Genomic DNA, 57,426 nt, shown 5'->3' with positions numbered 1-57,426 from the left:
AAAGATTGTAGCGGCCGGGGGCTTTGCCCACCAGCGCTATTTCGCCCAGGTAGGGCCGGGCGCAGCGGTTGGGGCAGCCCGTCATCCGAACCAGAATGCCCGCCTCGGCCAGCCCGTGGGCGCGGATGATGGCATCGAGCTTGTCGAGCAATTGGGGCAGGTATCGCTCGGCCTCGGCGAAAGCCTGCGAGCAGGTGGGCAGGGCCACGCAGGCCAGAGCATTGCGGCGCAGAGCAGTGAGCTGCTCCGCTTTCGGGCCCGCGCCGTGGGCTTCGAGGATGGCCTGGATACGGATGCGATGGGCGGGCTCGATGTTGGCCAGAATCAGGTTCTGGTTGCCGGTGAGGCGGAATTCGCCGGTGTGGAAGGCGCTAATTTCGTGCAGTGCCGACTTGAGGCCGTAGCCGGGGCAGTCTAAGACCCGGCCGCCTTCCACAGACAAAACCAGGTGCGAAAGGCCGTCGGCGTTGCCGGTCCAGCCGAAGGCGTCGCTGGAGCTGTGGAACTGGTAGGGGCGGGTTCCGGCCAGCGCATAGCCCAGGCGCTGATGCAGCTCGGCTACGAAGGCGGGCAGGCCGGCGCGGTCGATGGTGTACTTGAGGAGCGAGAGCTTGCGGTTGGCGCGGTTGCCCCAGTCGCGCTGAATGGTCACGATTTTCTCGCACACATCCACCACTTTCTCCGTGGGCACGAAGCCGATGAGGTCGGCCAGGCGGGGGTAGGTTTCGGGCTGATTGAAGGTCATGCCCAGCCCGCCGCCCACGGCCACGTTGAAGCCCAGCAGCTGGCCATTTTCCTCGATGGCGATGAGGCCGATGTCGTTCGAGAAAATATCGGAATCGTTGTAGGGCGGCAGGTTCAGGGCGATTTTGAACTTGCGCGGCAGGTAGGTTTTGCCGTACACAGGTTCCGCGTCGTCGGTGGCTTCGGTGGTGTTTTGTAGCTCGCCATCGAGCCAGATTTCGTGGTAGGCCGTGGTGCGCGGCGTGAGGTGGGCGCTGATGGCGGCCGCCAGGGCCTGCACCTCGCCGTGCCCCCGGGACTCGTGCGGGTTCACGTTGCACATCACGTTGCGGTTCACGTTGCCGCAGCCGGCAATGCTGTCCAGCAGCGAATCGTTAAAGCCCTGGATGGTGGGGCGCAGGTCGCGCTTCAGCACGCCGTGCAGCTGGAAGGTCTGGCGGGTGGTGAGCTTGAGGGTGCCGTTGCCGTAGGCGTCGGCCAGGGCATCCATGCGCTGCCACTGGGGCGCGGTGGCCACGCCGCCCGGCACCCGCACCCGAATCATGAAGGAAAACAGCGGCTCCAGCTTCTGCCGCTTGCGCTCGGAATCGCGGTCGCGGTCGGTTTGCTGGTAGGAGCCGTGAAACTTGATGATGTGGGTGTCGTCGGGGTTCAGCGCGCCGGTGAGGCGGTTGTTGAGACTCTCGGCGATGGTGCCGCGCAGGTAGCGGTTGGCAGTTTTGACGTGCTCGACTTCGGAGAGTTGTGGTGGGGTTGTGGACATGATGTTGTGGCGCTCGCCTCACCCCCGGCCCCTCTCCGAAAAGGAGAGGGGAGCCACGGCGGCGCGGATATGTAGCACATGCTTTAGCTTGTGTGGCGTTGGGTTAAGTCAGGGTGATAAAGGCACAAGCTGAAGCATGTGCTACAAGGCATCAGGCTGCCCGCTCCGCCGGAGAGGGTACGCGGCACCGACGTTAGTACACGTCCTCCAGGTAGCGGCGCTGCTTGCGCAGGTTCTTCACGTAGGCCGCCGCGTCCTCGGCCGAGAGGCTGGCTTCCTTTTGCACTACCTGCGTGAGGGCCGTCAGTACGGCTCCGCCGAGGCGGTTTTTGTCGCCGCACACGTAGAATTGCGCGCCGTTTTCGAGCCAGCCAAACACGTCGCTGCTGTTCTCCAGCAGGTGGTCCTGCAGGTAGGTTTTCTCGGCCTGGTCGCGGGAGAAAGCCACGTCGAGCTTCGTCAGACTACCTTTTTTAAGGTGCTGCTGCCACTCGGCCTGGTACAGGAAACCGGTGGTGAAGTGCGGGTTGCCGAACAGTAGCCAGTTATGGCCGGTGGCCTCCCGCTCCACCCGCTCCACCACGAAGGCTCGGAACGGCGCGATGCCCGCGCCCGCGCCTACCATGATGATATCGGTTTCAAAATTCGCCGGCAGCTTGAAGTACTCGTTGTGCTCCACGAACACCCGCACCTCGTCGGGGTGGGCCCGCGCCTACTACGGTCAGGCGGGGGATAAAAAGGGGGAAATCAGGCATGGTTATTTGCGTCTGATTAATGGAAGGTTGAAGGGGAGGGGCCGTCCGCCGGTCTGACCGCCCTGGGCGGTCTGACCGGTCGTCGGGGAGGGCGTCGCGTCAGAGTGGCGCGCGGGCAATCGGTGGTGCTTCAACCTGTCAGACTGCCCAGGGCGGTCAGACCGGCGGACGGCATCAGATGGAAAACGCCGCCTCCGCCGGTACTTCTTCGGTGAAATATTTCGGGTCGGTGGCGGCCACGAGGCCGGCGGCCAGGGTGGCCCCGGTCTGCTCATCCACCAAGATAAAAGCGCCCGTCGCGCGGTTCTGGCGGTATTCGTCCACCACCAGCGGCAGGGCGGTTTTCAGGCGCACCCGTACGATGTCGTTCAGCCGGGCCTCGTCGGTGCCCTGGCTTTCGAAGGTTTCGATGTTGGTCTTTTGGAGGATGGTGGTCACGGCTGCTGTCACGGTAGCGGCATGGTGCTGCACCAGCAGCTTGCGGCCGGCGCGCAGGGGCCGCTCATCCATCCAGCAAAGCGTGGCTTCGAATTCGCGCACCACGGCCGGGTGGGCCGTGACGGGCACGATGGTATCGCCCCGGCTCACGTCCACATTGTCGCGCAGACGCAGGATTACGCCCTGCGGGGCCGTGGCCGTGGCCACTTCGCGCTGGTTCACTTCGATGGCCTCAAGCACCGTTTCCAGCCCCGAGGGCCAGATGCGGACCCGGTCGCCCTGGCGGTAGGTCCCCAGAGTTGATACGTTCTCTGTCAGGGCATGAAATATTTAAAGTTCTGGGCGAAGAAAAGTTGGGCGTAGCTGATGGAGGCATCGACGTTAGTGAGTAGGAAATTCAGGGCCAGGGTATTGAAGAGGGCCGCGTTGACGGCCGCGACGCGGTGGCGGATACCGTTGGTGTCTTGATTAAAATGCACGTCACGGGTGCGGTGGAGCTTGTTTTCGATGCCCCAATGCCCGCGAATGCCGACGGCGAAGTCGGCGGCTGAACGGTTACGCAGGCTGGTGAGGTAGTAGCGCGTTTGCCGTGTGGTGGCGTGCGGGCCCACCACGGTTTTGACGACGACCACGCAGCGCGCCACCCCGGCCCAGTCGGCCTGCCAGTGTGGGGCCGCAGGGTATACGCTGGTCTGCCAGCACAACGGGCGGCCGTCGCGGCGCTCGTCATGGCGGTGGGTCGCCCCGGCGGGCGTGGGGTCGGCGGCGTGTAAAGCGGCGATAGCGGCCCGCAGCTTAGGTTGGTTGCCTTTGACTTGCAGCACGTACTCGTTGCCGCTGGTCACGATGGCATCGGCCGTTTTTTTGGGCGTGCAGCGCGTCGAGCGTCAGCACCACGCCCCGGTCCTGCAAGCCGGCGAGTAGGTCGCGGATGACGCTCATCTCCCCCGTTTTCTGGTCCGTGTAGTCCTGCAGGGCCAGGGTCAGGCCCGTGCGCTGACAATACAGGCTCACAACCGAGACAACGCTTTGGCTAGCCTGCTGGGCCCCCTGCACGGTGGAGCGCAGGCTTTGCCCGTCGCCGGCCACCCAATCCCCAGCCTGCGTCTGCGACGTGAATCAGCGGTCAAAGGCCTGGGCCAGCGCGTCTTTGTCCAACGCCTGCAACAGGTCCCGAAAGGCCCCGTAGCTGGGCAGGCCGTGGCGCAATCCGAAATAAGCGGTAAAAAAAGCCGCGTTGCTGCGACCAAACTGGGCCATTTTTCGCGGCCCCGTGTACCCGCTGGTAATGGCCAGAAACGTCATCCACAGCAAGGCGGACAGCGAGAATCGTTGCCCCTGCGGGCGGCGCGGGTCGCGCACCTGCTGAAAAAATTCCGCTAGCTCCATTGCGTTTTTTACCAGCAAATCTACCGATTCTAACAGAACCTATCAACTCTGAGAGAGGCCTAGCCCGGCATTCGTTCCACCACCGGGTCGAGGCCCTGGTGGGCGGCGGTGGCGTGCAGGCCGCACTCCTTGGCCGCCGCGTCTTCCCACCACCAGCGGCCGGCGCGGAAGTCCTCGCCCAGCGCAATGGCCCGGGTGCAGGGCGCACAGCCGACGCTCACGAAACCTTGCCGATGAAGCGGGTTAACCGGAATGCCGTTGGCCTGCGCGAAGGCTTCGCACTCGGCCCAGGTCCAATCAAATAGCGGGTGCACTTTGATGAGCCCGTGGCCGGCATCCCACTCGGCCGGGTGCATGGTCTGGCGGTTCTGCGACTGTTCGGCACGGATGCCCGTCACCCACACCTGCTGGCCGGCCAGGGTCCGGCTCAGCGGCTCCACCTTGCGGATGTTGCAGCACTCCTTCCGGTTCGCTATGCTCTCGTAGAGGCTGTTGGGGCCTTTCTGGGCGACTAATTTTTCGAGCGCGGCAGTTTTGGGGGCGAAGACTTCGATGGACTTCTGGTAGCGCAGCAGGGTCTTGTGCCAAGTGGAGTAGGTTTCCTGAAAATTGCGGCCCGTGTCGAGGGTAAATACCCGGATGGGTATGTCGTTTTCGAAGATGAAGTGGGTGATAATCTGGTCCTCCAGCCCGAAGGATGTGGAGAACGAGACGCGGCCGGGGAAGTGGTCGGCCAGAAGGGCCAGCGTTTCGGGTGCCGAGCACTCGGGCAAGTAGCGGCGCAGGTCCGCGACCTGGCTTTCAAGGGGGAATGCCATGATGAAAGAGGGCGTTTTTCTCCGCAGAAAAAATCGAAATGGGCCGCGAAGGCTGCAAAAACCCGCTACGCGTCGCGCAATGAATCAATCACCACAAAAGGGTAGTAGCGGGGTGGCTGCCGCAGCAGCCGCCGGAAGAGTGGCCCTAGCTCAACAACCAGCAATCTTCCCCGGCATAGCGGCCAGGGAACAGCCAATGCAACAACACATTCGGCGCGGCGCGGGTGGTGGATTACAGGCGGGAATTGAGCAATGTGCTCACGGCAGTTTTTATATGTCAGGACTTGGCACCGTTCCAACTAGTGGGGGTTGCCGGCGTTTCGTCGAGCCTGTCTCTCCGCGCCTCTGTATAAAAATGGGTAGCGTCCCAAACGGGGGTTGTTGGCGCAAATGTAAAGGATGAAATTGCGAAATGCCAAAATTTTATGTTGCTGTGGTGCAGCTGGTTACCTGCTCCAACCGTTTGGCGACGCCCGGAAACTGCGTAATTTGGCGATGCAACCCCTGAACCCGCCGCGTGGTCTATGGATTGCTTAAGCACCTTTAAGACCTCGTTTTCTGCATGGAAGCCCTGTCCCTTTCCGCCTACGTCGACATCAACGCCCCGCTGGTGGAGCGCTGCCGCCTCAACGACCGCCAGGCCCAGGCCGAGATTTACCGGCGCTACTCCAAGGCCATGTTCAACGCGGCCCTGCGCATCACCGGCGACTATGCCGAGGCCGAAGATGTACTCCAGGAATCATTCCTGAGCGCCTTTCGCGAGCTGAGCGGCTACAAGGGTGACTCATCGTTCGGGGCCTGGCTCAAGCGCATTGTGGTGAACAAAAGTATCAATTGCCTGCGGCAGCGGCGGCTGGCACTAGTGCCTCTGGGCGAGCAGCACCACGAGGAGCCCGCCGAAGCCGCCGCCCTCTCGCCCGAGGACGAGGCCGATACCCACTACCGCGCCGACGTGCTGCGCCGCTGCATCCAGGAGTTGCCCGACGGCTACCGCGTGGTGCTCAGCCTCTACCTGCTCGAAGGCTACGACCACCTCGAAATCGCGGGCATCCTGGGTATTTCCGAATCGACTTCCAAATCACAGTACAGCCGGGCGCGGGTCCGGCTGCGCGAGCTGGCCGCCCAACGGGGCCTGAGTTAAAATTTATCCCTTATCAATCATTATATAATCGTTTCACTACCCTTCATCCGTTTTCGCCCGGCCGCGGTTTTCGTATAGCCCCGTGGCCCGCCCTGAACCTGGACGAACCGTGCGTCTGCTACTCATTCATGGATACCAAGAAAATTAATTCCCTCGAAACCTTCGTTGAGCGGCACCGCGCCGATTTCGACACCCACGAGCCGCGCCCCGACCTCTGGGCCGCGCTGGAGGAACAGCTCGGTGCCCCTGCCACCGCGCCCCAAACCCCGGTTATGCGCCTGGCCGATGCGCCGGAGGTGCCATTTATTGCGCCCGTAGCAGCAGGAACCCAACCGAAGGCCCGCGCCGGCTGGTTTCAGCGCTACGGCGTGGCGGCGGCGCTGGCCCTGCTCGTATTTGCCGCCGGGGCCAGCGAGGCCTGGAAAGCCAACCGGGCCGCGCCCGAAACGGCCGTGGTGGCCGCGCCGGCCGCTGCTACTCCTGGCACCGTTGCTACCGAACCCGATGCGGCCCTGTACCAGGGCGGCAACCCGCTCTCCCTCACCGCCGCCGAGCACACCACCGGGGCCGACAGCCAGCTGGTGCGCGCCGTGCGCGGCATGGAAACCTATTACACCAACCAGCTGGCCCGCCGCCAAACCGAGCTGAGCCAGCTCAGCGGCCCCGGCATGGCCGCCATGAACGCCGACTGGCAGCATGAGCTGGTGTCGCTCGACTCCAGCTACCGCGAGCTTAAGCAGCAGCTGCTGCACCATCCGCAGCCCGATGCCGTGCTCACGGCCATGAACCGCAACCTGCAAATCCGCCTCGACATTCTCGACCGGCAGCTGAACCTGGGCAATACGGCCCAGGCAGTTCCCAACAACAATTCTTACGTGCTGGCCGATAGCCGGCGCCAGGCCGAATGAACCCGCCCCTGGCTTTGCGGGTAAGCCGATGGGTGGCGCTGTGCGGCGGGCTTCTGAGCCTGCTGGCCCCGCAGCCCACCCGGGCGCAGGATGGCCAAACCCGCTGGTTGGCAGTGGGCCACGGCGTAGCCATTCATATTCTGACGCCTGATGCGCGCCATGCCGAGGCCGCGCTTTTTGGCGAGGAACAGGAGCCCCAGCAGCATCAGCAGAACCCGTTGGTAGCCCAGACCGACGACCAGGGCAGTGCCAGCCTGCAGGTAGAGCAGCGCCGCCACTTGGTGCGCAGCTACGCGGTACCGAAATCCGGTCGCCCGTTTTCGCTCGATACGCGCTACGGCCGGGTGCAAATCAATACCTGGAATAAGAAGGAAATCAAGGTGGATGCCGAGTTGGTAGCGCGCTCGGAAAGCGACGCCGGGGCCCGCCAGATTCTCGACGCGCTGGGCGTACAGTGGCTCGATTACGATGCCAAAACCGGTGGCGTGGCCGTGAGCACGCAGTTTGGCCCCGCGTTGCGCGGCCGGGCCGGCGGCTGCCGTTACGAGGTGAACTACACCGTGTGGCTGCCCCGCACCACGGCCCTGAAAATCTACAATAGCTTTGGTGAAGTGACCGTGGCCGGCGATGTAAGCGGCCCCACCGAGCTGGCCATGGAATACGGCACCCTGCGCACCGCCCGCCTCGAAGGCCCGCGCAACCTCATCCGCATCGTCAACGGCGACTGCCGTATTGCCTTCGTGGCCCGCGCCAGCATCGACGCCAGCTACGCCCAGCTGCGCCTCGACACGGGCACGACCGTGGACCTGCGCAACAACTATTCCGACGTGGACATCGGCACGGTGCAGGACCTCACCGTGCACAGTAAGTATGGCGACGTGGCCTTGGGCACCGTGCGCAACCTGCGCGGCTCGTCGGGTTACTCGCGCTTCACCATCGATAAGCTGGATGAGGCCCTCGATATGGCCCTGCGCTACTGCCCCGATTTCGTAGTGCGCGATATGGGCGCCAATTTCCGCCAAGTGAACCTCGACGGCGGTTTCAGCACCATCCGGCTGGGCTTTGCCGAGGCCCCGGCCTTCCGCTTCGACGTGAGCACGGAGCAGGGGCAGCTGCTGGTTGACAAAGACCTGGTGCGCGTGCTCTCGCAGGAAAACGGCCCCCGCACCAGCGACGTGCTGGGCACCTTCGGGTCCGTAGCCCCCACCCGCCGGGCTGGCAATGTGAATATTAAGGTGCGCTACGGTACGGTTAGATTTAGCAAGTAGGAGCGGGGCATAAATAGGTTTTTTTGGGGAAAGCACAGCGACAGCTTACCCGGCATTTTTGCCGGGTAAGCTGTTTTGTCATGCGGGGATTATGGCCGCGACCCGAGATAGAGCCGGGACAGGTAATCGTTGGCCTGTTATTGTATGATTACGTTAGTATGAAATTATTTTATAATTTATTGCCATTAGTTAATTAATAGGGATTCGAACAAAATCCTGAATATTCATCTGCCGACAAATAGCAGTCTTCTGGACAGTAAAATTAGCCATCTAGTAGTAAAACAGCCATTGACAGAAAAGTGGGATTGTGTTCGTGAGATAGCAGGGTAGCTTGCATCATGTCAAAATATGCGGCAAAATGTCTGGCCGCCTGATTTGGCATTTTTGGATTCTTCCGCTTCTTCAACCACCCCCTTTTTTATTGTATGACAAAACATTTACTACTTCCTTCACGGGGCAGCTATTGGGCGGGGCGTTGCCTGGCCTGGCTGTTTTTGCTGGCGCTGGCCCCGGCCGGGGCTTGGGCACAAACGGTCAAAACCATTGGTGTCGAATACGCCAATTTTACGGCTGCTATCACGGATATCAACATCAATTTTGCCACTGGTGGCATAACAGTGAATGTGCCAGCAGGCTACACTGAAACTCCGACGGCCGCACTCCCGCTACTGTTGGCTCAGGGCACTGGCGGAGCCACAGGGCAAATTATCTTCCAGAAGTCAGGCGCAGGGGCGAATCCCAATATTACGGCCCAGTTGAACAGCACCTCAACCACGGTGGACGGCATCGTGCGCCTGAACGGCGCCGACTACGTGACATTTGACGGGATTGACCTGAGCGAGAACGCCGCCAACGTGACCGCGACCACGCAGATGGAGTTCGGCTATGCCCTGTTCCGGCCTTTGACCACGAACGGCTGCCAGAACAACACGTTCAAGAACTGCGTCATCACGCTCAACAAAACCAACGTCAACACATTCGGCATCTACGGGGCGGGCGGCGTGAGCACGCTCATAACCACGGTGGCAGCCACCACGACGGCCGGGGCCAACTCGGCGAACAAGGTTGACGGGTGCATCATCACCAACTCGGCCACGGGCATCTATTTTACGGCTTCAACCTTGACGGCGCTGGCCAACTACGACCAGAACAATGAAATCGGGGTGGTGGCCGCCAACCAGATTTACAACTTCGGCACGACGGCCACCGGCTGGGGCATCGGCGGCAACTACCAGAACGGGTTTAAGGTGGTAAACAACACCGTCAACAACACCCTGAACTATGCCGGCGGCACGACGTCGGCAGTAGCGGCCAGCACCGTGACGAGCACCCTGCGCGGCGTGTATGGCAACGCCGGCCCGTCGGCCAGCATCACCATCACGGGCAACACCATCACGCTGGCCAGCGGCTCCACCACGTCGGGGATGACGGGCATTGATAACGGCATCGGCAGCACGGCGGCCGGCAATACGGTGAATATTACCGGCAACACGGTAACGAACTGCACCTACGCTACAGCCACCACGGGCGCTTTTCTTGGCATCACCAGCTCAGCCACGGCCGCCACGGTGAACCTGACGGGCAATTTTGTCACCAACAACAGCACTCCCGGCACGGGTACGATGACGCTAATTTCGTCGAGTGCGGTAGCGGCGGGCAGTGCGGTGAACATCAATAACAATACCCTGACGGGCAACAGTAAAACCCCGGTCGCCACTACGGCTTCCACTTCGCTACTATGTGTTACGTTGGGTTCCGCTACTACCACGATTTCGGGCAACACGATTAATAACAACAGCATCGTAACGTTAGGAACTTCCACTACGGCTTGTACCCTTACCGGCATCAACAGCACTGCTACCTCGACCCCGAGCGAAAACATCACGGGCAACACCGTCACGGGCCTGACTATTAGTGGTACGAGCACGGCCACCACCCATACGTTGCGCGGCATCGTGACGGCAGCCAACGGCACCGGCGATGTGCAGACGCTGACCGGCAACGTCATTGGCGGGCTGGCCATTGCGTCGGGTAGCGGCACCGTCACGGGTATTTCAGTGCCGACGGGCGGAGGCACGGGCAGCACCATCTCGCGCAACAAAATATATGACCTGAGCGCCACGGGCACAGCGGGCATCGCGAACGGCCTCACCATCACGGCGGGCGGCACCTATATGGTGAGTAACAACCTGATTGGCGACCTGCGGGCACCGGCCGCCACCGGGCTGCTGGCCATTGCGGGGTTGAACATTACGAGCGGCACCCAGGTAAACGCGTACTTCAATACCATTTATCTGAACGCCACCGGTGGGGCTACCTTCGGTACCTCGGGCGTGTACCTGGGCAGCACTACGCCTATCCTCGACCTGCGCGACAACATTGTAGTGAACACCTCGACCGCTGCTGGCACGGGCGGCTACACGGCGGCCCTGCGCCGGGTGAGCGGCACGGCCGCCACGGTGCCGGCCAACTACGCCACCACCTCGAACAACAACCTGTTCTGGGCCGGCGCGTCGTCGGCCACCAACCTGATTTATGTGGAGGGCACCACCACGGCCACCAACCCGCAGCAGACGCTGGCGGCTTACAAGGCGTTCATGGCGAACCGCGACCAGGCTTCGGTAACGGAGAACCCGCCCTTTCTGGGCACCGATGGCACCCTGGCCAATTTCCTGCACATCAACACCGGCATTTCGACGCAGGTGGAGAGCGGCGGTGCCCCGGCCGGGGGCATCACCACCGACGTGGATGGCATTGATGTCCGCAACCTGACCACGCCCGACATCGGGGCCGACGAAGGCACCTTTACGCCGAACGACATGACGGCACCCAGCATTACCTACACCGCGCTGGGCGGCACCGGCAGCACCGGTAACCGCACCCTGACCACGACCATCACCGACGGTACCGGCGTGGCCACGGGCTTGGGGGCACCGCGCATCTATTTCAAGAAAAGCACCGGCGGCAGCTACTTCTCGGCCGTGGCAACGTCCATTTCGGGCAGCACCTACACCTTCACCATCAGCGCAGCGACGCTGGGTGGGGTGATGGTGGGGGACATCATCCAGTATTATGTGGCCGCCCAGGACAACAGCAGCAACAATAACATCGGCAGCACTCCCTCCGGGGCCACCGGCATCAACCCGCCCGGCAGCGCTGGTTTCAGCGGTACGCCGAACAGCTACACCATCCTGCCTTCGCTGGCGGGCAACTACTACGTGGGCACCAGCACGCACACCCCGCCGGCCGTCTATGCCACGCTGACCGCCGCCGCCGCTGCTTACAACGGCAGCGCCCTGCTCGGCGCGGTGAACTTCATTCTGATTGACCCGGCCTACTCGGCCGCAACCAGCGAAGTCTTCCCCGTTACCTTCAACGCCAACGCCGATGCCAACGCCACGAACGTGCTGACCATTAAACCCGAAACGGGCGTAACGGCGACCGTGACGGGCAGCTCGGCGGCTACGTCGGTCATCCTGCTCAACGGGGCCGACTACGTGACCCTGGACGGCTCGAACAACGGCACTACCACCCGCAACCTGACCCTGACCACGGCCAACACCACCACCGGCTCGGCCCTGGTGTTGGTGGCCAGCCTGGGCACCGGCGCGGGCGCGACTTTCAACACGGTGAAGAACCTGAACCTGGTGGGCGGCACGCCCACCGTGACGACGGCCTTTGGCGTGTATGCGGCCAGCGCGACGCTCTCCACCTCGGGCACCGGGGCCGACAACGACAACCTGACGGTGCAGAACAACGTCATCACGACGGTGTATAACGCCGTGTATGCGCGGGGCGTGGCCGCCACCGGCCTGCTCGACAACCTGCTTATCGAGAGCAACCAGATTGGCTCGGCCACGGCCGGCAGCACGGTAACCTTCCGGGGAGTGGATGTGCAGAACGCCACGGCCCCGGTGGTGCGAATCAACCGCATTGAAGGGATGACGACGGTTTCGACCCTCAGCATTGCGGCCATTGATTTGGGCACGAACGTGACCAACGCGGTGGTGAGCCGCAACTACATCGCCAACCTGCGCTCGCTGAACGCGGGTGGCTACGGAGCTTACGGCATCAACATATCGAGCGCCACGGGCACGAGCGGCATCGAAATCAGCAACAACATGATTATGGACGTGCTGACCTACGGTGATGCGGTGGGTACAACCTTCAACGCATTTGGCATCCGCATCGTGGGCGGCACGGGCCACAAGCTTTATTACAACAGCGTGGCACTAACCGGCAACCAGGTGGATGCATCGGCCGATGCCGGCCTGAGCGCCGCGCTGGTCATCACCGCTGGCACGGGCATGGATGTGCGGAACAACATCTTCTCCAACAGCCAGACCGGGGAAAGCGGCACCAAGTCCTACGCCTTTTATGTGACGGCCGGAGCTACGCCCTTCACGACCATCAACTACAACGACTACTACGTGAGCGGGGCCAATGGGGTGCTGGCCTTTGTGGCCTCGCTCGACCGGGCCGACATAACGGCCGTTCGCACCGGCACCGGCCAGGATTTGAACTCCATCAACCAGCCGCCGCCCTTCACGAACACCAGCACCGACCTGCACCTGAACGCCGTGGCGGCGGCGCTGCCGTTTGACGGCACGGCGACCCCGGTGAGTGTGGTGGTGGACTACGACGGCACCTCGCGCAGCGGCACGCCCGACATCGGGGCCGATGAATTCAGCATTCCCCTCCAGGACGTGGGCATCACGGCCCTGGTGCAGCCGGGAGCCAGCGTGTGCTACAGCGGCAGCCAGCCGGTGCAGGTAACCATCCGAAATTACGATGCCACGGCCACGACGGCTGCCATCCCGGTATCGGTGACGGTGACCAAGCCCGGCGCGGTTACCGAAGTGGTGAGCGGCACCTTTAGCGGCAGCATTCCGGCCAGCGGCACGGCCAACTTCACGGTGGGCAACTATGCGGTGACGACGGCGGGCAGCTACACGTTCGATGCCAGCACCTCGTATTTCAACGACCCGGTGGCGGGCAACAACGCGCTGGCCACCCAGACGGTGACCGTGTCGATTCCGCCGACGTTGAGCTTCACCGGCAGCACGACCATCTGCAACGGCAGCAGCACGACACTCACCTTCAGCCCCAGCACCTACACCACCCTGAGTGTACTGCCCACCACGGGCACGGTGGTGAACAACGTCTTGCACACCATCACCTTCAACCCCACTACCAGCACGGCCTACACCGTGACCGGCAACGACGGGGCCGGGGCGGCCAGCTGTACCAACACCGTGGCCGTGTCCATTACGGTGAACCCGACCCCGAACGCCCCGACGCTGACCCCCGGCACTCCGGCTGCTTATTGCGCTGGCGGCAACACGGTGGTGGTGGCTTCGACCAACACCAACCTGGTGGCCAATCAGACTTTGCTGACTGAGAACTTCAACGTCATTCCCGCCGCCTGGACGACGACCACCACCAGCACCACCAGCACCGGTGTTGCCGCCGTTTGGGCTTTGGTGACCCCGCCCTACACCTACGCTAGCTTACTTACGGCCTGGAATGGTGCGAACGGTACGCCGCTGGCTTTTGCCAACTCGGATGCCGGAAACAGTGGTTCGACGACCAACACTCAGTTGATTTCGCCAAGCTTCAGCACATACAGCGCCGCTACGCTCACCTTCGACCACCTTTTCCGCTATCTTTCCGGTACAAGCACGGTGGACTACTCGGTGTCGGGCGCGGGCGGTCCTTGGATTCCGATTGTAAGCTACACCTCCAGCCAGGGGGTGAACCCGACTTCTACCACCCCCGGCACGGTAGCTGCCTCGCTAGTGCTGCCCGCCGGTGCCCTCAACCAAGCCAACGTGCGGATTCGCTACAACTACGTGGGTGGCTGGGACTATTACTGGGGCGTAGATAACGTGCTGGTGACCGGCACCGCGCCCGAATCGGCCACCTTCGCCGTGACCGGCGGACCCGGAGCCAGCGTGACGGGCAACAACATCACGTTCAACCCCACGACGACGACGACTTACAACGTAACGGCCAGCTACCCCAGCAGTCCCGGCTGCTCCAGCCCGGCCACGCCCATCACCATCACGGTGAACCCGCGGCCCACGGCCACGGCCAGCAACAACGGCCCGATTTGCGCCGGCAGCACCACCACGGTGTCGTTTGCCCTCACCGGCACCGCCCCCTGGAACCTGACCTACAGCGACGGCACCACCTCGACCCCGGTTACGGGCATCACGACCAGCCCCTACACGTTCACCACGGGTGCGCTGTCGGCCAGCACCACCTACACCGTCACGGCCCTGAGCGATGCCAACTGCACGGCCACGGCCTCGCCGGTGGCCAGCACCATCGTCACGGTGCGCCCGCTGCCCACCTTCAGCACCACGCAAACCAACGTGAGCTGCTTCGGCAGTAGCACGGGCAGCATCACCGTCACGGCCGCAGGCGGCACCGCTCCGTATGAGTACTCCATCAACAACGGGGTGACTTACACGGCCAGCGCCATCAATCCCTACACGTTCACGGGCCTGGCGGCCGGCACCTACCAGGTGTTGGTAAAGGGCCAGTTCTGCACGGCGGCCACGGCCCAGGCGGTCACCATCTCGCAGCCGGCCTCGGCCACGGCGGTCACGGCCACCAAAACCGATGAGACCGCCAGCGGGGCCAACGACGGCACCGTGACGGCCACCGGCAGCGGCGGCACCAGCCCCTACCAGTACAGCCTCGACGGGACTACTTTCCTGCCCACGACAGCCACGGCCGGCCCTCACACCTTTACGGGCCAGATGGCTGGCAGCTATACGGTAACGGTGCGCGATGCCAACGCCTGCACGGCCACCACCACCGTGACGGTGGGCACCGCCGCCAGCGTGTGCACGACGACAACCTACACCGGTGCCGCCCCCAACGACGGCAGCAACTGGTTCAACGCCGCCAACTGGACGGCCTGCGTGCCCACCCGCACCGTGGATGCCACCATCCCTGTCGGCCTGGCCAACTACCCGGCCCTGACCACCCAGGCCACGGCCGAGGTCCGCACCCTGACTATTGCCAGCGGCGGCAGCCTGGCCCAGAGCGCGGGCATCCTGGCCGTGTACGGTAACCTGAGCAACAGCGGCACCACTACCCTGACTGGGGGCATGGTGTCCCTGCGGGGCAGCTCACCCACGGTCACGGGCATGAGCACGTTCTACGCCCTGGAAGTGGACCTGAGCGGCGGCACGATGGCCCTGAGCAACGCCACCAGCATCAGCAGCGGGCTGACCATGAAGACGGGTGTCCTCAGCACCAGCAGCTTCACCCTGACGCTGCTCACCGGCTCCCTGCTCTCGGAAACCGAAAGCAGCTACCTGCTGGGTACCGTGATTGTGCCCGACCGCACCCTGACGGCCGGCACGGCCGAGGGCTTCAGCGGCATCGGCCTGGTGCTGACCCCCGCCGTGGGCTCCGTCAGCCCCGGCCTCACGCCGGTGGTGCGTACCACCGGCACGGCCCTCACGGGCGCGGGCTCCAGCGTGAGCATCACGCGCTACTTCGACATTCAGCCGGCTACCAACACCGGCCTGAACGTGGACATGGTCTTCAACTACTTCACCCACGAGCAGAACGGAATTCCGACCGGCAATCTGGCCTTGTTTAAGTCAGTGACGACTACGAGCGGCCCCTGGGCCAATCAGTCGCCAATCACCGCCGGCATTAAAACGATAAGCAAAGCCGGCATCACGGACTTTTCCATCTGGACCCTCGGCAACCTGGGCGCGCCCCTGCCCGTGGAGCTGACGCGCTTTGAGGCCACCCGCGCCGGCAGCGATGCCGCCCTGACCTGGAGCACGGCTACGGAGAAAAACAGTCGGGGCTTTGAGGTGCAGGTGAGCACCGACGGCCGCAGCTACCGCGTGCTGAGTTTCGTGGCCAGCCCCACGGCGGCCAGCACCAGCCCGCGCGAGTACGCCTACCTCGACCGGGAGGCCAGCAAAGCCGGCCTGCGCTACTACCGCCTGCGCCAGCTTGACCTTGATGGTACGGCGACCTTCTCGCCGGTCCGCACCCTGCGTTTCGAAGGCAAGGATGCCCGGTCCTTCACGGCCGCGCCCAACCCCTTCCGTGAGCGCCTGACGCTGACCGTGGAACTGCCCGCCGGCCTGGTGGCCGCCCCGGCACTACTGAGCCTGACCGATGCCGCCGGGCGCAGCCTGCTCACGCAGCGCACGCCTGCCCTGCCGGCCGGCACCAGCCAGCTGGAGCTGCCCGACCTGGCCCCGTTGGCCAGCGGCGTGTACTTCGTGCACCTGGCCGTGCCCGGCCAGCCCGTGCAGCACCTGAAAGTGGTGAAGGAATAGTCCCGCCATCGCGGTGTTTGGAAAGCCTCCCGGTAGTTTACCGGGAGGCTTTTTTTGCTCGTTTCTGATTCGTCAAGCAACCAGAAATCAGTAACCAGAAACCAACATGTCCGGCAGGCTTTGGTAAGCCGGGTATGCCGTTCTTTGGGCGATGTTTCCACGACTTCTGCTCCTGCTTCTGTCAGCCGGCCCCGCGCTGGCCCAATCTGTCAGCCCCGTGCTTCCCGCCGCTCAACACTCCGCCCTCAAAACCTACGCCCTGCGCCTGCGCCCCGGCGACGACCTGCGCCAGCAGCTCACGGCTTTCGCGCAGCAAAACCAGATTCTGGCCGGCACCATGATTACCTGCGTGGGCAGCCTCACGGTGGCCACGCTGCGGCTGGCCAATCAGGAAGGGCCAAGCGTGTACAAAGGCCATTTTGAAATCGTGTCGCTGGTCGGCACGCTGTCGGTCAATGGCTCGCATTTGCACCTGGCGGTTTCGGACAGCACGGGCCGTACCATCGGTGGGCATTTGCTGGATGGCTGCCGGGTGTACACCACCGCCGAAATTGTGCTGGGCGAGCTGCCGCAGCTGGAGTTTCGGCGCGAAAAGGACGACACGTTTGGCTATCAGGAGCTGGTGGTGCGGCCGGCTCCCAGTCCGGCCGATGCAAAAGATAAAGCACGTAAATACTAGCCGATATTCTGGCCGGCCGGGGCAATAGCAACGGCCCGAAAACGTACCTTCGCCCCATGACTACTGCCACCGATACCCCGCAAGCCGTCGCCTTTCGCCGCCAGGTGCTGAACCCGTTCAAGCTGCGGCTGTTCATGATGCGCAAGCTGCCCATGGCGTGGCTGGCGGGCCTGCGCCTCACGCAGCTCACGCCGGAAACGGCCACGGTCACCATTCGCTACAAATTCCTTACCCAGAATCCGTTCCGTAGTCTCTATTTCGCCTGCCTGGCCATGGCAGGGGAGTTTGCCAGCGGCATCCAGGGCATGATGCAGGTGCAGGCGGGCGGGCCGGTTTCGATGCTGGTGACAAGCATTCAGGGCGACTTCACGAAGAAAGCCGTGGGCCTCATTGCCTTCACCTGCCCTGATGGCCCGCTCATTGCTCAGGCCGTGGCCGAGAGCCGTGCCACCGGCGAGGGCCGCACCGTAGTCTGTACCAGCACTGGCGTAGACGAGGCTGGCGACGTGGTGGCGGTGTTCAAGCTCACCTGGTCGTTTCGGGCAAAGCGGTAGGCGGGTTATTGGCCCGGCTTCTGCAGCAATTGCAGAATGTGGTCGAGCTTACCAGTTACTCCATCCAGCTGGGTTTCTACCCCATCTAGTTGGGTTTTCATCACGTCCTGCTGGGTTTTCATCACGTCCTGCTGGGTTTTCATCACGTCCTGCTGGGTTTTCAGGTCATTTTGCTGCGCTTTCATCGTCAGTTGCTCACGCAATAAGAAACTGATGTTTTCGCCTTGCTGAACGACTGCCGTGCTTACCTGGCTTATGGCAAAGCTCAATTGCTTGAGCTGAGCAGTGTGCCTGTCCAGGATGCTCATCGTTTCGGAAAGCAGCGGTTCGAGTTGATTGAGGCGGTCGTCGGCAGTCATCGGATATGAAAGGCTAGGGAAAAGTGCCTGGTGAGTTTGGGGGCAGGAGGCAATAAAGTTACGTAAGTTGTCGTAAGAATATCGCCCGACGGGTGTTGTTTTCTTATTCCTTCACCGAAGTAATCACGTCCACCATTCCGTCCTCGCTCACCACGATGGCGATGCAGGGATAGTCGGAGCTTTCCACGTAGCGAAGGGCCGAGTTGTAGCGCGCGCCCCGCGTACCGTCGCCCCGGCCCGAGGCGCGGCCGTCGAGAATGACCCCAATGGAATAGCAGTAGCCCTCGGGGTCGAGGAGCACCGCGCCGTCGATGCTGGTGACGAGGCGGGTGATGAGCGGCGTGAGCGGCACGGGCTCGATGAGCATGCATTGTAGCTTGAGGCGGTCGGCTTCGGCCAGGGCCTCGGTGGTGATGACCAGGAGTGTGCCGTGCTTCTGGCGGCTGGCTTCGAGCACCACGTCCCAGAGGCGCTCTACTTTGGGCGCGTCGGTGAGGGCGAAGGTGCGCTTGAGGGCCTTGCGGAAGGCCGGCCGGCTGAGGCGCGGGCGCGGCAGGCCGGGCAGGCCGTAGTGCGAGCGCATGAGGATATGCCCGGCATGCTGAAGCTCCCAGGCATAGTGCGTCACGAAGCTGATAACGAATAAATCCTCGCGCACGGCATCGTAGTGGCCAATTTGGCGGCCCAGGGCGTACACGTTTTCGCCGTCGGCGAGCAGGTGCACGTCGGGCGTGGCCATTTCCAGCAGCTTGCGCACGGCGCGGTAGTCAGTGAGCTCGGTGGGGCAGGTGAGGGCGAATACCTCTTCGATGTTGGGGTGGCCGCGCCGGGCCAGCAGCAGGTTGCCCACGCCCTCGGCGCCCTCGTAGCGCAGGCTGCTGATGGTGTTGCAGGTGGCAAACAGCTTGATAGTAGCCGGGTCGAGGCCCAGGGCCTGGGCGGGCGTGTCGAGGAAGGTTTTGCCGGCGGCGCGCAGTAGCTCCTCACTTTCGCGGGGCCGCATGAAGATGCTGGCCCCCGGCTCGGGCTCGCTCAGGGCTTTCACGCCTTCCTCGTTGAAGCGGTACATGGCGGCCAGCAGCAGCGACGGGGCCAGCGGCTTGCCATCGGTGTAGTAGCGGGCGGGCTGCAATGAAGGGTAGGCCCGCAGCGGCTTGCGCAGCAGGCGCAGCACCGTAGTCACAAAGTAGCCGTTTATCTCTACCGGCCAGCCGGCAAAGTGCTGGTACTGGCCCTGCCCATCAAGGGCATTGAGGGTTTCCTGCACGGCATCGCGGATGCCGATGCCCTGGTGCTTGCGCCGGATGGCGGCGGCCGTCACGTCGTCGCGGTCGGGAAAGGGCCAGGGCGTGGTGAGCTGGCGCACGCGGCCCCGCGCCACCACGTCGGAAAATGCGGCGGCGGGCAGGTCGCTGTCGACGGGCTCCAGGCAGCGGGCGGACAGGGTGTCGTCGGCGGGCAGGGCGAGCAGCAGCACAAACGGCTTCAGGTCGTCATCTAGGGCATCGAACAAGTCCTGGGCCAGCGCCTGGGCTCCCTCGCGGTAGCGCACCTGGTAGGGCCAGATTTGGGCCGGCGGAACGATGATGGCAGGCGACTTTGAGGCAGCTAAGGAGCAGGAAGAGAGCATGGGTGGGGCAGCAGAGACTAAAAAAACGCCCCTCCTTTTTATTTTAAGGAGGGGATGTTTGTCGTTTGGCTGAATTTACAGTTGGAATAGAACCGGTAACACCATCTTTTGCTTCATGGGCTTGCCCTGAAACATGGCTGGCTCCCATTTCGGGGCGGCCTTTATCAGCCGCAAAGCCTCTTCGTCCAGTCCGGAGCCCATCTTCTTAATAACACGGGCATCTGTCAGACTGCCATCGCGTTGCACCATAAATTCGACCATGACTTTGCCCTGAATATTGCGTTTGCGGGCCAGGCCGGGGTACTGCTGATTTTTTTCAATCCAGTCGAAAAAAGCCTGGTTGCCGCCCATGGGCTGGGTGGGGCGGTCGGGGGCCACCACGGCGGGGCGGTCGGGATTGGCTGAGGCGGCAATGTCGGCGGCGGAGGTGGTGATGGGCCGCTCCTTGGCCGGCCCGCCGATGGTGACGGTGCTGCCCGGCGACATCACGAACGATACCGGCACCACCACGCGCTGGCGCACCACCTGGTTGCGGTGCTTGGCGGGCGTCCATTTTGGGCCGCTTTTGATGAGGCGTATGGCTTCGGCATCAAGTTCGGGGGCCACGGGCGTTTCGACTTTCACCTCATTCACGGTGCCGGTTTTTTCCACCACAAAGCTCACCTTCACGGTGCCCTGAATGCCTTTTTGCATGGCCGTGGCGGGGTATTTCTGGTGCGCGGCTAGGAACTGGGCGTAGCGCTCGGTGCCACCCAGGGGCACGGCGGGCTGCTGCACCGAGTCGTACACGGCATTGGCCGTGGGCTTGGGTGGCATCTTGCGCTTCTGGGCGTGGGCCGACAGGCTGAAGAAACTAAGGCCGCCAAGCAGCAGGAGCATTGAGGTTTTCATGCGTAGAAAAGGGAGAAGAGGAGGGGTAATGAGAAAAGACGGTTGAACCGCAAAGGCCATAACTGCCAAGATAGTGCTGGCGCGCTCTGCAAAGAACGGCAGCCCGCGCCCCGCGTGGTTTCGCCTTCCCTGTTGCATGATGTACTTTGAAGCGAAATACCTCATACCCCGACACCGAAAAACGGAGCCCCAGCGGGGTCGTACCCGGAGTGCGGTATGTCGGTAGTATCGGTCGCTTTGATAAAACGTCAAATCCCCAGCGGGGTCGTACCCGGAGGGCGGCACTCGTTCGACGAGTGTCGCCCTCCGGGTACGACCCCGCTGGGGATTTGACGTGCCATCTGGGCCGATATTGCTGCCGATACGTTGCCCTCCGGGTACGACCCCGCTGGGGCTGACCATCTTCTCATTCCTCATTAAGCGAAGCGTTATGACTACCGAAAGCCGCGCCCCCGAGCCCGTGGGTGCCTACCCCTACACCCGCCGCGTGGGCAACCTGTTGTTTCTGTCCGGCGTGGGCCCGCGCCAGCGCGGCCAGAAAGCCATTCCCGGAGTGGAAGTGGACGAGGATGGCAACATTCTGCGCTATGACTTTGAGAGCCAGTGTCACGCCGTGTTTCAGAACGTGCGCTACATTCTGGAAGAAGCCGGGGCCGAGTGGGACGATTTGGTGGACGTGACCGTGTTCCTGACCAATATGAGGGACGACTTCCCGACCTATAACCGCCTCTATGCTGAGTACTTCGCCACGGCCCAGCCCTGCCGCACCACCCTCGAAATAAACTGCCTGCCCACGCCCATCGCCATCGAGCTGAAGTGTATTGCCGCGCTGCGGAATTAATCGGGATTTAATGCCAGCGGCGTAACACCCCGGGAAAATTAATAGTTATTGCCCCCTCATGTACGTTCGCAAAAACCTCCGCTGGGAAGTAGTGTGGCAGCTCACACGCCGCAGCCTGCTCATTTTTACCGTTTATAACACGCTGATTTGCCTGCTCTACGGGCCACTCAACGTGCACGTTCTCGATATTCCGTGGCAGCCCGTGGCGCTGCTCGGTACGGCGGTGGCCTTCTACATTGGTTTCAAAAGCAACGGCTCCTACGACCGGTTCTGGGAAGGCCGGCAGTTGTGGGGCAGCATCGTGAACACGAGCCGCGTGTGGGCCATCCGCTCCTTCGATTATGTGCAGGCCATGCCCGACGGCGTGGGCCTCGACCCGCGCTACATCACCGAGCTGCACCGCCGCCTGCTCTACCGCCAGATTGCCTGGTGCAACGCCCTGCGCCTGCACCTGCGCCGCCAGACCGCCGCCCTCTGGGACACCGAAGTAGCCCCGTTCCTGCCCCCGGCCGAAGCCCAGATGGCCAAAATGCTCAGCAACCCGCCCACTCACCTGCTGCGCCGCCAGAGCGTGGAGCTGCGCGAGCTCTATAAGCGCGGCCTGCTCACCGAGTTCCGCCAGGTGGCCATGATGCAGACCATTCAGGACCTGCTAAACGCGCAGGGCGGCTGCGAGCGCATCAAGAATACGCCGTTTCCGCGCCAGTTTGCCTACTTCAGCTTTGTGTTTGTGTGGGTGTTCGCGGCCATTCTGCCGCTGGGTTTGGTGGAGGAGTTTGATAGCCGTCAGGCCCTGGCCAGTACCGCGTCTGGCTGATGGTGCCGTTTTCGGTGCTCGTATCGTGGGTATTTAACGTGATTGAAGCGGCGGGCTACACCAGCGAAAACCCCTTCGAAAATGACATCTACGACGTGCCAATGACGGCCATCTGCCGCAGCATCGAAATCGACCTGCGCGAGCTGCTCGAAGAAACCGAGCTGCCGCCCAAAGTCGAGGCGGTGAATGATGTGATGTATTAGTCTATATGGAGCGGGGGCGGCCGTGGGCCAAAGCCAATGGGCTACACCCGGCGGGGCGTAATTTTGGGGTAATGAAATTTCCATTGACTTTGGCCCACGGCCGCCGCGCCGCGCTGTTGGCTGCGTTGGCCCTTGCGCTGCCCGCATGCCAGGCCGACCAGCAGCGCCTGGCCCGCCTCGAAGCCGGGCAGCAGCAGCAAACCCGCGAGCTGGCCCGCCTGCGCCAGCAGCTGGCCGACAAGGAAGAAGAAGTAGCCGAGCTCGAAACCTGCGTCGACGACCTGGAAAGCGTCGTATATGAAGACGGCGACTCGACGGCCTACGACGAGCCTGAACGCCCGTCGCTGCAGCAGTTGTAGCGCGAAATACCGCGTGCACGCGCCGGCCTGCTAACCCATTTGGTCGTTCTTCGCGTTACTTGCGGTATTACCCGCTCCCGCCGCATGAACCACCAGACGCGCCGCCTCCGATACTTCTTTTCCGGCCAGAATTTTTCCGATGGGGTACGGGTCACGGTGTCCATTCTGTTGCCGGCGGTGCTGCTGGGGCAGTGGGGGCATTTCGAGGCGGGCCTGAGCATCGCGACCGGGGCCGTGTGCGTGAGCGTGACCGACACGCCCGGCCCGGCCGCGCACCGCCGCAACGGCATGCTGGCCGCCCTGGTGCTGGTGGGCCTCACGGCCCTGCTCACGGGCGCGGCCGCCCTCAACGTTTGGACGCTGGCCCTCGAAATCGGGGCGCTGAGTTTCGGGTTGACCATGCTGCTTGTCTGGGGAGCGCGTGCGGGGGCCGTGGGCACCGCTACTTTGCTGAGCGTGGTGCTGCTGCTGGCCCACCCACCTGCCCTGGCCGCCGCGCCGGCCCACGCGGGCCTGCTGCTGCTGGGCGGCATCTGGTACGCGGGGCTGGCCCTGGTGGCCTACCAGGTGCGGCCCTACCGCCCGGCCCAACAGGCGCTGGGTGAGTGTATTCACGCCCTGGCGCGGTTTCTGGACCTCAAAGCCAAGTTCTACAACCCCGCCACGGCCCTGGAGGAGGACTACCGCCAGCTGGTGGCCCAGCAAGTGGTGGTGAATGAAAAGCAGGAAGCCGTGCGCGACCTCATCTTCCGCACCCGCCAGATTGTGAATGAAACCACCAGCACCGGCCGTCGCCTGGTGCTCACCTTCGTGGAAACGGTGGACCTGTACGAGCGCATCACGGTGGGGTATTACGACTACTCGGCCGTGCGCGAAGCATTTGGCCACACCGGCGTGCTGGAAGACGTGGCCCGGCTCATCCGGCACGTCGCCACCGAATTGGACCACCTCGGCGTGGCCATCCAGACCAACCACGCGCACCCCGGTACCGGCCCCGTGCTCACGGCCGAGTGGGACCGCCTGCAGGCCCGCATCAGTGCCCTCGACACCGATGCGGATTCCGGTGCCAATGCGCTGGTATTGAAGAAAATACTGGTGAACCTGCGCGACATCATCCAGCGCGTGGGCAACATCCGTCGCTATTTTGATGAGGCCCTTTCGGCCGCCGCGCCTGCCGCCAGCCGTGCCGCCGACCATACCCAGTTTGTGGCTCGCCAGGAAATCGAGCTGCGCGCCCTGAGCCAGAATTTTACCATGAAATCGGCCGTGTTCCGCCACGCCGTGCGCATGACCGTGGCCTGCCTGGTGGCCTATGCCGTGGCCGAAACCCTGTGGCACGGCCAGCACAACTACTGGATTCTGATGACGGTGACCATCATGCTCAAGCCCGGGTTCAGCCTCACGCGGCAGCGCAATACCGAGCGCATCATCGGCACGCTGGCGGGCGGGGCGCTGGGTGGCCTCGTGCTGTGGGCCGTGCCGTGGCCCGAGGCCCGGTTTGCCGTGCTGGTGGTGTTTATGGTGGTGGCCTACAGCTTTCAGCGCACCGTGTACCTGGTTACGGTGGTGTTTCTGACGGCTTATCTGCTCATCATGTTCCGGTTTCTGGGGCTGAGCTACCTGGGCGTGGCGCAGGAGCGCATCACCGATACGCTCATGGGCTGCGCCATTGCGTTTTCGGCGGGTTACTTGCTGTTTCCCAGCTGGGAATCGGAGCAATTGACCGACTACATGGCCGCCGCCCTGCGCGCCAACCTCGCCTACTTGCGCCAGCTGGCCGACCGCCTCGCCGGCCGCCCCCTCACGCCCAACGACTACCGCTTGCTGCGCAAAAACGTGTACGTGAGCGGGGCCAACCTCGCGGCGGCATTCCAGCGCATGCTCACCGAGCCCAAAAGCAAGCAGCACCGCCCCACCGAAACCCACGAATTCGTGGTGCTGAACCACATTCTCTCCTCCAACATCGCGGCCCTCACCGGCACCCTGCGCGAGGCCGCGCCCGCCGTGCCGCCCTTCCCGCCCGACAGCCGCCGCGTCCTCACCAGCGCCGTGGCGGCCCTCAGCAAAAGCCTGGCTCGCATTGCGCCCGCCACCGCCGCGCCCGTTGAGGAGCTGGCTGCTCCCGAGCCCAATATCTCCGTCGAAGCCGCCGACGACAAGCTGCTGCTGGAGCAGCTCACGTTTCTGCAAAAAGTAAGCGGAGATATCGGCAAAGTGACGGAGGTTTTGGCGGGGTAGGGGCGAAGCGGTGCTTCGCCCCTGGGTGCACGGAATCGTTGTCTTGGCGCGAACGACGGGCGAAGCACCGCTTCGCCCCTACAGTAATTCAGCACGGTAGGCGCACTATTACCCGCGTGCCCACCTTTGGCACCTCAATGCTCACGCTGCCGCCCAGGTAGGCCGCCCGGGTGCGCACCCCGCGCAGGCCAATGCCCGTCAGTGGCGTGTCTTCGCCCCGGCCGAAGCCGCGGCCGTCGTCGGCCACGCACAGCTCCAGGGCGGTGGGGAGGCGGTGTAGGTGCACGTGCACCTGACGGGCCTGGGCGTGGCGCACGGCGTTGTTCACCAGCTCGGCCATGATGCGGAAGGCGGCCGACTGCACGGCCGGCGGCAGCTCGTTGAGGCCGGGGCCGAAATCGGTGTGTACCTGCGGCGTGCCGTGCAGGTTGAGCATGTCGCGCAGCGTGGTGATGGAGGTGGTGAGGCGGTTGGTAACCGATTCGGCCGGCAGCAGGACGTGGCTGATTTGCCGCACCTGGTTGTAGAGCTCGCGCAGCATATCCTCGTTGAGCTGGCCCACGGCAGCGGCGGCGGGGGCCGAAGCCAGGGCGGCGCGCATGGCCTCGCTTTGCCAGGCCATGTGCAGGGCGGCGATGTTGGGACCCAGGGCGTCGTGCAACTCGCGGGCCAACTGCTCGCGCTCATCGTCCTGCGCCGCGATGAGGCGGGCGCTGTGTACGTCGCGCTCGCGCTGGCGCAGGTGCTGCACGCGCAGCCGGGCATTGTGGCGTAGCGTATGCCGGAAGCGGCCAGTGAGCAGGGCGCTCAGTATCAGCAGCTCCAGCATGAGGCCCCAAGCCAGGGTATTGGGGTAGATGGGGTTGAAGCTGTTGAGGCCCAGATGATTGAGCCAGAAGATGCCGTAGCCCACAAAGAAGAAGAAGAAGGTGAGGGCGTAGTATGCCGCCAGCCGCCGCCAGCCGCCGCCAGCGCCGGTGCCGCAGCAGGGCCAGCAGCACCGTCCAGCCGTAGCCGAACACCAGCACCATCAGTACCTCGCGCACCCCGTTCAGCACTTCCACGGTGGGTAGGCTGTGGCGCACCGCCCATGGAAACAGCCCGGCGTAGCCCGCCACAAACCCTACCACCACGCCCGCCAGCCAGTTGCCGGCCCGGTGCAGGCGCGGCCAGCTGGCCCGCAGCCGCAAAAACAGCTGCATGATGCGAATACCCGCCGCTGCCGCCAGCAGCATAAAATTATACTGCCCCACCGACCACAGCAGCCGGTACGGTCCGGCCGGGAGCAGCAGGGCATCCAGCCCGTCTTCCATCATCAGAAACAGCGTCACACCCACCATGTAGGCCACGTACCAGAGGTGAATACGGTCGCGCAGAAACGCAAAAAGCACCAGGTTGAATAAGGCACAAGCTTTAGTAAAAGCCCAGCAACCACACTCAGTGCCGCTCAAACGGAAAGCCCATTTCCCAAGCCAGGAAATATTCGGTGGTTTCGATGTGGGTGGGCAGGTAGATGCTGTCCGTGTGGGCATCCACGCGCAGGTAGAGCACGACCGCCTCGCCGGGGTCCAGCGCAAATGGGAAGCTGAGCGACCGCGCCGGGCGGGTAAACTTCGCCTTGCCCGCCCGCCGGCAATACAGCGCCGCACTGTTGGTGAAGTTGAAAATGCTCCACAGGAAGCGCAGGCGCAGGGGCTCGGTGTTGCGCACGGGCAAGCGCATCCACACGCGGCGGTGCATCAGGCCCAGGTTGAGCGGCTTGTGCCAGGGGCCGGGCCGGAACCGGCCGGCGCGCCACGCGGCCTCGGTCCGCTCGGGGTCGGGCGCGGGGCCCGAAGGGCTCAGTATAGTAGTGGTAGGCTTCCGAGAGGTGCGCGCCCTTGGGGTCTTTCAGCAGCAGCCGTGTCGCGCGGGGCCTGGGGCGGTGCGTCCTGGGCCGCCCCAGGCTGCCAGCAGCTCAGTATCAGTACCAAGAATAGACAAAACCGCATAGGCCGATGCTAACAGGCTGCTGAATCGGCAAATAACAATTAATTCATTTAATATTCATTTATTTAAAAAGAAAAAATCCGGCTGATTCGGCTTAGTTCTGTGCCCGCGCTGGGTGCAGCGTTTGCGAAAGCCGTTGCAGCTTCTCTTCCAGCTCCTGGGCGGCCAGCGCGCACACGGCTTCAATTTTGGAGAACAGGGCGTGCACCTGGACCACGATTTCGGTGCTGTCGGCTGCGGCTTCGGGGGCAATCAGGACGGCGGCCAGGGCTTGCAGGTCTTTGGCGTGGTCCTCAAATTCCTGGTTGATGCCAATGGTGGCGAAGGTGGGAATGATGGAATGCGTGGCCGATTTCAGGGCTTGCCACTGCTGCTGCTCAATGGCGTTTTTCATGGTTTGCACCAGCTGCGGAATCTCCTGCAGATATAGGTAAATCATCTCGGCCATGCGCGCGTCGCTCTTGGTGATGCGGCGCAGGTAGTCGAAGTTGACGCAGGTGAGTGGGGGCTGCAGCGCGGCCTCGGGCGGGTGGCCCGGCGCGGCGGCGGGCTTGCTGTAGCCCGAGCTTTTCAGGTACTTGATGATTTTGCTGTAGAGCAGCTTATCGTCGATGGGCTTCGAGATGTAGTCGTTCATGCCCACAGCCTTGCATTTTTCCACATCCACGGTGGTCACGTCAGCGGTGAGGGCGATGATGGGCACCTTGAGCTTCAGCTCCTTGCGGATGTATTCGGTGGCGTCGAAGCCATTCATGACGGGCATTTGCAGGTCCATCAGCACGATGTCGAAGGGCGTAGTTCTCAGTTTTTCGATGGCAATCTGCCCGTTGCCGGCCACTTCCATCTCAAAGCCAAAATCCTCCAACAAGGTCTTCATCAGCAGCTGGTTGAGGGCAATATCTTCCACTACCAGTATTTTAACGTCCTTAAAGCCGGCTTCCAGCTCGATGTTCAGGCCGGTTTCTATTTCGGCCTTTTCCAGCGTTTTCGTAAAGCTCAGAATGAAGCTGAACGTGGAGCCCTTGCCCACTTTGCTCCGCACGCTGATGGTGCCCCCCTGCGGCTCCACCAGGTTTTTCACAATGGCTAGGCCCAGGCCCGTGCCGCCGTACAGGCGGCTGGTGCCGCTGGTGGCCTGCTGAAAATTGTCGAACACTGTGCCCAGCTTGGCCTGCTCGATGCCGATGCCGGTATCCGTCACGGCAAACTCCAGGATAACCTTTTCCGCATCCTGCACCAGCATCCGCACGCCCACCGTGATGCTGCCTTCGCTGGTAAATTTCACGGCATTGCTCACCAGGTTCAGAATAATCTGGTGCAGGCGCACGGGGTCGCCCACCAGCACTTCCGGGATTTTCTCGTCGTATTCCATCACCAGCTCCAGATTTTTCTCCTGAATCTTGGTTTCGAACAAGTGCACCATGGCCGACACCGAAGCCGAGAGCTTGAACGGTATCTGCTCGAAGGTCATCCGGCCGGCATCCACCTTGGCCAGGTCCAGAATGTCGTTGATGAGCACAATCAGCGTGTCGCCGCTTATCTTGATGGCCGTCAGGTATTCGCGCTGCTTGTCGGTGAGCTCCGTTTTCAGCACCACCTTCGTGAAGCCGATGATGGCATTCATGGGCGTGCGAATTTCGTGGCTCATGTTGCTGAGGAACTGCTGCTTGGCTTTCACGGCATCCTCGGCCGTCTGGGTGGCGCTTTCGGCTTTGGCCTGGGCTTCCTCGGCCAGCACGGTGGCGCGCTCGGCCGCAATTTTGGCCTCCGTCAGCTCGGTGGCAATGCGCTTCTGGTCGGTCACGTCGCGGGCCACAATCACCACGCCCAGCACCAGCCCTTCGTCGTTCTTATACACCGAGCCGTTGAACAGCACGTCGGTCAGCTTGCCGTCTTTGTGCCGCAGCGTGAGCGGCGAATCGGCCACGGTGCCCTCGGCAAACACCTTCTGGTATACCTCGCGGGCCATTTGCGGCTCCGTGAAATAGGCAAAGAAATCGGACCCAATCAGCTGCTCGCGCTCAATGCCCGTGATGTACACCGTGGCCAGGTTCGTGTCCGTAATCTTGCCCTCCGGGCTGATGGTGACCAGCGGGTCGCGGCTGGCCTCAATCAGGCTGCGGGCGTAGTTGGCAATGCGCAGCTCGGCCGCCCGCTTCACCTTCTCATCGTTCTGGAAGGCCAGCTCCTTGTTGGCAATCACCAGCTCCTGCGCCCGCTTTTCCTTCTCGTCATTCTGAAACGCCAGCTCAATGTTGGCAATGCCCAGTTCGGCGGCACGCTTCTCCTTCTCGTCGTTCTGAAACGCCAGCTCGGTGTTGGCGATGATGAGCTCCTGCGCCCGCTTCTCCTTCTCGTCGTTCTGAAAGGCCAGCTCGGTGTTGGCCACGCTCAATTCCTGCGCCCGCTTTTCCTTCTCGTCGTTCTGGAAAGCCAGCTCGGTATTGGCCACGCTCAGCTCCTGGGCGCGCTTTTCCTTCTCGTCATTCTGAAACGCCAGCTCCGTGTTGGCGATGCTCAGCTCCTGCGCCCGCTTCTCCTTCTCGTCGTTCTGAAACGCCAGCTCGGTGTTGGCTACGCTCAGTTCCTGGGCCCGCTTTTCCTTCTCGTCGTTCTGGAAAGCCAACTCTTCGTTGGCAATGCTCAGCTCCTGGGCGCGCTTTTCCTTCTCGTCATTCTGAAACGCCAGCTCCGTGTTGGCGATGCTCAGCTCCTGCGCCCGCTTCTCCTTCTCGTCGTTCTGAAACGCCAGCTCTTTGTTGGCAATCACCAGCTCAGCGGCGCGTTTTCCCTTCTCATCGTTCTGGAAAGCCAATTCTTCGTTGGCAATGCTCAGCTCGTCGGCCCAGTTTTTACCGGCCACTTCGCGGGCCACCAGCACGCCGCCCAGCACCAGGCCGTGGTCGTCCTTGTTCACCGTTCCGTCGAACAGCACCTGCGTGGGCGTGCCATTGGCGTGGCGCAGGGTGCAGGCCACGTTGGTGACGGCCCCGGTGGCCAGCACCTGCTGGTACACCTGCTCCAGCGCGGCCGGCTCCGTGAAATAGGTGAAGAAATTGGAGCCCATCAGCGCGTCGCGGTTCACGCCCGTCATCTTGACTGCTGCCTCGTTGGTGTCGGTAATATTGCCCTGCAAGTCGATGGTGACCAATAAATCCTGGCTGGCTTCAATAAGCCGGCGGTAACGCTTTTCGCTTTCCTTCATGGAGTGGTTGAACTGGCCCGGCAGGCAAGTTTTCGCTATTTTTATAATGATGCGGGCGGGCCTGAAATCCGCGGAAAACCGCTGCCGCACCCTAAAAACCAGCATAATGCCGGTGTATACGGCGTGGGGTATAAATAATTGTTTTTCAGAAAAACAACCTGCTTGAAAGGTACCGATTTTTCGCCCGGCAATAGCTGAATGCCTCTTCATCTGCCGTTCCGCCCCGGCCATCGCCTTGATGGCTATCTGGTTTGAGCCAACGGATAAAATGCGTGCCCGCGCCGAAAGCCGCCCGCCCCCAAGTCCCAACGCCAGAAAGTCCATCCGGACGACCGGATGGGTTTTCTAAAAACGATTGAGCCAACTTACTTGCCCGCCTGCCCGCCGGGCTTCAGCGTGCGGCCCAGCCACTCAAAAAACACCCGCTGCCAGAGCACCGAGTTTTGCGGCTTCGTCACCCAGTGCCCCTCGTTGGGCAGGTACAGAAACCGGCTCGGAATACCGCGCAGCTGCGCCGTGCCGAAGGCCTCCATCGCCTGCCCCTCGGGCACCCGAAAATCCTTGCCGCCCTGGATGACCAGAATGGGCGTATCCCAGTTTTTGACGAACATCTGGGGGTTGAATTCCTGGTAGGATTTGCTGGGCGTGGCGTCCCAGGGCGCGCCGCCCATGTCGTGCTTGGCGAAAAACATTTCCTCGGTGCTGGGGTACCAGCTGGTGAGGTTGTAGAGGCCGTCGTGCGAAATAAAGGTTTTGAAGCGGCCTTCGTGGTGGCCGGCCATGTAATACACCGCGAAACCACCGTAGCTGGCACCCACGCAGCCGCGGCGGTCCTTGTCCACAAACGGCTCCTTGCTGATGGCATCAATCGCCGAGAAATAGTCGCGGATAGCTTGGCCGCCCCAGTCGCCCGAAATAGCGTCGTTCCACTCGCGCCCGAAGCCGGGCAGGCCGCGCCGGTTGGGCGCCACCACGATGTAGCCATTGGCCGCCATCAGCTGGAAATTCCAGCGGTAGCTCTGGCTCTGGGTGATGGGGGCCTGCGGCCCGCCCTGGCAGTAGAGCAGGGTGGGGTACTTTTTGGCCGGGTCGAAATCGGGCGGGTAAATCACATACACCTGCATCTGCTTGCCGTCGGTGGTGGTCACGCGGCGGTCCTCCACCTTGCCGAATTTGATGCCCGCCAGCTCCTGCTGGTTAATGGTGGTAAGTGGCGTTTCCTTGCCCGTTTTCAAATCCAGCCGCACGATGTCGGCGAAGGCCGAAAGGGTGGTGCGGTTGGCCACGGCCTGGTCCCGGCCCACCAGCTCAAACGCGTTGTAATTCTGCGCGCCGGTGGTGAGCTGACGGATTTTGCCGCCTTTGCCGGGCACCGCAAACAGCTGCTCCGCGCCCGTCACCACGGCCAGGAAGTAGAGGGTTTTACCGTCGGCGCTCCAGCGTACGTTGCCCGCGCTCAGCTCCGAGCCTTTGGTGATGTCAACGCGCTTTTTGCTGGCGAAATCATACACCACAATGCCGTTGCGGTCGCTCTCGAAGCCGGGCGTGGCCATACTCAGCCAGGCCACCTGCTTGCCATCGGGCGAGAAGCTGGGCTCGGTGTCGTAGCCACCCAGGCCCTCGCTCAGGTTCACGGTTTGCTGGTTGTGAATATCGTAGAGGTAAATGTCGGCGTTGGTGCTCTCGGCCTCGGCCTTGCCAGTCAGCTTGCGGCTGGTGTAGGCAATGCGGTAGCCATCGGGCGAAAAGGCCAGTTGCTCAGAGCCGCCGTCGGGCATCAGCGGCGAGTCGAATTTCTCGCCGGGCATCAGGTCCTTGCCGTAGCCTTCGGGCTTGCCGTCACCGTTCAGGGGCTGGAAGAAAACGTGGCTGGCGAGGTGGTCGTCCCACACGTTCCAGTGGCGGTAGTTCAGGTCGTCGATGATTTTGGCATCGGCCTTGGGCAGGTCCGGAAACATATCCAGCGTGGTCGGGCTCGATTTCACGTCCTGCGTGTAGAGGATGAAATTGGCCTTCGGCGCGTATTTCAGGTTGCTCAGGCCCTGGTCGGGGAAGTCGCTGAGCTTCTGTTTGCCGCTGCCATTGGCACTCATCACGTAGAGCTGGTCGGTGCTGCCTTCGCCCGAAAGGAAGGTCAGCTTGCCATCGGGCCGCCAGTTCAGGGTGTTTTCCGAGCCGGGCGTGTCGGTGAGTCTCTTCGGCGTGCCACCGGCCACGGGCACGGTCCAGATGTCGGCGTTGCCCTTGTTCTCGGCCAGGTTGTATTTGGTCACGGTGTAAGCCACCGTTTTGCCATCGGGCGATACCTGCATTTCGCCCAGTCGGCCCAACTGCCAGAGCTTTTCGGGCGTGAGCACGGCGGATGGGGGAGGGGTTTGGGCGGCCGCCGCGAGTGGGAGCAAGGCCAGCGCGCCAAGAAAGAGCTTGTTCATGCCCGAAAATTACAGCCTCCGGCTGGATGGCGCGTGAAAGCGCTGAGCGAGGTAATGGAGTTGTTTAGAAAGTTGCAAAATGTCCCCGAACGGTCATGCAGAGCGCAGCGAAGCATGACCGTTCGGGGACTTTCTAAACAGCTTCAATATATATTATTCGCTATTTAATGAATAATTTTAGGCTAATCCACTTAATTCGAGCGCACGATGAAATCATCTTCCTTGGTGCGGCTTCTGCCGGCCAGCTTGTTGCTGAGCATGGCCCTGTTCCTGATACTGAGCCCGGCCCGGGCGCAGCAGCCCGCGCCCGCCAAGCCGTAGCCTGCCGCCCATCCCCGGGCTGGGCCCCGACCCCGTGCTGCTCGCCAGCCCCACCGCCGCCCAGCAAGCCGCCTACAACCGTGAAATGGCCGAGCGCACCCGCCAGCGCTGGAACTACCTGCTCATCGATTCGCTGATGCGGGCCCGCGTGCTCAACGAGCAGCCCGATGCCCTGCTGGTCGAAACCGTGAGAAACCTCAGGCCCGGTACTGCCTTCGACGCCGACATGGGCGAAGGTCGCAACGCCATTTACCTGGCCCAGTAGGGCTGGCAGGTAACGGGAGCCGACGTGGCCGAAAAAGCTCTGGATTACGCGCAAAAAAGAGCTACCAGCCTCGGCGTCAAAATCACCACCGAAGTAGCCGACATGGCCCAGTACGACTGGGGTACCAATAAATGGGACCTCATTGTGCTGAGCTACGCCGGCGGCCACGACTACGCCGCCCGCATCAGGCGCGCTCCGAAACCCGGCGGCCTGGTCGTGCTCGAAGCCTTCCACATGGATGCCACCGAAAAGCTGTAGGTAGTGGGCGGCGACTACCGCGTGTTTTTCCAAACCAACGAGCTGCTTACCTTATACAAAGCCGCCGGCCTGAAAATAGTGCGCTACGAAGAGTCCATCGGCACTGCCGACTTTACCTGGCAGCAGCTGCGGCTGGTGAAAATGGTGGCCCGGAAACCACTGTAGCCGTCGGTATATCAAAACAGCGCCTCCCGTAATCGTTTGCGGGAGGCGCTGTTTTTGTGGGGTGACAGCCACTTGGCATCGTTGGAACTGACCAAGAAATCATTTGTCGGCCTTCTTACGGCCCGAGCCGCCGGGTTGTTTCCCGCCGCCGTCGTTTTTATTCACCGTGGCCCAGGCGCGGGCCTCGGCTTCCTTCTCCGAAACGCCTTTCTTCTCGTAGCCGTCTTCAATGTGCTCGGCCTGGCGCTTCTGCTTGTCGGTGTACTTCGATTTATCTCCCTGAGGCATGGCAGTAGTGAAATAAAAGTGAAAAAACCCGGTCCGTAGCACCGGACCACCGGGCTTTTTACGCACGGCAGCGGAGAGGTGTTAGGTCGAGCTTAGACCACAGATTTATCGGATTTTAACGGATGGGAACGGGTTTTTTGGAGTTCCGATTCAAGTGTATTTAAGTCGGAATCGCCTTTCATCCCAAAAATAAGGGCTAGATTCGACCAGCTTTTGGAGGCAGTCTGTTGGGTGGCGAACCCCAAAAAAACTGTTCCCATTCGTTAAAATCCGATAAATCTGTGGTCCTGTGCGTCACGTTGCCGACATCCCCCATCCCGCCGTCAAAATCACGCTCCTGGCCTGGAACGGCAAGTTCCTGCTGAAACTGGAGCAGGGCAACCTGGAACAGACCTATAAAGTGGCCGAGCTCGACCTGCTCACCGGCACCGATGCCGAGGCCCGCGAGCTGCTTGACGACGAATTTCTGGCCGCCGCCATTGCCCGTTTCCAGGCCATGCGCGCCGATTTGCAGGCCGCCTTCGACCGCCACGAGCTGCGCTAACCGCCGTTTTTTACCCCCTGCGTTATGTCTAAAATTTGCTTTCTGCTGCTGATGCTGGCCAGCCTGCTGGCGGGCACCCCGGCTTCGGCTCAGCTCTACGACGTGCGCCCCGGCGACGTGAACTACAACAAAAAGCCCCGTGCCGCGCTCAAAGTACAGGTTGATGGCAAGGCCACCGACGTGCGCGCGTTTTTCCAGGATTGGATGAAGAGCAGCTACAACGTGAAGTTCAAGGCCGGCGGCGTACTGGGGTTCAATAAAAGCGACGTGCTGGTGGCCCGCCAAACCCCCGCCAGCACCATTTCGGGCAAGCTGGTGGACCTTTACGCCACCATCATCGCCCCGTCGGATTCGGTGGCGGAGGTGGCCATTTTCGGTGGGTTCGATGATAATACCTTCTTCGACCCCAGCAGCATCAAAACCGAGTACGATGCCCTGCGCGCCATTGCCCAGAACTTTGCCGGGGCTGCCCGCCTCAAGGCCTACCGCGACATGATTGCCGAAGCCGAGAAGAAGCTCAAAGCCACCGAAAAGGAAAAAGAGCGACTCGAAAAGGAGCAGGCCGCACTGAGAAGCAACACCGAAGCCAACCTGGCCCGTATTGAGGAGCTGAAGAAAAAGAACGCCGAAAACCTGCTGCAATCGCGCACCGATTCGGCTTCGCAAACTAAAAACAACCTGCTGCTCGACGAAAGCCGCCTGCGCCTGCAACGCCGCCGCGACCGCCTTTCGGCCCTCGACCGCAAAAACTAGGCCCACCGCCGGCCGTATTCTGGTCATGGACAACCCCAATTCACCCCTCGACACCCTCCGCCAGCTCAAGGAAATGCTGGATTCCGGGGCCATTACGCCCGCCGAGTTCGAAGCTTTGAAGCAGCGGCTGGTGTTCGCCACGCCTGCTACGCCGGTCCCCCTGGCCGCTCCCGAATTTATCGCTCCCGAGCCGGTGGTGCCGCCTCCGCCCCCCGTGTTCGAGCCCTCGCCCGTAGCGGTTGCGCCCAATGCGCCGCTGGCCGAAGAGCTGCCCACCCCCGCGCACTTCCCCGCCGGCCCCGAACCCCTGCCCGAGCCCGAGCCCGCCTGGCGAACCCGCGACGAGTTTCCGCCCATGGCCGAAGAGCCGGCCCGCAACTCGCTGGCCCTGATTCTCTCCATTGGGGGCGTACTGGCATTTCTGGCGGTGGTGCTGTACCTGAACATGAACCGGCCACCATCGGAGCACATTTCCAGCACCAGCCAAACCGCTGCCGATTCGCTGGCCCTGGCCGTGCCCATCGAAACCGGCCCGCAGGCCGAGCCGTTGCCTACCACCGTGGCCGTTCCCGAAACCGTGCGTGTGGCACCCGCCCATCCTGCACCGGTTGTCATGCTCCGCCCCACGCGCCCGCGCTCGGATTCTGCAGCTGTTGCCCCGCGAACTACCGCTCTGGATTCGGCTGCGCACCAATAAGCCAGCGCCTGTCACGGGCGAGCTTACCCTTGTCTGCTCCAACGTGCGCGCCAGCCGGCCGTATGAGAAACCCCCACCCATCCCGGCTGGTTTTTTTTGCGTTTCCTGCTCTCCTAAACACCACGAAACATGTCTTTTTCCAAGCTGCTCTTGCTCAACGCGGCCGCCGGCCTGCTGCTGGCCGGCTGCTCAGCCCCTTCCGGCAAAGCCGACACGGCCGCTATCGGCTCGGCCCCCGATGCCACCGGCACCAGTGCCGATACGGCCGCCACCAATTCGCCCCTGCAAGTGGTGGCCGAGTTTACCGACCCGCAGATGGTGGGCGTGGCCGTGGCCCCTGGCGGCGAAATATTCGCCTGCTTTCCGCGTTGGGACTACAACCCCGTGTACCCCATTGCCAAAGTGGGCCCCAACAACACCCTCTCGCCGTATCCCAACGCCAGCTGGTGCATGTGGAACGACTCCGTGAAATCGGAACCGCTCAAGCACTGGATTTGCCCCCAAACCGTGTTTGCTGATAAATCGGGCATGGTCTGGATTCTAGACCCCGCCGCGCCCGGCCTGAAGTTTACCGTGCCCGGCGGCCCCAAACTGGTGAAAACCGACCCCAAAACCGGCCAGGTTCTGCTCACCATTCCTTTCCCGGCCGATGTGGCCCCGCGCAAGTCCTATCTCAACGACGTGCGCATCGACCTGCAGAACAACTACGCCTACCTCACTGAATCGGGCACCGGCGCACTGGTTGTCACCGATTTGAAAACCCTGAAATCGCGCCGTCTGCTGGCCAGCCATCCTTCCACCAAAGCCGTGAAAGGCCTGGTCATCAAAGCTGAAGGCCACCCGATGCTCGACCCCCAGGGCAAGCCCGCCCAGTTCAATGTCGACGGCATTGCCCTGAGCACCGACAATACCTACCTCTACTACTGCCCGCTCACCGGTCACACCCTCTACCGCATTAAAACCGCCGTCCTGCGCGATGCCGCCCTAAGCGAAGCCCAACTGGCCCAGGCAGTTGAAACCGTGGGCGAAATCCCCGCCTCCGATGGCCTCGAAATCGACGCCGCCAACAACGTTTACCTCACTTCCTTTGAGCAAAGTGCCCTGTTGCGCCGCACGCCCGCCGGCAAAATCGAAACCGTAGCCAGGGATTCGCGCCTGCAATGGCCCGATACCTACAGCTTCGCCGCCGACGGCAACCTGTACGTGGCCAACTCCGCCATCCACAAAACGGCCACCTGGAACAAGGGCGTGGGCCAGCCCCGCCAGCCCTTCCGCATTTTCAAAATGGCAATGCCGAAATAGGGCAATCGGCGAATTGTTCAAAACGTGAAAAAGGCCGCACCTGACAAGGGTACGGCCTTTTTCGTGCCTTTTATAGAATAGCAATAAGTGTTTTTACAGTACTGCAAGGGGCTGAATCTTCACGCCCTTCTGAAAAATATCGTATTTCTCGCTGGGGTGGGTCAGCACGTCCATGCAGTGGTGGTGGCGGCGGTTCATGGTGTCATGAATGGTGTACACGCCGTCGAGTTTGGGCGAGAGGCCGCGTACGCGCACCTTATCGCCAAATTTGAAAGGGCCGCCCCACGGTTTCAGCAAGTCGCGCGACAGGGCCATCCAGCGCTTTTTGCTCCCATAGTGTGGTTTGATGCGGGAATTGTCAGCCGTGATGAACGGCTCACTGTCCGTTTGGCCGGGCACGGCTTGGTAGGCGGTAGCCGTTACCGTATAAGTAAGGGCGTGGGTGACCAGCTTTTTCGCCTTAACGGCGTGTTTAAGCATGGTTCGGTGCGGTATCAGAAACTCCTCAAGCCCTTTGGCTTCGGCAGTGGGTGTGCTAGGGAAAAGCGGCGTAGTCAGGGCCGCAGCAGCAATAAGTAGGTCGGCTAATAGCTTAACATTATTCATTAAAATGGTATTCGTACGCCCGCCAAAATGCCCGGCGGTATAGGCCCTGCCCGGGCTAAAAACACGGGCAGAAAGTGATTAACGGTTTGATTAGCAGATAAGTTCAGGTGAATCTGAATGCGCAATTCGAAAGCAGCCTGACGGCACGTGAGGGTATTATATAGAAAAAAATTAATATAAATCTGGGGGTGCTTTTGTTGCCCGTTGGACCCTGGCTTTTGGGCTGAGCACACCTGATACAGGAGGACCTACTTAGAAATTAAAACCCGTCATCCTGGCATTTTTCGATAAATTGACAAGCCAAGTCACCGTGCAGGCTAATGAGAGTGAGCGTATGTTGCTGACTATTAAAAAAATTTGTATAGTCGCATACAGGTTTTTGCCTGTATCATAAGCACCTTACTTTTACAGGGCCTTACCTAAGCTGAATTCCCAATGGACTCTTATTCTTATCTAGCCAACGCCGACGCGGTGGCCATCGAAACCCTGTATCAGGCGTACCAGCAGAACCCGGAGTCGGTGGATTTCGGCTGGCGCAAGTTTTTTGAAGGGTTTGACTTCTCGCAGCAGTTTCCCGAAGGTGCCCCCCTGGTGCCCGGCGCGGCCGTCAATGGCAGCGCGCTGACCACGACGGCTTCGCCTGCCCCCGGCCCGCGCCCGCAGCCCGACGACTACGGGGTGCTCAATACGTTGGCCTCGACCAACAACGCGCCCGGCCTGGCCAGCGGTGCACCTGCCTCCGATAAGGAAACGGCCGTGCGCAACCTCATCCATGCTTTCCGCAGCCGGGGCCACCTGCGCGCCAAAACCAACCCGGTGCGCGAGCGCAAGGACCGCAAGCCCCGCCTCGACCTCGCCGATTTCGGCTTGAGCGAGGCTGACCTCGACACGGCCTTTCGCAACGGCGAAGTGCTTGGCCTGGGCGGGCAAGCCAAGCTGCGCGACATCGTGGCCGCGCTGGAGAAGATTTATACCGGCCCCATCGGCTTCGAGTACATGTCTATCCGCGACCCGCAGGTGCTGGACTGGTTTCGCGAGAAAGTGGAGCGCGACTCGCTGGCCTTCAACCCCGGCGCGGAATACAAAAAGCGCATTCTGAAGAAGCTGAACGAGGCCGTGGTGTTCGAAAACTTCCTGCATACCAAGTTTTTGGGGCAGAAGCGCTTCTCGCTCGAAGGCGGCGAAACCACCATTCCCGCGCTGGATGCCATCATCGGCAAGGGCGCGGAGCTGGGCGTGAAGGAAGTGATGATTGGCATGGCCCATCGCGGCCGCTTGAACGTGCTGGCCAACATCATGGGCAAGACGTACGAGCAGATTTTCTCGGAGTTTGAAGGCACCGCCGTGCCCGACCTGACCATGGGCGACGGCGACGTGAAGTACCACATGGGCTACAGCTCGGAAGTGGAAACCAGCACCGGCCTGAAAGTCAACCTGAAGCTGGCCCCCAACCCTTCGCACCTGGAGGCGGTGAATCCGGTGGTGGAAGGTTTCGTGCGGGCTAAAATTGAGCACCAGTACGGCGGCGACTACCACCAGATTCTGCCCATCCTCATCCACGGCGACGCGGCTTTGGCTGGCCAGGGCATCGGCTACGAGCTGACGCAGATGTCGCAGCTGGAAGGCTATAAAACGGGCGGTACCATCCACTTCGTGATTAACAACCAGGTTGGTTTTACCACCGATTTTGAGGATGCCCGCTCGTCGATTTACTCAACGGATTTGGCTAAAATCATCGATGCACCCGTGCTGCACGTGAACGGTGATGACCCCGAGGCGGTGGTGTTTGCCGTGCAGCTGGCGACGGAGTACCGCCAGCAGTTCCACGCCGATATCTTTATTGATATGGTGTGCTACCGCCGTCACGGCCACAACGAGTCGGACGAGCCCAAGTTCACCCAGCCCACGCTCTACAACCTCATCTCGAAGCACCAGAACCCACGCGAGGTCTACAATACCATGCTGGTGCAGCGCGGTGATGTGGATGCCGAGCTGGCTGCCCAGATGGACAAGGAATTCCGCGAAACCCTGCAGGCCCGCCTCGATTTGGTGAAGCAGGCCCCACTGCCCTACAAGTACCAGGCCCTGGAAAATGAGTGGCGCAGCCTGCGCCGCAGCACGCCCGAGGATTTTGAGCAGTCGCCCGAAACCGGCATTTCGGCCGAAAGCGTGGAGAAAGTGGCCAAGGCCCTGACTACGATTCCCGACGGCTTCAAGCCCATCAAGCAGATTGATAACCTGCTGAAGGAGCGCCGCAAAATGTTCTACGAAACCCGCGTGCTGAACTGGGCCGCCGGCGAACTGCTGGCTTACGGCTCGCTGCTGACGGAAAAGCACATTGTGCGCGTGAGTGGCCAGGACGTGCAGCGTGGCACGTTCTCGCACCGCCACGCGGTGCTGCACGATGCCGAAACCTCGGCTCCATACAACTCGCTGAACAACATTGAAGGCGAGAACCAGAAGCTGAGCATTTATAATTCGCTGCTGAGCGAATATGCGGTGCTGGGCTTCGAATTCGGCTACGGCATGGCCAACCCCACGGCCCTGGTGGTGTGGGAAGCGCAGTTCGGCGACTTCGCCAACGGTGCCCAAACCATGATTGACCAGTTTGTGGTGAGCTCTGAGAGCAAGTGGCAGCGCATGAACGGCCTGGTGATGCTGCTGCCCCACGGCTACGAAGGCCAGGGCCCCGAGCACTCTAACGCCCGCCCCGAGCGGTTTCTGCAGCTGGCGGCCGAGAACAACATCGTGGTAGCCAACATCACCACGCCGGCCAACTTCTTCCACGCCCTGCGCCGCCAGCTGACGTGGAGCTTCCGCAAGCCGCTGGTGGTGATGTCGCCCAAGTCGATGCTGCGTCACCCGTTGTGCGTATCGCCGCTGGAGGAGTTCACCGGCGGGCATTTCCGTGAGGTGCTGGGCGATGATTTTGCCGAAGCCAAAAAGGTGAAGCGCGTGCTGCTGTGCTCGGGTAAGGTGTACTACGACTTGCTCGACGAGCAGCGCACTTCTGACCGCAAGGACGTGGCCATTGTGCGCCTCGAGCAGCTGCATCCCTTCCCCAAAAAGCAGCTTGATGCCGAGCTGGCCAAGTACGGCAAAGCCAAAATCTACTGGGTGCAGGAAGAGCCCGAGAACATGGGCTACTGGAACTTCATGCTCCGCTACATGCGCCGCGAGCTGGAAGACGTGATTTCGCGCAAGCCCTCGGCCTCGCCGGCCACCGGCTACAACAAAATCCACGTAAAGGAGCAAAAGGAGCTCGTGGCCCGCGCCTTCGACAAGCCCAAGGAGGCCGTGGCCGATGGCAACATCAAAGCCACTGCCGAAGCCGCCAAGAAGCTGGATTAAGCTGGTGCGGTAAGCTTTAGCTTGCCGTTTCAGCCCCGTACGCGGCTCATTTCAATCAACATCAGAAGAAACTACACTTTCCCACGCCACCCTAGTTTATGGCCCTCGAAATCAAAATTCCCGCCGTTGGCGAATCCATCACCGAAGTCACCATTGCCAAGTGGCTCAAGAAAGACGGCGAGGCCGTGAAGCGCGACGAGGTGATTGCCGAACTCGAATCGGACAAGGCCACGTTTGAGCTGCCCGCCGAGGCGGATGGCATCCTGAAAATCCGCGTGGCCGAGGGTGAAACCATCGGTATCGGCACCGTGATTGCGGACCTGGATGGTGCCGTAACTGGTGCCGCGCCGGCTCCGGCCGCCACTGCGCCCGCCCCGGCCGCTGCCAGCGCCCCGGCTGCCGACCCCATCAACAAAGGCGAAGAAAACCCCGCCGCCAGCGACCAGGCCGGCTACGGCGGCGCGGCCGCTGCGGCTCCGGCAGCTCCCGCTGCTGGTGGGGGCTCGGTAGAGATGAAAATCCCTAACGTGGGCGAATCCATCGCGGAAGTAACGGTGGCTAAGTGGCTGAAAGAGGACGGTGCCCAGGTGAGCCGCGACGAAGTGATTGCCGAGCTCGAATCGGACAAGGCCACGTTTGAGCTGCCCGCCGAGGCAGCCGGCATCCTGCGCCACGCCGTGAAGGAAGGCGAAACCATCAGCATTGGGGCCGTGATTGCGCGCATCGAGGGTGGTAGCGGTGCGGCTCCGGCGGCTCCGGCGGCTCCGGCTCCGGCTGCTGCTGCTGCGGCGGCTCCCGTGGCGGCGCTGGCCTCGGCCCCGGTCGCGGGCGGCGCGGCTACTTATGCTACCGGCGTGCCCTCGCCGGCCGCCGGGAAGATTCTCGATGAGAAAGGCATTGCCGCCACCGACGTAGCCGGGACCGGCCGCGATGGCCGCATCACGAAAGAAGATGCCCAGAATGCCCAGGCCAAGCCTGCTGCTGCGCCCGCCCTCCAAGCCGCTCCGGCAACAGCCCAGGTACCAGCCACCAGCAGCCAGGCAGCCGGTGGCAGCCGCGAAGTGCGCCGCGAGCGCATGAGCAATCTGCGCAAAACAGTGGCCCGCCGCCTGGTAACGGTGAAAAACGAAACGGCCATGCTCACCACCTTCAACGAGGTGAACATGCAGCCCATCATGGACCTGCGCAACAAGTTCAAAGACCAGTTCAAGGCCAAGAATGGTGTGGGCCTGGGCTTCATGTCCTTCTTCACGAAGGCCGTGTGCGTAGCCCTGAAGGAGTGGCCTTCGGTGAATGCCCAGATTGACGGCACGGACATCGTATTCAACGATTTCTGCGACATCAGCATCGCCGTATCGGCCCCGAAAGGCCTGGTGGTGCCCGTGATTCGCAACGCCGAGCAGCTGAGCTTCGAGGGCATTGAGAAGGAAGTGGTGCGCCTGGCCGGCCTGGCCCGCGACAACAAGCTCACCATTGAGCAGATGACCGGCGGCACGTTTACGCTCACCAACGGCGGCGTATTCGGCTCCATGCTCAGTACGCCCATCATCAATGCGCCGCAGTCGGCCATTCTGGGCATGCACAACATCATCCAGCGCCCCATCGCCGAAAACGGCCAGGTTGTGATTCGCCCCATGATGTACTTGGCCCTGAGCTATGACCACCGTATTATCGACGGCCGCGAGTCGGTGTCGTTCCTGGTACGGGTGAAGGAGCTGCTCGAAGACCCCTCGCGTCTGCTGCTGGGCGTGTAGGCACGCGCTGTTAGGTTGAAGTACCCCGAAAGCGGCCGGCAGTTATTGCCGGCCGCTTTTTTTGGTTTCAGGATAGCCCAAAAATCTTGCCCGGCGTTTAATAACATTCTTATTTAGGACTTACGCAGTTGAAGCACTAACTAGCTGAAAAACAGCAATATAATAAATATATGTCTTTAATGCAAGTCGTTGATTTTCAGGTTACATAGCTTTTGAAGTGCGTAAGTCCTATTATTAAGTCGTTATGAAAAACTCCAGAAAGACCCATCGTCCCGCAAAGTTTTGGCCCGTGCTGGGCTTTGCCACGCTTGCCGGCATGCGCAGCATGAGCGCCCCAGCTTTCCTGAGCCACTACTTTTCGCGGCAGCCACACGCGGGCCTCGAAGATTCGCGGCTACGTTTTTTGCAAAAGCCCATGACCGCCGATTTGCTGAAATTGCTGGCCGCTGGTGAAGTGGTGGTGGATAAGCTGCCGGGCACGCCCGACCGCATTGCCCCGCCGCCCCTGTTGGGCCGGCTATTGTCGGGGGCGCTGGTGGGGGCAGCCTGGTACCGGTCGCGCCAGGGCAGCGCCCTGCACGGTGGTATGCTGGGCGGGCTGGTGGCCGTGGCATCCTCATTTGTGAGCTATGCACTGCGTACTGGCATCAGCGAGCAGGCCGGGGTGCCCAGCGCCCTGGTAGGGGCGGGCGAAGATGCGTTGGTAATAGCGGGTGGTGCCGCCCTGCTGCACGGCCAGCAGCCACCCCACGGCGAGTGGCGACCATTGTGATTGAGCGTAATAAGGGCTTGATAGCATTCATAAAATTTGCCGGGACAAGCGGGTAGATTCTCGTTTCAGTATTGGAAAAGCAACGGCGCGTGTAAGAATTTGGGAATAATAATATTTTATAGCATATATTCATTATAAATGCTATGATAATCAAAGCAGTCTCAAAAATCGAAACGTGCGTGCAAAGCAATGGCAACCAGCGAGTACGTAGCCCAGCTTCGGCAGGCCAGCAAAGTCTACCAAACCGGCGATACCACCATTACGGCGCTGGCCCCGAGCGACCTCGACCTGCGGGCGGGTGAGATGTTGCTTATCGTCGGGCCTTCGGGCTCGGGCAAAACCACACTGCTCTCCCTGTTGGGTTGCGTGATGTACCCCACCAAGGGGCAGGTGCTGGTGAATGGGCACGATATCAGTCAGCTCACCGAAAGCGAATTGGCAGAGCTTCGGCTTCATACCATCGGCTTCGTTTTCCAGAGCTTCAACCTGATTCAACCCCTGACGGCCGAAGAAAACGTGTTGTTGCCGCTGCGTTTGCAGCAGGTGCCTTTGCCTGCGGCCCGCGCCCGCGCGGCCGCGGCCCTGGCCCTGGTTGCCATGACTGACCGGGCCCGGCAGCTGCCCAAAGAGCTTTCGGGGGGGCAGCAGCAGCGCGTGGCCATTGCGCGGGCCCTGGTAACCGAGCCCACGCTCATTCTCTGCGATGAGCCCACGGCTTCGCTCGATGCCAGGTCGGTGGAAGTAGTAATGCGCGAGCTGAAAACGCTGGTGCAGCAGGGTAAAGCCCTGGCCGTGGTAACGCACGACCTGCGCCTGCGAAGCTTCGCCGACCGGATTGTGTACATGGACGAAGGCCGCGTGACCGACGTGCCCCAGCCCGATGCGCTGGTGTAGCCCCCTTTTTAATAACCTATAATCGACCTGAGCTATGCGCCTGCTGCTGTTTCTGATGCTACTGCTGGCAGCCTGTGGAAAGGCCGGGAACGACGCGGCCAACCCCGGCCGGGAAGGCTTGGCGCAGCAACCCGCCCTGGTGCGCGAAGTAGTGGCGCTGGGCCGGGTAGAGCCCGAAAATAAGCTCATTGGCCTGGCGGCCGAGGTAAGTGGGGTGGTGGCGGCCCTGCATGCGGCCGAGGGGCAGCGCGTGGAAAAAGCGCAGCTGCTACTTACGCTGAACGAGGCCGTGGAGCAGGCCCAGGTGACGCAGGCCCGCAGCCGCCTCGCCACCCAGCAAGCCCAGATTGCCGCCGATGCGGCGACCCTGCGCAGCGCCGAAGCGCAGGCCACCAACCTGAGCCGTACCGCGGCCCGCGTGCGTGAGCTGGCCCGCCAGGGAGCTGAAACGCTACAAAGTCGCGACGATGCCCAAACCGAGTTGACCACGCAACAACAGGAAGTAGCCCGCTTGCAGGCCCTGCTGCACAGCGCTCGCCGGCAGTTCGAAGCGCTGCAGGCTGATGTGGCGGTGGCCACCGCCCGGCTGGCCCAGCGGCGAGTATTGGCTCCGGCGACTGGTCGCTTGCTGAAATGGGATGTGACCGTGGGCAGTAGCGTGGGCACTGGCACCGTTCTGGGCGATTTTGCTCCGGCTGGCCGCATCACCGTGCTCTGCGAAGTCGATGAGCTGTTTGCCGACCGGGTGCGGCCCGGCGAGTCGGCCTACGTGCGCCCCCTGGGCGGTACCAGGCGGCTGGCCCGTGGCACGGTGCTGTTTGCCGCGCCATACCTGAAGCAGAAGTCGCTGTTTGCCGGGACGGCCGGGGAGGCCGAAGACCGACGGGTGCGCGAAGTGCGCGTGCTGCTAACGCAGGGTGGCGACTCGCTACTGCTTAATAGCCGGGTCGAATGCGTGATTCAACTACCCTAAAAAAGCGCATCATTAGCCCAGCGTTTTGGCTGCTAAAAAGGTTTTTTTAAAGAAGTAAGGCATTGTAAATCAAATTAATATTCCGCCTAATGCTGCACATTGCCCTGCAATTTATTCGCTACGATAAGGCCAAGAGTATTGGTACGCTGCTGGGCATTATCATCAGCCTGTTTTTGGTGGGGCAGCAAAGCGGCGTGTTCGTGTTCCTGACCAATGCCATGTCGAGTCTGGTCGATAATACCGCGACCGACCTGTGGGTGGTCGATAACCGCACGACCAATGTAAATGCCCTGGCCAAGCTAGATATTCGTCTGCTGCGCGAAGTGGGTAGTTTGCCGGGCGTGCGCCGGGCCTATGCGTTGGTGGTGGCTGGGGGCGCGGCCAGTTTTCCCAACGGCACCAGCGCCGGCGTACAAATTATTGGTTCCGAGGCCCCATTGTTTCGGGCTGGGCCGAAGGAACTGGTGCAGGGCGCTTTTGCCGACCTGATACCGGACGGAGCGATGAGCTTCGACCAGTTCGACCGCAAAACCCTGGGCGGAAGCAGCGTGGGCTCGGTATTTGAGATTGGGGGCAAGCGCGTGTACCTGGCTACCATGAGCAAGGGCCTGCGCGGTTTCGGGGCGGTGTACCTGTTCACCACTTTGGAGCGGGCGCGTTACCTGGGTAATGTGCCCACCACCCAGCTCAGTGCCGTGCTGGTGGATGTGCAGCCGGGGGCCGACCCCATTGTGGTGCGCGACCGCATCAATCGCAGCCTCTATGGCGTGCGGGCCTGGCGGCCCCGCGACTTTGCCCTGGCGACCAAAAAAACGGTGCTCGGTACCTCCGGTATTGCCGTCAGCTTCGGCTCGCTGATTGCCTTTGCAGTGATATCCGGTTTTTTTATCATCGGGCTGACGCTTTATTCGGCTGCTATCGACCGCCTCAAGGACTATGGCACGCTCAAGGCCATCGGGGCTTCCAATGGCTACGTGGCACGGCTTATATTGCTCCAGGCGCTGATTTTTGCGGTGGTAGGCTTCGGCCTGGGCTATGCCCTGATTGAAGGCTTCCGTTTCGGGATTGGTAAATCGGGGGTGCTATTTAGCTACCCCTGGGTGCTGCGGGGGGCATTTTTGGGCATCACGCTGCTCATTAGCATGGGCGGGGCAGTATTTGCCATTCGGCGCATCAGCGGGGTGGAGCCCGCCAGTGTTTTTCGCGGCTAATTCCTTTCTCTGACTATGCGGCGACTTTGGCTCTTGGTTGTATTCTTCGGCACCTCCCCTGGTTGGGGGCAGGCGCAGCCGGCCGGGCCACTGCGCCTGAGCCTGCCGCGAGCACTGGCGCTGGCCCAGGTAAGCCGGGGTAGCTACCAGAACCTGCAGCTGGAGGAGCAGGTAGCCGCCCAGGCCGCCCGGGCCGTGCGGGGCCTGTACGCTCCTAAGCTCGGCGCAGCTACCGACCTGCGCTACAACATTATTTTGCCTACCAGCATTATCCCCAACTTCGCCAACCCCACATCGGGCGAGCGGGTGCCGGTTAGTTTTGGTACGGTGTATCAGGCCAGCGCCGGCCTCACCTTCAACCAACCTCTCTACGATGCCAATGCCCTGGCCCAGAGGCCGGTAGCCGCCCTCACGCAGCAGCTGGCCGCCAATGCGAGTTGGCAGGGGCGGGTAGCTTTGGTGGTAGCCGTGAGTCAGGCCTACTACGAAGCGTTGCTGCGCGAAACCCAGCTGGCCTTTGCCCGAGCAGATGCGGTGCGAGCCCAGGCCGCCTACCGCGACCTGGCTGCCCGCCAGCAGGTCGGCCGCGCCCTGGCCAACGAGGTAGACCAGGCCCATCTGGCCCAGCGCAACGCGTCTCTGGCACAGGCCGTTGCCCAGCAGTACATTGGCCTGAGCAAGCAGCACTTGCTGGCCACGCTGGGCCTGCCACCCAACTACGTCGCCAACCTCCAGCTCACCGATTCGCTGCCCCAGCTATTGCGCCGCTATGCCGATACCACCGCCTGGCAGGAGACCCCGCCAGCTCTACAGCGGCGGCCCGAATTCCGGCAGGAGCAGCTGAATGCCGACCTCGCTGCGGCCAATTTGAGCGCCGAGCGCCGCGGCTATCGGCCCACCGTGGGCCTGACGGGCTACCTGGGCGCCAATGGCTTCAACGATAATTTCCTGCAAACCCTGCACCTGGGCCGCTGGTTTGGCAATGCCTACGCGGCCGTGCAGGCCAGCGTGCCACTACTCGACGGGTCGGCTCGTGCCACTCGCCTCGAAACCCAGCGCCTGCGCCAGCAGCAGGCCCGTAACCGCCAGGCTGACCTGCAGCAAACCATTGGCTACGAAGTGGCGAATGCCCGCACGCAGCTGCAGCTAGCCTGGCAAACTGTGCAGGTGAAGGAAGAAAATATAGCCGTGACGGCCCGTAGTGCCGAGCTGACAGCGCTGCGCCAACAAGCGGGGCGCGCCCTGGGCCGCGAAGTGCTCGCCGCCGAAGCAACGCGCCAGCAGGCGCAACGGGAGTATCTGCAGGCCGTGTACGATTTCCTTATTGCTCGTCTTGAATACCAGCGCGTTACCGGTACGCTAACCGATTAAGGCACTACCGGCGGCCGCGCGCGCCCACTGATATCAGTCATCGGTTGGCCTGAGCCGGCTCATCGGAATAGCCGCCAAACCGGCCGAAATTCAGGCAACACTCTACCTCGTCCGACAATGAGATACTTTCTGATAGGCGCAGCTTTGTGGTGGGCGCTGGCCGCCCGGGGGCAGGTGGTGGTGCAGGTAGGGCCGCCACTTTGGGGGCCGCCCACCCCGGTGGGCACGCAGTACTACTACATTCCCGAGGCGCAGGCTTACTACGATTTGGCCAACCGCTGCTTTTTTGTGTTTCGGGGTAATACCTGGGTTTGCATTCCCGAATTTCAGGTGGTGTACTGGCCCGGCCATTTCCACGGGATAGTGGTGGGCTACCGGGGGCCGCAACCCTGGCTCCTGATTGACCGGCACCGGCGCATGTACCTGCCGCCGCTGCCGCATGGGCCGCGCCGGGCACCAGCCGTTCGGCCCTCGCCCCGCCGCCCCGGCCGTATCCGATGATGGCTGATTATCAGCAGGAAGGATGTCAGGAAGCCACGGATGTTTCGGGTGCCGGAGCTAGGGCTACTGGAGCTGTTACCGCCACTTTACGGCGACCACCCAGCAGCACCAGCACCACGGCCAGCACAATCAGGCCCGCGCCGATAAGCATTTGGGGGTTGAGGATTTCGCCGGCGAAGGCCCAGCCCAGCAGCACGGCCACCACCGGGTTCACAAAGGCGTAGGTGCCGGCCAGGGCGGGCTCGACCACGCGCAACAGCCAGATATAAGCCGAAAAGGCCACAATGGAGCCAAACGTGACCAGGTAGGCATACGCCAACCACGACTTGGTCGTCACCTGGGCCAGCTCGAAACCCGAGGCTTCGCCCCGGCCCAGGCCCAGCAGCAGCATGGCAATGCCGCCGCACAGCATTTGCATGCCGCCCGAGGCGAAGGGCGACGGGGTAGGCCGGTGGTTTTTGGCATAGAGCGAGCCGATGGACCACACCAGCGCGGCCACCAGCACAATGCTCATGCCCAGGCCCGTGTGGCCGGGCTGTTTCACGGGGGTGGCGGCGGGGTGGGCGGCCAGCAGGTACATGCCGGCCATGCCCGCGCCCAGCCCCAGGGCTACCCACTTGGTGGGCCGGGGCGCAATGCCGCTCAGCCAGCCCAGTACCGCCAGAAACATGGGCACCGTGGCCACCAGCAGCGCCGTGATGCCGCTGGGCAAATACAGTACGCCAAACGTGGTACCGCCATTGCCGAAGCCCAGCAGGCAAACGCCGATTATGGCCGCGTAGCCCCAGCCCTGGAGGGTAGGGGCCGGCTCGCCGCGCCAGCGCATAAACCCGTAGAGTAGCCCTCCCGCAATGCCGTAGCGCGTGCCGGCCATGAGCAGCGGCGGCATGCTGGCCACGGCAAACTTCATAACCAGATAAGTGGAGCCCCAAATAAGATAAACCAGCGCAAAGGCCGTGAATAACGCGGCCCGCGAAGGCGCAGCCGAACCAGAATCAGACATAAATAGAAGTAATAGTGCCGCAAAATTACGCCGCCGTCCCGCTGTCCCAAGCCATACCGCCCCGTCTGCCACAAAGTTTGCGCTCCCGAAACGCCGGCCTTGCAGATTGCTGTTGTTGTTTTGCATGATGAACCCAATGAAGCTGCTCCTTCCGCTGCTGTTATTGCTAGCGACCCTGCAACCCGCCGTCGCCCAGCTCCTGCAGGCCCAGCCCGAAGCCTTCACCCGCGCCGATTCCCTGCGCGGCGGCCAAACCCCGCTCCGCACCTGCTACGACCTCAATTACTACCACCTCGATGTGCAGCTGGACCCGGCCCAGCGGTTTATCAGCGGCTCCAACCTGTTCCGATTCACCGCCACGCGGGATTTCACGCGGCTGCAGTTCGACCTGTTTGCCAACCTGAAGGTGGAAAAAGTGCTGTACCGGGGTCGGGAATTACCCTTCACCCGCGAGGCCAATGCCGTGTTCGTCACCTTTCCCCAGGCCATTGCCAAAGGCAGCCGCGACGAGTTCACGGTGTACTACTCCGGCAACCCTACGGTGGCCAAAAAAGCTCCCTGGGATGGCGGGATGGTCTTCGCCCAGGATGCCGCTGGCCGGCCTTGGATTGCCACCGCCTGCCAGGGTACGGGGGCCAGCATCTGGTGGCCCACCAAAGACCAGCAGGCCGATGAGGTTGATTCCATGCTCATCAGCATCAGCGTGCCCACCGGCCTGCGCGATGTGTCGAACGGCCGCCTGCGCCGCACCACCAAACTCAAAAATGGCTACACCCGCTTCGATTGGGCCGTCACCAACCCCATCAACAACTACGATGTGGCTCTGAACGTGGGCAGCTTCAAGCACTTTTCCGACGTGTACCAGGGCGAAAAAGGCCCCCTCACGCTCGACTACTGGGTGCTGCCCGAAAACCTGGCTAAAGCCAAAACCCAGTTCGAAGCCAACGTGAAACCTATGCTCAAAAGCATGGAGCACTGGTTCGGCCCTTACCCTTTTTACCGCGACGGCTACAAGCTCATCGATGCTCCCCACCTTGGCATGGAGCACCAGAGCGCCGTGGCCTACGGCAACAAGTACCAAAACGGCTATCTGGGCAAAGACCGCAGCAACACCGGCTGGGGCTTGAAGTGGGACTTCATTATCATCCACGAAAGTGGCCACGAGTGGTTCGGCAACAACATCACCAGCCAGGATATTGCCGATATGTGGGTGCACGAAAGCTTCACCACCTACTCCGAAGCCCTGTTTGTGGAAAGCCAGTTCGGCAAGCAGGCCGGCCAGGAATACATCCACGGCCAGCGTCGCAACATCTCAAACGATGGCCCCATCATCGGCCCCTTCGGCGTGAACAAGGAAGGCTCCGGTGATATGTACGACAAGGGCAGCATGATGCTGAACACTATCCGCACCGTTCTCAACGACGATGCGAAGTGGCGGCAGCTGCTGCGCGGCCTCTCGGCCAAATTCTACCACCAGACCGTGACCGGTCAGCAAATTATCGACTACTTCAATCGGGAAAGTGGCCGGGACTTCACCAAAATCTTCGACCAATACCTGCGCCACCGCAGCCTGCCGGTGCTGGAAATCCGCTTCGAAGATGGCAAGACCCTAGCTCGTTGGGTGGCCGACGTTGACAAGTTCGATATGCCGGTGCGGGTGTGCCTGAAAGGCGGCGAGTATCAGTTTATCACGCCTACGACCAAGTTTGCGGAGATGAAAGAGTTGGCGGGGGCAACCAGGGAAACGCTGGAAGTGGACACGTTCAACTACTACATCGGCGTGCTGGTGGAGTAGCGAAAATCTACTCTACCCTACTATTTTTCAGGTACAAAAACGGGGCAGCCCGACCTTTGGGGTTACGACACCACCAAAAACCCGTTCTGCCCCGTGAAGCAACACTTCGCCGCTAAAATTACGACGCTTTTGCAACAGGCCCCGTTTGTGGGCCACTTGTCCCGCCAAAAGTTTGTGGGCCAGTTTATTCTTGGCCTGATAAAGAGCCGCAACGTGCAATTCGGCGAGGTGGCCCAGCACCTCAATGACGCGGCCAAGCCCGCCTCGAACGAAACGCGCATTCAGGACTTTTTCCGCGAAGTAGACCTCAATTACGTACTGGTGGCCAAGCTTTTACTGAGTTTGTTGCCTGCGCAAGGCAAGCTGCGCTTATGCCTCGACCGCACGGAGTGGGACTTCGGCCAGTGCCAGGTGAACATCCTGCTCGTCACCGTCGGCACGGGCGAGGTCCACGTGCCCCTTTATTGGCACCTGCTCGACAACCGCAGCGGCAACTCCAACGCCGCCGACCGCATCGCCGTGCTCGAAAAATGCGTGGCCTTGCTGGGCAAAGACCGCATCGGCTTGGTCGTGGGCGACCGGGAATTTGTCGGCCATGCGTGGCTCAAGTGGCTCAAAGACAACGGGCTTAATTTTGTCATGCGCCTGCCCAAGCACCACTGCCTGACCCACGCCGACGGCCGGCGGCAGGCCGTGGCCGACCTGGGCCTGGTGCCGGGGCAGGTGCGCCGCTTCGCTCACGTGCAGGTCGACGGGGTTTGGGGGCAGGTCTGGGTCGAGGCCGTGGCGGCGGACGCGTTTGTCTTCCTGTTTGCCACGGCCGGCCTGAACCACCTCGAGCAACTCTATGCCAAGCGCTGGACGATTGAGCAATGCTTTCAAAATCTGAAAGGGCGGGGCTTTAACCTGGAAGCCACCCACTTGCGCTGTTTCCAAAAGCTGCGCAAGCTCGTGGCCCTGGTCAGCCTGGCCTACGCGTTTTGTCTGGGCGTGGGCGCGGCCGCCCACGGCGGCCGCCAGCCCATTGCCCGCAAAAACCACGGCTACCGGGCCGCCAGCCTGAGCCGCCACGGCCTCAATCTGCTCCGCCAACTCGCCCGCCCGCTGACCCTGCCCGAGGACCCATTGGCCCGCTTGGTTGAAACGCTACCGAACTGGATTACGAGGCAACTTGCTAAAAATCAATTACTAAAAATAGTAGGGTAGGGTAGCGAAAATCAAGAAGAACGTCATGCTGAGCGCAGCCGAAGCATCTCGCCTGTTGTAGTAACTCAATCGTTCAACGATGCGAGCGAGATGCTTCGACTGCGCTCAGCATGACCGTTCTTTTATTCGGCCCAACCCTCAAAACCGCCCCACCCGCATGCGCTGTGCCGTACCTTCGCACGAGCGTACAATCATAGAATATCCCCTCATGAATCAATACGACGTCACCGTCATCGGCTCCGGTCCGGGCGGCTATGTAGCCGCCATCCGCTGCGCCCAGCTGGGCCTCAAAACGGCCCTCATCGAGAAATACCCCACCCTGGGCGGCACCTGCCTCAACGTGGGCTGCATCCCCAGCAAAGCCCTGCTCGATTCGTCCGAGCACTACCATAATGCTCATTCGGTGTTTGCCGAGCACGGCATCGGCCTCGACAACCTGACGGTGGACATGAACCGCATGATTGACCGCAAGGCCGGCGTGGTGAAGGCCAACGTGGAAGGCATCGGCTACCTGATGAAGAAGAACAAAATCGACGTGCTGCAAGGTCTCGGCTCGTTCGTGGATAAAACCCACATCAGCATCGCGCCCATCGCGGGCGGCGAGCCTCAGACCATCGAAACCAAAAATGTCATCATCGCCACCGGCTCCAAGCCCACGGTGCTGCCGTTCATCGCCCAGGACAAGGAGCGCATTATCACCAGCACCGAGGCCCTGAACATCCGCGAAGTGCCTCGGCACATGGTCGTAATTGGCGGCGGCGTAATTGGCCTCGAAATGGCCTCCATCTACGCCCGCCTCGGCGCGAAAGTATCGGTGGTGGAGTTCCTCGATTCGCTCATCCCAACCATGGACCGCGGTCTGGGCAAGGAGTTGAAGCGCGTGCTGGGCAAAATCGGCATCGAGTTTTTTCTGAGCCACAAAGTGACCGGTGCCACCCGCGAGGGCGACAGCGTGACCGTGACCGCCCTCAACCCGAAAGGGGAGGAGGTGACCTTTGAGGGCGACTACTGCCTGGTGGCCGTGGGCCGCGCGCCCTACACCGCCGGCCTCAACCTCGAAGCCGCCGGCATCGAGATGGAAGAGCGTGGCCGCATCAAGGTCGATGCCCACCTGCAAACCAACGTGCCCGGCATCTACGCCATCGGCGACGTGGTGCGCGGGGCTATGCTGGCCCACAAGGCCGAGGAAGAAGGCGTGTTCGTGGCCGAAACCATCGTGGGCCAGAAGCCGCACATCAACTACCTGCTCATCCCCGGCGTGGTGTACACCTGGCCCGAAGTAGCGGGAGTGGGCTACACCGAGGAGCAGCTTAAGGAGCAGGGCAAGGCCTACAAAATCGGCAGCTTCCCCTTCAAAGCCAGCGGCCGCGCCCGCGCCAGCGGCGACACCGACGGCTTCGTGAAGGTGCTGGCCGACAAAACCACCGACGAAATCCTGGGCGTGCACATGATTGGCCCGCGCATCGCCGACCTCATCGCCGAAGCCGTGACCGCCATGGAGTTCCGCGCCTCCGCCGAGGATGTGGCCCGCATGAGCCACTCGCACCCCACCTACGCCGAGGCCATGAAAGAAGCCTGTTTGGCGGCTACCGAGAACCGGGCCATTCACATGTAGTGCCTGCGTTCATTTTAAAAGAAACCGCCGTAGCTACCTTGGTCGCTACGGCGGTTTCTTTTTATGACAAGTAATCCGCACAAGCTTTACTGCTTAGTAGGCAAATTCTGCTTTGGGGTTTAGGCCATATTCATTGCTACTGTCGGTGCCTTCGGTGCAGTAGAGCACCAGCAGCCAGATAGCCCCTACTAATGGCACAAAAACGATAAGCGTAAACCAGCCGCTTTTTCCCACGTCGTGAAGTCTTCTAACGCCTACGGCCAGGCTGGGAATGAGCACCGCGAGCGAGTATAAGCCAGAAATTGCGCCAGAGCCGGAGCCAAACAACGAGTAGTCGGCTATTCCTGCGGCGATGGAAAACAGGATGTTAAACAACACAAACATCCAGTACTCTTTTCGGCGGGCGCGGCCATTGAATACGGCGTAGTTTCTTAAAACATGTAAAAAGTATTCCATTGGGTAGAATGGGGTAGAATTTCCTAATCATAAGGCTTTTCGGTGACGCCCCGTTTTTTAGAGTGGGTTCTGGGCTCCACTTTAGGCAGCAAGGTATGGATACAAGTTGAATGCTTGAGGAAAGCACGAATATTAGTAGTAATCTGCACGAATCGCGAAAATGCGGCAGGGTGCGGGGGCGAGCCCTCCGGGTACGACCCCGCGCCCTACTACCGAAGCCGACACCCCTCCCTCCGAAGCCCTGGTCGCTGCTTTAGGGGCTGATGATGCGCTGTTTGCCTGGTGGGCTCGCCGCGCGTCCCCACCTTTGCCTCATGCTTTCGGAACCCACCTACCTCACGGCGCGCATGGCGGCCCCCATGCTTGTGAAGTCCACTTTGCGCGGCACCGGGCGGCCAGCACTGAAAATGCCGCCCGGCTGGCCGCCCCGCCCGAAACGCAGTGGATAGAGGCCGTGATTGACGTGGCCTTCTGGGCCAGCCTGGGCCGGGAGGAGGGCTACTCGCCGCGCATCTCGCTGGCGCTGCTGCCGCAGGAGCAGGCCCGGCAGCCGCTGGTGTTTGGCCAGCGCCGCCGCCTCACGCCCGCCAACCTACTCAAGCTGGCGCCCGCCGTGGAGCAGCCCGGCCTGCACCTGGGCGTGTGGCACGATGCCGACGGCCTCTACGTGTGGGGCACGGCCACGCGGGTGCCGCCGCTGTGCTTCGTGCTCGAAGTAGTAGAGCCCGGCCTGCTGGTGGTGAAGCACCGCCGCGCCGGCGGTTTCGGCAAGTTTGTGAACGTGGCCGTGCTGCGCGGCGACTACCTCCAACTCGTCGACGAAGGGCACGGCTTCCTCGACGATTGCCCGGCCCTGCGCGCCTTCCTGCCCGGCCGCAGCCTGCCCGCGCCCGATACCGGCGAAGCCGACAATGTGCTGCTGGATCTGGCCGCCGCCATGCGGGCCCACGGCCGGGGCGGCTTGGTGCTGGTGGTGCCGCCCGGCTCCGGCCAGTGGCAAGCCTCCATCGTGCAGCCCCTGAGCTATTCCGTGGCCCCGGCCTACACCGGCATCCGGGCGGTGCAGCGGCCGGGGCAGTCGAAACGTAAGTGGCAGGCGGCATTGCGGCGCAACATCGGCATTGTGGGCGGCTTCACGGCCGTGGATGGGGCCACCGTCATCACCCGCGAGTACACGCTGCTGGCCTTCGGGGCGAAGGTGGCGCGGGCCCATGCCAGCACGCCCGTCGAGGCGATGGTGCTCACCGAGCCGGTGGTGGGCAGCGAGCCCCGCCACCTGCACCCGGCCCAGAACGGCGGCACCCGCCACCTGGCCGCCGCCCAGTTTGTGCACGACCAGCACAACGCTATTGCCCTGGTGGCCTCGGTCGATGGTTTTTTTACGGTTTTCGCGTGGTCGGCATCATTGCAGCAGGTGCACGCGCACAAGATTGACGTGCTGCTGCTGTAACGACGCGGTGCAACAAAACGGCAACCTTCCGGCGGCCGCTTGCGAATACCCTAAGGCTGCTGCACTGCCGACTTCTCTGGCGCCGCGTATGCTGTTCATTATTATGGCTTTTCCTTTTCAATTCCTGCTGGAAACCGTTTTACCACAACTTCTCATGGGCAAAGACAAAAAGAAGCACTCGAAAAAGGATAAGGCCTCGGATGATATGCTGGAGGTCGCGGCCCAGTCGCTCAAGAAGTTCCGCAAGGTGACCAGGCAAATTTCCAAGCTCAGTACCGGCCAGAAGCTGGTGGGCGGTCTGGCCCTGGCTGCCGCCGGCCTGGCCTACCTGGCCGCCCGCAAAACCGACGATGCTGCTGCTGCTGCCCCCGAGGCCCAGCCAGAAGCCGGGGAAGCTGACGCACCGGCCGCTCCCAAGCGCCACCGCAAAGCACCCAAGCATTTTTCCGAAGAATAGCCGGTGGCAAGCGCCCGCCCGATATCCTATCACCTTCAATCAACCCGCACCATGAAAAAGGCCAAAGACAAAGCCGCGAAAAATAAATCAGCCAAGAAGCAAAGCCTGCTCGGCGGGGCGGCCAAATCCCTCAAGAAGCTGCGCAAAAGCAAGCTCACCACAACCCAGAAGGTATTGGCCGGCGCTGCCCTCGCCGCCGTGGGCCTGAGCATGCTGGCAAAGCGCAACGGTAAAAATGGCGCTGAGATAAGCTCCGACACCGCCGCCGCTGAGGACAACCTGGCCGCGATGGACGCCAACGCCTAAGCCGGGCCAGCTCCACGTGAAAGCCCCGCTTCCGAAGCTGTTGCAGCTTCGGAAGCGGGGCTTTCACGTAACGTCAGTCGGTGGGCTACTACTCGGCGGGAGCGGGGGCAGGGGCGGCCGGGGGCGGCGTAGCGCTGGCCTTTTTCACGCGCACAGCGTTGGGGCCTTTGGCACCCATTTCCACTTCAAAATTTACTTTGTCGCCTTCCGAGATGGGGCCACCGGCCAGGCCGTTGGCGTGCACGAAAATGCTTTCCTGGGTCACCGAATCCTTGATGAAGCCGTAGCCCTTCGAATCGTTGAAGAAAGTAACCGAACCGGTGCGGACGGTGTCCTCCGGCTCGCGGTCTTCTTGCTTGGCAATGCTGAT

At 61.9% G+C, this 57,426-nt stretch carries 49 protein-coding genes, 3 pseudogenes and 1 riboswitch (2 of these 53 only partly in view); of the genes and pseudogenes, 33 read left to right on the top strand and 19 right to left on the bottom strand.

The genetic code is table 11. The annotated features are described in order from the left end of the window. From KQ659_RS17055 to KQ659_RS17030, 6 genes and pseudogenes are all read right to left on the bottom strand, one after another. Window positions 1-1,507, bottom strand: partial view of an NADPH-dependent assimilatory sulfite reductase hemoprotein subunit gene (locus KQ659_RS17055; RefSeq protein WP_216688146.1) — the 5' portion only. 200 nt of this gene lie to the left of the window's left edge; 1,507 of the gene's 1,707 nt are visible here — the first part of the coding sequence; its start codon is at window positions 1,505-1,507; its stop codon lies off the left edge, out of view. Between the two features lie 193 nt (window positions 1,508-1,700). Continuing rightward, entirely contained in the window at window positions 1,701-2,198 is a 498-nt protein-coding gene (locus tag KQ659_RS17050; RefSeq protein ID WP_216688147.1) for a flavodoxin domain-containing protein, read from the bottom strand. A gap of 238 nt (window positions 2,199-2,436) precedes the next feature. Then, on the bottom strand, window positions 2,437-2,940 hold the full coding sequence (locus tag KQ659_RS17045) for an elongation factor 1-alpha C-terminal domain-related protein (RefSeq protein ID WP_216679964.1): 504 nt from the start codon (window positions 2,938-2,940) through the stop codon (window positions 2,437-2,439). A 74-nt stretch (window positions 2,941-3,014) separates the two neighbouring features. Beyond that, window positions 3,015-3,557, bottom strand: a pseudogene (locus KQ659_RS17040) (ISAs1 family transposase); the annotation flags it as partial. A 262-nt stretch (window positions 3,558-3,819) separates the two neighbouring features. Beyond that, window positions 3,820-4,089 (bottom strand): transposase family protein, encoded by a 270-nt coding sequence (locus tag KQ659_RS17035; RefSeq protein ID WP_216688148.1) that lies wholly within the window; start codon window positions 4,087-4,089, stop codon window positions 3,820-3,822. Window positions 4,090-4,148: 59 nt separating this feature from the next. Continuing rightward, a complete protein-coding gene (locus KQ659_RS17030; RefSeq protein WP_216686000.1) occupies window positions 4,149-4,907 on the bottom strand; it encodes a phosphoadenylyl-sulfate reductase in 759 nt (252 codons plus the stop codon). Window positions 4,908-5,174: 267 nt separating this feature from the next. Beyond that, a riboswitch (SAM riboswitch) is annotated at window positions 5,175-5,263 on the bottom strand. Window positions 5,264-5,469: 206 nt separating this feature from the next. Here KQ659_RS17030 and KQ659_RS17025 point away from each other — a divergent pair. The 6 genes from KQ659_RS17025 (at window position 5,470) to KQ659_RS17000 (ending at window position 17,778) form a co-directional block, all read left to right on the top strand. Beyond that, entirely contained in the window at window positions 5,470-6,048 is a 579-nt protein-coding gene (locus KQ659_RS17025; RefSeq protein ID WP_216679969.1) for an RNA polymerase sigma factor, read from the top strand. A gap of 128 nt (window positions 6,049-6,176) precedes the next feature. Next, the gene (locus KQ659_RS17020) at window positions 6,177-6,956 is read left to right on the top strand and encodes a hypothetical protein (protein ID WP_216679970.1); all 780 of its coding nucleotides are present in this window, start codon (window positions 6,177-6,179) and stop codon (window positions 6,954-6,956) included. Continuing rightward, on the top strand, window positions 6,953-8,224 hold the full coding sequence (locus KQ659_RS17015) for a hypothetical protein (protein WP_216688149.1): 1,272 nt from the start codon (window positions 6,953-6,955) through the stop codon (window positions 8,222-8,224). The genes KQ659_RS17020 and KQ659_RS17015 overlap by 4 nt, the downstream gene beginning before the upstream one ends. 425 nt (window positions 8,225-8,649) lie before the next feature. Further along, complete coding sequence (locus KQ659_RS17010) at window positions 8,650-16,545, top strand: beta strand repeat-containing protein (protein WP_216688150.1); 7,896 nt, start codon at window positions 8,650-8,652, stop codon at window positions 16,543-16,545. A gap of 151 nt (window positions 16,546-16,696) precedes the next feature. Further along, entirely contained in the window at window positions 16,697-17,224 is a 528-nt protein-coding gene (locus KQ659_RS17005) for a PPC domain-containing DNA-binding protein (RefSeq protein WP_216688151.1), read from the top strand. 56 nt (window positions 17,225-17,280) lie between these two features. Then, the gene (locus KQ659_RS17000; protein ID WP_226930020.1) at window positions 17,281-17,778 is read left to right on the top strand and encodes a PaaI family thioesterase; all 498 of its coding nucleotides are present in this window, start codon (window positions 17,281-17,283) and stop codon (window positions 17,776-17,778) included. 5 nt (window positions 17,779-17,783) lie between these two features. Here KQ659_RS17000 and KQ659_RS16995 read toward each other — a convergent pair whose 3' ends face one another. The 3 genes from KQ659_RS16995 to KQ659_RS16985 form a co-directional block, all read right to left on the bottom strand. After that, window positions 17,784-18,137, bottom strand: coding sequence for a hypothetical protein (locus KQ659_RS16995; RefSeq protein WP_216688152.1), 354 nt, complete (start codon window positions 18,135-18,137; stop codon window positions 17,784-17,786). 103 nt (window positions 18,138-18,240) lie between these two features. Then, window positions 18,241-19,767 carry a DNA integrity scanning protein DisA nucleotide-binding domain protein gene (locus KQ659_RS16990; protein WP_216688153.1) on the bottom strand — a complete coding sequence of 509 codons (1,527 nt, stop codon included), beginning with the start codon at window positions 19,765-19,767 and terminating at the stop codon, window positions 18,241-18,243. 75 nt (window positions 19,768-19,842) lie between these two features. Then, entirely contained in the window at window positions 19,843-20,658 is an 816-nt protein-coding gene (locus KQ659_RS16985) for an energy transducer TonB (protein WP_216688154.1), read from the bottom strand. Window positions 20,659-21,088: 430 nt separating this feature from the next. Between KQ659_RS16985 and KQ659_RS16980 the strand changes: the two genes are divergently transcribed. The 5 genes from KQ659_RS16980 (at window position 21,089) to KQ659_RS16960 (ending at window position 25,116) form a co-directional block, all read left to right on the top strand. Further along, window positions 21,089-21,499, top strand: coding sequence for a RidA family protein (locus KQ659_RS16980; protein WP_216679977.1), 411 nt, complete (start codon window positions 21,089-21,091; stop codon window positions 21,497-21,499). A gap of 58 nt (window positions 21,500-21,557) precedes the next feature. After that, window positions 21,558-22,316 (top strand): bestrophin family protein, encoded by a 759-nt coding sequence (locus tag KQ659_RS16975; protein ID WP_216688155.1) that lies wholly within the window; start codon window positions 21,558-21,560, stop codon window positions 22,314-22,316. After that, window positions 22,316-22,519: a bestrophin family protein gene (locus KQ659_RS16970; protein WP_216688156.1), complete on the top strand. Its 204-nt coding sequence runs from the start codon at window positions 22,316-22,318 to the stop codon at window positions 22,517-22,519. Before KQ659_RS16975 ends, KQ659_RS16970 begins: the two co-directional genes overlap by 1 nt. A gap of 71 nt (window positions 22,520-22,590) precedes the next feature. Beyond that, complete coding sequence (locus KQ659_RS16965; protein WP_216686005.1) at window positions 22,591-22,878, top strand: hypothetical protein; 288 nt, start codon at window positions 22,591-22,593, stop codon at window positions 22,876-22,878. Window positions 22,879-22,962: 84 nt separating this feature from the next. Further along, window positions 22,963-25,116 (top strand): FUSC family membrane protein, encoded by a 2,154-nt coding sequence (locus tag KQ659_RS16960; RefSeq protein ID WP_216688157.1) that lies wholly within the window; start codon window positions 22,963-22,965, stop codon window positions 25,114-25,116. An 88-nt stretch (window positions 25,117-25,204) separates the two neighbouring features. Here the strand turns inward: KQ659_RS16960 and KQ659_RS16955 are convergent, their stop codons facing one another. The 4 genes and pseudogenes from KQ659_RS16955 to KQ659_RS16940 all read right to left on the bottom strand — a co-directional run bounded on the left by KQ659_RS16955 (window position 25,205) and on the right by KQ659_RS16940 (window position 30,310). Next, window positions 25,205-26,029 (bottom strand): sensor histidine kinase, encoded by an 825-nt coding sequence (locus KQ659_RS16955; RefSeq protein WP_226930019.1) that lies wholly within the window; start codon window positions 26,027-26,029, stop codon window positions 25,205-25,207. 55 nt (window positions 26,030-26,084) lie between these two features. Continuing rightward, window positions 26,085-26,648: pseudogene (locus KQ659_RS22165) on the bottom strand (7TM diverse intracellular signaling domain-containing protein); the annotation flags it as partial. Next, window positions 26,554-26,961: a 7TMR-DISMED2 domain-containing protein gene (locus KQ659_RS16945; protein ID WP_226930133.1), complete on the bottom strand. Its 408-nt coding sequence runs from the start codon at window positions 26,959-26,961 to the stop codon at window positions 26,554-26,556. The pseudogene KQ659_RS22165 and the gene KQ659_RS16945, both read right to left, overlap by 95 nt. Window positions 26,962-27,199: 238 nt before the next feature. Beyond that, window positions 27,200-30,310: a PAS domain S-box protein gene (locus KQ659_RS16940; RefSeq protein ID WP_216679982.1), complete on the bottom strand. Its 3,111-nt coding sequence runs from the start codon at window positions 30,308-30,310 to the stop codon at window positions 27,200-27,202. Window positions 30,311-30,313: 3 nt separating this feature from the next. Here KQ659_RS16940 and KQ659_RS21580 point away from each other — a divergent pair, with 3 nt between their 5' ends. After that, window positions 30,314-30,448 carry a hypothetical protein gene (locus KQ659_RS21580; protein ID WP_262905498.1) on the top strand — a complete coding sequence of 45 codons (135 nt, stop codon included), beginning with the start codon at window positions 30,314-30,316 and terminating at the stop codon, window positions 30,446-30,448. Between the two features lie 227 nt (window positions 30,449-30,675). Here the strand turns inward: KQ659_RS21580 and KQ659_RS16935 are convergent, their stop codons facing one another. Next, the gene (locus KQ659_RS16935; protein ID WP_216688160.1) at window positions 30,676-32,742 is read right to left on the bottom strand and encodes a S9 family peptidase; all 2,067 of its coding nucleotides are present in this window, start codon (window positions 32,740-32,742) and stop codon (window positions 30,676-30,678) included. A gap of 355 nt (window positions 32,743-33,097) precedes the next feature. Between KQ659_RS16935 and KQ659_RS16930 the strand changes: the two genes are divergently transcribed. The 3 genes and pseudogenes from KQ659_RS16930 (at window position 33,098) to KQ659_RS16920 (ending at window position 33,751) form a co-directional block, all read left to right on the top strand. Next, window positions 33,098-33,328, top strand: coding sequence for a hypothetical protein (locus KQ659_RS16930; protein ID WP_216679984.1), 231 nt, complete (start codon window positions 33,098-33,100; stop codon window positions 33,326-33,328). Between the two features lie 15 nt (window positions 33,329-33,343). Next, window positions 33,344-33,586 (top strand): annotated as a pseudogene (locus KQ659_RS16925) (class I SAM-dependent methyltransferase); the annotation flags it as partial. A 3-nt stretch (window positions 33,587-33,589) separates the two neighbouring features. Beyond that, on the top strand, window positions 33,590-33,751 hold the full coding sequence (locus tag KQ659_RS16920) for a hypothetical protein (RefSeq protein ID WP_216688162.1): 162 nt from the start codon (window positions 33,590-33,592) through the stop codon (window positions 33,749-33,751). A 99-nt stretch (window positions 33,752-33,850) separates the two neighbouring features. Here the strand turns inward: KQ659_RS16920 and KQ659_RS16915 are convergent, their stop codons facing one another. Next, the gene (locus tag KQ659_RS16915) at window positions 33,851-34,039 is read right to left on the bottom strand and encodes a hypothetical protein (RefSeq protein WP_216688163.1); all 189 of its coding nucleotides are present in this window, start codon (window positions 34,037-34,039) and stop codon (window positions 33,851-33,853) included. Between the two features lie 289 nt (window positions 34,040-34,328). Between KQ659_RS16915 and KQ659_RS16910 the strand changes: the two genes are divergently transcribed. The 4 genes from KQ659_RS16910 (at window position 34,329) to KQ659_RS16895 (ending at window position 37,335) form a co-directional block, all read left to right on the top strand. Then, entirely contained in the window at window positions 34,329-34,583 is a 255-nt protein-coding gene (locus KQ659_RS16910) for a hypothetical protein (protein ID WP_168672096.1), read from the top strand. A gap of 24 nt (window positions 34,584-34,607) precedes the next feature. Next, the gene (locus tag KQ659_RS16905; RefSeq protein ID WP_216688164.1) at window positions 34,608-35,336 is read left to right on the top strand and encodes a hypothetical protein; all 729 of its coding nucleotides are present in this window, start codon (window positions 34,608-34,610) and stop codon (window positions 35,334-35,336) included. Window positions 35,337-35,361: 25 nt separating this feature from the next. Next, window positions 35,362-36,033, top strand: coding sequence for an SHOCT domain-containing protein (locus KQ659_RS16900; protein WP_216688165.1), 672 nt, complete (start codon window positions 35,362-35,364; stop codon window positions 36,031-36,033). A 129-nt stretch (window positions 36,034-36,162) separates the two neighbouring features. After that, the gene (locus tag KQ659_RS16895; protein ID WP_216688166.1) at window positions 36,163-37,335 is read left to right on the top strand and encodes an L-dopachrome tautomerase-related protein; all 1,173 of its coding nucleotides are present in this window, start codon (window positions 36,163-36,165) and stop codon (window positions 37,333-37,335) included. 93 nt (window positions 37,336-37,428) lie between these two features. On the opposite strand, the gene KQ659_RS16890 is transcribed toward KQ659_RS16895, so the two are convergent. Continuing rightward, the gene (locus tag KQ659_RS16890) at window positions 37,429-37,815 is read right to left on the bottom strand and encodes an RlpA-like double-psi beta-barrel domain-containing protein (RefSeq protein WP_216679990.1); all 387 of its coding nucleotides are present in this window, start codon (window positions 37,813-37,815) and stop codon (window positions 37,429-37,431) included. Between the two features lie 561 nt (window positions 37,816-38,376). Between KQ659_RS16890 and KQ659_RS16885 the strand changes: the two genes are divergently transcribed. From KQ659_RS16885 to KQ659_RS16850, 8 genes are all read left to right on the top strand, one after another. Beyond that, entirely contained in the window at window positions 38,377-41,292 is a 2,916-nt protein-coding gene (locus KQ659_RS16885) for a 2-oxoglutarate dehydrogenase E1 component (RefSeq protein ID WP_216688167.1), read from the top strand. 98 nt (window positions 41,293-41,390) lie between these two features. Further along, a complete protein-coding gene (odhB, locus tag KQ659_RS16880) occupies window positions 41,391-43,046 on the top strand; it encodes a 2-oxoglutarate dehydrogenase complex dihydrolipoyllysine-residue succinyltransferase (protein ID WP_216679992.1) in 1,656 nt (551 codons plus the stop codon). 244 nt (window positions 43,047-43,290) lie between these two features. Next, window positions 43,291-43,818, top strand: a complete 528-nt coding sequence (locus KQ659_RS16875) for a DUF4126 family protein (protein WP_216688168.1) — start codon at window positions 43,291-43,293, stop codon at window positions 43,816-43,818. Between the two features lie 189 nt (window positions 43,819-44,007). Further along, the gene (locus KQ659_RS16870) at window positions 44,008-44,712 is read left to right on the top strand and encodes an ABC transporter ATP-binding protein (RefSeq protein WP_216686015.1); all 705 of its coding nucleotides are present in this window, start codon (window positions 44,008-44,010) and stop codon (window positions 44,710-44,712) included. A gap of 34 nt (window positions 44,713-44,746) precedes the next feature. Continuing rightward, window positions 44,747-45,685, top strand: coding sequence for an efflux RND transporter periplasmic adaptor subunit (locus KQ659_RS16865; RefSeq protein ID WP_216679995.1), 939 nt, complete (start codon window positions 44,747-44,749; stop codon window positions 45,683-45,685). A gap of 89 nt (window positions 45,686-45,774) precedes the next feature. After that, entirely contained in the window at window positions 45,775-46,896 is a 1,122-nt protein-coding gene (locus KQ659_RS16860; RefSeq protein ID WP_216688169.1) for an ABC transporter permease, read from the top strand. A gap of 15 nt (window positions 46,897-46,911) precedes the next feature. Next, entirely contained in the window at window positions 46,912-48,267 is a 1,356-nt protein-coding gene (locus tag KQ659_RS16855; protein WP_216688170.1) for a TolC family protein, read from the top strand. A 117-nt stretch (window positions 48,268-48,384) separates the two neighbouring features. Beyond that, a complete protein-coding gene (locus tag KQ659_RS16850; RefSeq protein ID WP_216679998.1) occupies window positions 48,385-48,768 on the top strand; it encodes a hypothetical protein in 384 nt (127 codons plus the stop codon). A gap of 25 nt (window positions 48,769-48,793) precedes the next feature. Here the strand turns inward: KQ659_RS16850 and KQ659_RS16845 are convergent, their stop codons facing one another. Further along, the gene (locus KQ659_RS16845) at window positions 48,794-49,771 is read right to left on the bottom strand and encodes an EamA family transporter (RefSeq protein ID WP_216679999.1); all 978 of its coding nucleotides are present in this window, start codon (window positions 49,769-49,771) and stop codon (window positions 48,794-48,796) included. A 136-nt stretch (window positions 49,772-49,907) separates the two neighbouring features. On the opposite strand from KQ659_RS16845, the gene KQ659_RS16840 reads away from it, so the two are divergent. From KQ659_RS16840 to lpdA, 3 genes are all read left to right on the top strand, one after another. Next, a complete protein-coding gene (locus KQ659_RS16840; RefSeq protein ID WP_226930018.1) occupies window positions 49,908-51,566 on the top strand; it encodes a M1 family metallopeptidase in 1,659 nt (552 codons plus the stop codon). A gap of 93 nt (window positions 51,567-51,659) precedes the next feature. Further along, on the top strand, window positions 51,660-52,772 hold the full coding sequence (locus tag KQ659_RS16835; protein WP_216688171.1) for an IS4 family transposase: 1,113 nt from the start codon (window positions 51,660-51,662) through the stop codon (window positions 52,770-52,772). 208 nt (window positions 52,773-52,980) lie between these two features. Beyond that, window positions 52,981-54,387: a dihydrolipoyl dehydrogenase gene (gene lpdA / locus KQ659_RS16830; protein WP_216680000.1), complete on the top strand. Its 1,407-nt coding sequence runs from the start codon at window positions 52,981-52,983 to the stop codon at window positions 54,385-54,387. Between the two features lie 93 nt (window positions 54,388-54,480). Here lpdA and KQ659_RS16825 read toward each other — a convergent pair whose 3' ends face one another. Next, window positions 54,481-54,843: a DUF805 domain-containing protein gene (locus KQ659_RS16825; protein ID WP_216680001.1), complete on the bottom strand. Its 363-nt coding sequence runs from the start codon at window positions 54,841-54,843 to the stop codon at window positions 54,481-54,483. Window positions 54,844-55,150: 307 nt separating this feature from the next. Between KQ659_RS16825 and KQ659_RS16820 the strand changes: the two genes are divergently transcribed. The 3 genes from KQ659_RS16820 (at window position 55,151) to KQ659_RS16810 (ending at window position 57,056) form a co-directional block, all read left to right on the top strand. Further along, complete coding sequence (locus KQ659_RS16820) at window positions 55,151-56,293, top strand: putative sensor domain DACNV-containing protein (protein WP_216688172.1); 1,143 nt, start codon at window positions 55,151-55,153, stop codon at window positions 56,291-56,293. A 103-nt stretch (window positions 56,294-56,396) separates the two neighbouring features. After that, the gene (locus KQ659_RS16815; RefSeq protein WP_216680004.1) at window positions 56,397-56,750 is read left to right on the top strand and encodes a hypothetical protein; all 354 of its coding nucleotides are present in this window, start codon (window positions 56,397-56,399) and stop codon (window positions 56,748-56,750) included. Between the two features lie 51 nt (window positions 56,751-56,801). Then, a complete protein-coding gene (locus KQ659_RS16810) occupies window positions 56,802-57,056 on the top strand; it encodes a hypothetical protein (RefSeq protein WP_216680005.1) in 255 nt (84 codons plus the stop codon). An 88-nt stretch (window positions 57,057-57,144) separates the two neighbouring features. Here KQ659_RS16810 and KQ659_RS16805 read toward each other — a convergent pair whose 3' ends face one another. Beyond that, window positions 57,145-57,426, bottom strand: partial view of a cold-shock protein gene (locus KQ659_RS16805; protein WP_216680006.1) — the 3' portion only. The gene runs 219 nt beyond the window's last position; the window shows 282 of its 501 coding nt (coding positions 220-501); its start codon lies beyond the right edge, outside the window; it ends in the stop codon at window positions 57,145-57,147.

Origin of the sequence: Hymenobacter siberiensis (assembly GCF_018967865.2) — a bacterium.
GTDB lineage: Bacteria > Bacteroidota > Bacteroidia > Cytophagales > Hymenobacteraceae > Hymenobacter > Hymenobacter siberiensis.
Note: the sequence above shows the minus strand (reverse complement) of the source record. Positions and strands in the feature narration are given on the sequence as shown.

Excerpts from the sequence above, each read along its gene's own strand:
- KQ659_RS16905 (WP_216688164.1), top strand. The coding sequence starts at position 34,608 with ATGTCTAAAATTTGCTTTCTGCTGCTGATGCTGGCCAGCCTGCTGGCG.
- KQ659_RS16870 (WP_216686015.1), top strand. The coding sequence starts at position 44,008 with ATGGCAACCAGCGAGTACGTAGCCCAGCTTCGGCAGGCCAGCAAAGTC.
- KQ659_RS17020 (WP_216679970.1), top strand. The coding sequence starts at position 6,177 with ATGGATACCAAGAAAATTAATTCCCTCGAAACCTTCGTTGAGCGGCAC.
- KQ659_RS16965 (WP_216686005.1), top strand. The coding sequence starts at position 22,591 with ATGAAATTTCCATTGACTTTGGCCCACGGCCGCCGCGCCGCGCTGTTG.
- KQ659_RS16885 (WP_216688167.1), top strand. The coding sequence starts at position 38,377 with ATGGACTCTTATTCTTATCTAGCCAACGCCGACGCGGTGGCCATCGAA.
- KQ659_RS16995 (WP_216688152.1), bottom strand. The coding sequence starts at position 18,137 with ATGACTGCCGACGACCGCCTCAATCAACTCGAACCGCTGCTTTCCGAA.
- KQ659_RS16860 (WP_216688169.1), top strand. The coding sequence starts at position 45,775 with ATGCTGCACATTGCCCTGCAATTTATTCGCTACGATAAGGCCAAGAGT.
- KQ659_RS16850 (WP_216679998.1), top strand. The coding sequence starts at position 48,385 with ATGAGATACTTTCTGATAGGCGCAGCTTTGTGGTGGGCGCTGGCCGCC.
- KQ659_RS17035 (WP_216688148.1), bottom strand. The coding sequence starts at position 4,089 with ATGGAGCTAGCGGAATTTTTTCAGCAGGTGCGCGACCCGCGCCGCCCG.
- KQ659_RS16980 (WP_216679977.1), top strand. The coding sequence starts at position 21,089 with ATGACTACCGAAAGCCGCGCCCCCGAGCCCGTGGGTGCCTACCCCTAC.
- KQ659_RS16940 (WP_216679982.1), bottom strand. The coding sequence starts at position 30,310 with ATGAAGGAAAGCGAAAAGCGTTACCGCCGGCTTATTGAAGCCAGCCAG.
- KQ659_RS17025 (WP_216679969.1), top strand. The coding sequence starts at position 5,470 with ATGGAAGCCCTGTCCCTTTCCGCCTACGTCGACATCAACGCCCCGCTG.
- KQ659_RS16890 (WP_216679990.1), bottom strand. The coding sequence starts at position 37,815 with ATGCTTAAACACGCCGTTAAGGCGAAAAAGCTGGTCACCCACGCCCTT.
- KQ659_RS17010 (WP_216688150.1), top strand. The coding sequence starts at position 8,650 with ATGACAAAACATTTACTACTTCCTTCACGGGGCAGCTATTGGGCGGGG.
- KQ659_RS16935 (WP_216688160.1), bottom strand. The coding sequence starts at position 32,742 with ATGAACAAGCTCTTTCTTGGCGCGCTGGCCTTGCTCCCACTCGCGGCG.
- KQ659_RS16960 (WP_216688157.1), top strand. The coding sequence starts at position 22,963 with ATGAACCACCAGACGCGCCGCCTCCGATACTTCTTTTCCGGCCAGAAT.
- KQ659_RS17015 (WP_216688149.1), top strand. The coding sequence starts at position 6,953 with ATGAACCCGCCCCTGGCTTTGCGGGTAAGCCGATGGGTGGCGCTGTGC.
- KQ659_RS17005 (WP_216688151.1), top strand. The coding sequence starts at position 16,697 with ATGTTTCCACGACTTCTGCTCCTGCTTCTGTCAGCCGGCCCCGCGCTG.
- KQ659_RS17030 (WP_216686000.1), bottom strand. The coding sequence starts at position 4,907 with ATGGCATTCCCCCTTGAAAGCCAGGTCGCGGACCTGCGCCGCTACTTG.
- KQ659_RS16845 (WP_216679999.1), bottom strand. The coding sequence starts at position 49,771 with ATGTCTGATTCTGGTTCGGCTGCGCCTTCGCGGGCCGCGTTATTCACG.
- KQ659_RS16915 (WP_216688163.1), bottom strand. The coding sequence starts at position 34,039 with ATGCCTCAGGGAGATAAATCGAAGTACACCGACAAGCAGAAGCGCCAG.
- KQ659_RS17000 (WP_226930020.1), top strand. The coding sequence starts at position 17,281 with ATGACTACTGCCACCGATACCCCGCAAGCCGTCGCCTTTCGCCGCCAG.
- KQ659_RS16875 (WP_216688168.1), top strand. The coding sequence starts at position 43,291 with ATGAAAAACTCCAGAAAGACCCATCGTCCCGCAAAGTTTTGGCCCGTG.
- KQ659_RS16970 (WP_216688156.1), top strand. The coding sequence starts at position 22,316 with ATGGTGCCGTTTTCGGTGCTCGTATCGTGGGTATTTAACGTGATTGAA.
- KQ659_RS16900 (WP_216688165.1), top strand. The coding sequence starts at position 35,362 with ATGGACAACCCCAATTCACCCCTCGACACCCTCCGCCAGCTCAAGGAA.
- KQ659_RS16840 (WP_226930018.1), top strand. The coding sequence starts at position 49,908 with ATGAAGCTGCTCCTTCCGCTGCTGTTATTGCTAGCGACCCTGCAACCC.
- lpdA (WP_216680000.1), top strand. The coding sequence starts at position 52,981 with ATGAATCAATACGACGTCACCGTCATCGGCTCCGGTCCGGGCGGCTAT.
- KQ659_RS16990 (WP_216688153.1), bottom strand. The coding sequence starts at position 19,767 with ATGCTCTCTTCCTGCTCCTTAGCTGCCTCAAAGTCGCCTGCCATCATC.
- KQ659_RS16825 (WP_216680001.1), bottom strand. The coding sequence starts at position 54,843 with ATGGAATACTTTTTACATGTTTTAAGAAACTACGCCGTATTCAATGGC.
- KQ659_RS16815 (WP_216680004.1), top strand. The coding sequence starts at position 56,397 with ATGGCTTTTCCTTTTCAATTCCTGCTGGAAACCGTTTTACCACAACTT.
- KQ659_RS16865 (WP_216679995.1), top strand. The coding sequence starts at position 44,747 with ATGCGCCTGCTGCTGTTTCTGATGCTACTGCTGGCAGCCTGTGGAAAG.
- KQ659_RS16855 (WP_216688170.1), top strand. The coding sequence starts at position 46,912 with ATGCGGCGACTTTGGCTCTTGGTTGTATTCTTCGGCACCTCCCCTGGT.
- KQ659_RS16985 (WP_216688154.1), bottom strand. The coding sequence starts at position 20,658 with ATGAAAACCTCAATGCTCCTGCTGCTTGGCGGCCTTAGTTTCTTCAGC.
- KQ659_RS16975 (WP_216688155.1), top strand. The coding sequence starts at position 21,558 with ATGTACGTTCGCAAAAACCTCCGCTGGGAAGTAGTGTGGCAGCTCACA.
- odhB (WP_216679992.1), top strand. The coding sequence starts at position 41,391 with ATGGCCCTCGAAATCAAAATTCCCGCCGTTGGCGAATCCATCACCGAA.
- KQ659_RS16810 (WP_216680005.1), top strand. The coding sequence starts at position 56,802 with ATGAAAAAGGCCAAAGACAAAGCCGCGAAAAATAAATCAGCCAAGAAG.
- KQ659_RS16895 (WP_216688166.1), top strand. The coding sequence starts at position 36,163 with ATGTCTTTTTCCAAGCTGCTCTTGCTCAACGCGGCCGCCGGCCTGCTG.